At 72.3% G+C, this 57671-nt stretch carries 51 protein-coding genes (1 of these 51 running past the window's edge); 29 read left to right on the plus strand and 22 right to left on the minus strand.

The window, feature by feature from the left end:
- Positions 1-56: 56 nt before the first annotated feature.
- The 3 genes from I2501_RS28470 to I2501_RS28480 all read right to left on the minus strand — a co-directional run bounded on the left by I2501_RS28470 (position 57) and on the right by I2501_RS28480 (position 3925).
- A complete protein-coding gene (locus tag I2501_RS28470) occupies positions 57-1163 on the minus strand; it encodes a 3-oxoacyl-[acyl-carrier-protein] synthase III C-terminal domain-containing protein (protein ID WP_196197143.1) in 1107 nt (368 codons plus the stop codon).
- Positions 1164-1389: 226 nt separating this feature from the next.
- Positions 1390-3081 (minus strand): penicillin-binding transpeptidase domain-containing protein, encoded by a 1692-nt coding sequence (locus tag I2501_RS28475; RefSeq protein WP_196197144.1) that lies wholly within the window; start codon positions 3079-3081, stop codon positions 1390-1392.
- Positions 3082-3331: 250 nt separating this feature from the next.
- Positions 3332-3925: an NADPH-dependent FMN reductase gene (locus I2501_RS28480; protein ID WP_196197145.1), complete on the minus strand. Its 594-nt coding sequence runs from the start codon at positions 3923-3925 to the stop codon at positions 3332-3334.
- A gap of 263 nt (positions 3926-4188) precedes the next feature.
- On the opposite strand from I2501_RS28480, the gene I2501_RS28485 reads away from it, so the two are divergent.
- Both I2501_RS28485 and I2501_RS28490 read left to right on the plus strand, forming a co-directional pair.
- On the plus strand, positions 4189-5208 hold the full coding sequence (locus I2501_RS28485) for an aldehyde dehydrogenase family protein (protein ID WP_236047396.1): 1020 nt from the start codon (positions 4189-4191) through the stop codon (positions 5206-5208).
- Between the two features lie 765 nt (positions 5209-5973).
- Entirely contained in the window at positions 5974-6939 is a 966-nt protein-coding gene (locus tag I2501_RS28490; protein ID WP_196197146.1) for an inositol monophosphatase family protein, read from the plus strand.
- Between the two features lie 281 nt (positions 6940-7220).
- Here I2501_RS28490 and I2501_RS28495 read toward each other — a convergent pair whose 3' ends face one another.
- Positions 7221-8390 (minus strand): ArsB/NhaD family transporter, encoded by a 1170-nt coding sequence (locus tag I2501_RS28495; protein WP_408022798.1) that lies wholly within the window; start codon positions 8388-8390, stop codon positions 7221-7223.
- 199 nt (positions 8391-8589) lie between these two features.
- Here I2501_RS28495 and I2501_RS28500 point away from each other — a divergent pair, with 199 nt between their 5' ends.
- On the plus strand, positions 8590-14664 hold the full coding sequence (locus I2501_RS28500; protein ID WP_196197147.1) for a WD40 domain-containing protein: 6075 nt from the start codon (positions 8590-8592) through the stop codon (positions 14662-14664).
- 237 nt (positions 14665-14901) lie between these two features.
- Here I2501_RS28500 and I2501_RS28505 read toward each other — a convergent pair whose 3' ends face one another.
- The 9 genes from I2501_RS28505 to rpmB form a co-directional block, all read right to left on the minus strand.
- Complete coding sequence (locus I2501_RS28505; RefSeq protein WP_196197148.1) at positions 14902-17010, minus strand: WD40 repeat domain-containing protein; 2109 nt, start codon at positions 17008-17010, stop codon at positions 14902-14904.
- Between the two features lie 45 nt (positions 17011-17055).
- Positions 17056-17925, minus strand: a complete 870-nt coding sequence (locus tag I2501_RS28510) for a nucleic acid/nucleotide deaminase domain-containing protein (RefSeq protein ID WP_196197149.1) — start codon at positions 17923-17925, stop codon at positions 17056-17058.
- 47 nt (positions 17926-17972) lie between these two features.
- Complete coding sequence (locus I2501_RS28515) at positions 17973-18557, minus strand: SUKH-4 family immunity protein (protein WP_196197150.1); 585 nt, start codon at positions 18555-18557, stop codon at positions 17973-17975.
- A gap of 43 nt (positions 18558-18600) precedes the next feature.
- Entirely contained in the window at positions 18601-19482 is an 882-nt protein-coding gene (locus tag I2501_RS28520; RefSeq protein WP_196197151.1) for a nucleic acid/nucleotide deaminase domain-containing protein, read from the minus strand.
- The gene (locus I2501_RS28525; protein ID WP_196197152.1) at positions 19479-20201 is read right to left on the minus strand and encodes a WXG100-like domain-containing protein; all 723 of its coding nucleotides are present in this window, start codon (positions 20199-20201) and stop codon (positions 19479-19481) included. The genes I2501_RS28520 and I2501_RS28525 overlap by 4 nt, the downstream gene beginning before the upstream one ends.
- 114 nt (positions 20202-20315) lie before the next feature.
- Complete coding sequence (gene rpmF, locus I2501_RS28530) at positions 20316-20480, minus strand: 50S ribosomal protein L32 (RefSeq protein ID WP_196197153.1); 165 nt, start codon at positions 20478-20480, stop codon at positions 20316-20318.
- A 69-nt stretch (positions 20481-20549) separates the two neighbouring features.
- Positions 20550-21845 (minus strand): CobW family GTP-binding protein, encoded by a 1296-nt coding sequence (locus tag I2501_RS28535; RefSeq protein WP_328806699.1) that lies wholly within the window; start codon positions 21843-21845, stop codon positions 20550-20552.
- Entirely contained in the window at positions 21842-22147 is a 306-nt protein-coding gene (gene rpsN / locus I2501_RS28540; RefSeq protein ID WP_196197154.1) for a 30S ribosomal protein S14, read from the minus strand. The genes I2501_RS28535 and rpsN overlap by 4 nt, the downstream gene beginning before the upstream one ends.
- Positions 22147-22383 (minus strand): 50S ribosomal protein L28, encoded by a 237-nt coding sequence (gene rpmB, locus I2501_RS28545; RefSeq protein ID WP_196197155.1) that lies wholly within the window; start codon positions 22381-22383, stop codon positions 22147-22149. Before rpmB ends, rpsN begins: the two co-directional genes overlap by 1 nt.
- Before the next feature lie 193 nt (positions 22384-22576).
- Between rpmB and rpmG the strand changes: the two genes are divergently transcribed.
- The 3 genes from rpmG to I2501_RS28560 all read left to right on the plus strand — a co-directional run bounded on the left by rpmG (position 22577) and on the right by I2501_RS28560 (position 23804).
- Complete coding sequence (rpmG, locus tag I2501_RS28550; RefSeq protein WP_196197156.1) at positions 22577-22741, plus strand: 50S ribosomal protein L33; 165 nt, start codon at positions 22577-22579, stop codon at positions 22739-22741.
- Positions 22742-22806: 65 nt separating this feature from the next.
- Positions 22807-23052, plus strand: coding sequence for a type B 50S ribosomal protein L31 (locus I2501_RS28555; protein ID WP_196197157.1), 246 nt, complete (start codon positions 22807-22809; stop codon positions 23050-23052).
- Positions 23053-23135: 83 nt separating this feature from the next.
- Positions 23136-23804, plus strand: coding sequence for a flavin reductase family protein (locus I2501_RS28560; RefSeq protein WP_196197158.1), 669 nt, complete (start codon positions 23136-23138; stop codon positions 23802-23804).
- A 19-nt stretch (positions 23805-23823) separates the two neighbouring features.
- Here I2501_RS28560 and I2501_RS28565 read toward each other — a convergent pair whose 3' ends face one another.
- Positions 23824-24522 carry an SDR family NAD(P)-dependent oxidoreductase gene (locus tag I2501_RS28565; RefSeq protein ID WP_196197159.1) on the minus strand — a complete coding sequence of 233 codons (699 nt, stop codon included), beginning with the start codon at positions 24520-24522 and terminating at the stop codon, positions 23824-23826.
- Positions 24523-24636: 114 nt separating this feature from the next.
- On the opposite strand from I2501_RS28565, the gene I2501_RS28570 reads away from it, so the two are divergent.
- Positions 24637-25500, plus strand: a complete 864-nt coding sequence (locus tag I2501_RS28570; RefSeq protein ID WP_215910086.1) for a helix-turn-helix transcriptional regulator — start codon at positions 24637-24639, stop codon at positions 25498-25500.
- Position 25501: 1 nt separating this feature from the next.
- Here I2501_RS28570 and I2501_RS28575 read toward each other — a convergent pair whose 3' ends face one another.
- Together I2501_RS28575 and I2501_RS28580 are read right to left on the minus strand one after the other, a co-directional pair.
- Positions 25502-26257, minus strand: a complete 756-nt coding sequence (locus I2501_RS28575; RefSeq protein ID WP_196197161.1) for a class I SAM-dependent methyltransferase — start codon at positions 26255-26257, stop codon at positions 25502-25504.
- An 89-nt stretch (positions 26258-26346) separates the two neighbouring features.
- The gene (locus tag I2501_RS28580) at positions 26347-27201 is read right to left on the minus strand and encodes a helix-turn-helix domain-containing protein (RefSeq protein ID WP_215910087.1); all 855 of its coding nucleotides are present in this window, start codon (positions 27199-27201) and stop codon (positions 26347-26349) included.
- A 194-nt stretch (positions 27202-27395) separates the two neighbouring features.
- Between I2501_RS28580 and I2501_RS28585 the strand changes: the two genes are divergently transcribed.
- A complete protein-coding gene (locus I2501_RS28585; protein WP_196197162.1) occupies positions 27396-28856 on the plus strand; it encodes an amidase in 1461 nt (486 codons plus the stop codon).
- Between the two features lie 67 nt (positions 28857-28923).
- Here the strand turns inward: I2501_RS28585 and I2501_RS28590 are convergent, their stop codons facing one another.
- Positions 28924-29481, minus strand: a complete 558-nt coding sequence (locus tag I2501_RS28590; RefSeq protein ID WP_196197163.1) for a TetR family transcriptional regulator — start codon at positions 29479-29481, stop codon at positions 28924-28926.
- A 120-nt stretch (positions 29482-29601) separates the two neighbouring features.
- On the opposite strand from I2501_RS28590, the gene I2501_RS28595 reads away from it, so the two are divergent.
- From I2501_RS28595 to I2501_RS28675, 17 genes are all read left to right on the plus strand, one after another.
- The gene (locus tag I2501_RS28595) at positions 29602-30501 is read left to right on the plus strand and encodes an SDR family oxidoreductase (RefSeq protein ID WP_196197164.1); all 900 of its coding nucleotides are present in this window, start codon (positions 29602-29604) and stop codon (positions 30499-30501) included.
- A gap of 136 nt (positions 30502-30637) precedes the next feature.
- Positions 30638-32578: a glycoside hydrolase family 9 protein gene (locus tag I2501_RS28600; protein ID WP_196197165.1), complete on the plus strand. Its 1941-nt coding sequence runs from the start codon at positions 30638-30640 to the stop codon at positions 32576-32578.
- A 133-nt stretch (positions 32579-32711) separates the two neighbouring features.
- Entirely contained in the window at positions 32712-33101 is a 390-nt protein-coding gene (locus I2501_RS28605; RefSeq protein ID WP_196197166.1) for an SCO5389 family protein, read from the plus strand.
- Between the two features lie 19 nt (positions 33102-33120).
- A complete protein-coding gene (locus I2501_RS28610) occupies positions 33121-33501 on the plus strand; it encodes a hypothetical protein (RefSeq protein WP_196197167.1) in 381 nt (126 codons plus the stop codon).
- A 222-nt stretch (positions 33502-33723) separates the two neighbouring features.
- Positions 33724-34728: an alpha/beta hydrolase gene (locus I2501_RS28615; protein WP_196197168.1), complete on the plus strand. Its 1005-nt coding sequence runs from the start codon at positions 33724-33726 to the stop codon at positions 34726-34728.
- A complete protein-coding gene (locus I2501_RS28620; RefSeq protein WP_196197169.1) occupies positions 34725-35942 on the plus strand; it encodes an acyltransferase family protein in 1218 nt (405 codons plus the stop codon). Before I2501_RS28615 ends, I2501_RS28620 begins: the two co-directional genes overlap by 4 nt.
- Positions 35943-35962: 20 nt before the next feature.
- Entirely contained in the window at positions 35963-37366 is a 1404-nt protein-coding gene (locus tag I2501_RS28625; protein WP_328806700.1) for a sensor histidine kinase, read from the plus strand.
- A complete protein-coding gene (locus I2501_RS28630) occupies positions 37363-38031 on the plus strand; it encodes a response regulator (protein WP_196197170.1) in 669 nt (222 codons plus the stop codon). Before I2501_RS28625 ends, I2501_RS28630 begins: the two co-directional genes overlap by 4 nt.
- A 119-nt stretch (positions 38032-38150) precedes the next feature.
- Positions 38151-38786 (plus strand): VOC family protein, encoded by a 636-nt coding sequence (locus I2501_RS28635; protein ID WP_196197171.1) that lies wholly within the window; start codon positions 38151-38153, stop codon positions 38784-38786.
- 149 nt (positions 38787-38935) lie between these two features.
- Positions 38936-39202, plus strand: coding sequence for a hypothetical protein (locus tag I2501_RS28640; RefSeq protein ID WP_196197172.1), 267 nt, complete (start codon positions 38936-38938; stop codon positions 39200-39202).
- Positions 39203-39287: 85 nt separating this feature from the next.
- Positions 39288-40601: a glycosyltransferase gene (locus tag I2501_RS28645; protein ID WP_196197173.1), complete on the plus strand. Its 1314-nt coding sequence runs from the start codon at positions 39288-39290 to the stop codon at positions 40599-40601.
- Positions 40602-41026: 425 nt separating this feature from the next.
- Positions 41027-41239 carry a type A2 lantipeptide gene (locus tag I2501_RS28650; protein WP_196197174.1) on the plus strand — a complete coding sequence of 71 codons (213 nt, stop codon included), beginning with the start codon at positions 41027-41029 and terminating at the stop codon, positions 41237-41239.
- A 122-nt stretch (positions 41240-41361) separates the two neighbouring features.
- On the plus strand, positions 41362-42171 hold the full coding sequence (locus I2501_RS28655; RefSeq protein WP_196197175.1) for an HlyD family efflux transporter periplasmic adaptor subunit: 810 nt from the start codon (positions 41362-41364) through the stop codon (positions 42169-42171).
- Positions 42168-44399, plus strand: coding sequence for an NHLP family bacteriocin export ABC transporter peptidase/permease/ATPase subunit (locus I2501_RS28660; RefSeq protein WP_408022795.1), 2232 nt, complete (start codon positions 42168-42170; stop codon positions 44397-44399). The genes I2501_RS28655 and I2501_RS28660 overlap by 4 nt, the downstream gene beginning before the upstream one ends.
- Positions 44400-44559: 160 nt before the next feature.
- Positions 44560-47484, plus strand: a complete 2925-nt coding sequence (locus I2501_RS28665; RefSeq protein ID WP_196197280.1) for an NHLP bacteriocin export ABC transporter permease/ATPase subunit — start codon at positions 44560-44562, stop codon at positions 47482-47484.
- A gap of 69 nt (positions 47485-47553) precedes the next feature.
- Entirely contained in the window at positions 47554-48120 is a 567-nt protein-coding gene (locus I2501_RS28670) for a TetR/AcrR family transcriptional regulator (protein ID WP_196197176.1), read from the plus strand.
- Positions 48121-48155: 35 nt separating this feature from the next.
- On the plus strand, positions 48156-48518 hold the full coding sequence (locus tag I2501_RS28675; RefSeq protein WP_196197177.1) for a cupin domain-containing protein: 363 nt from the start codon (positions 48156-48158) through the stop codon (positions 48516-48518).
- 105 nt (positions 48519-48623) lie between these two features.
- Here the strand turns inward: I2501_RS28675 and hutG are convergent, their stop codons facing one another.
- From hutG to hutH, 3 genes are read right to left on the minus strand one after another with little or no spacing between them, the layout of a single operon-like run.
- A complete protein-coding gene (gene hutG, locus I2501_RS28680) occupies positions 48624-49616 on the minus strand; it encodes a formimidoylglutamase (protein WP_196197178.1) in 993 nt (330 codons plus the stop codon).
- Positions 49616-51298 (minus strand): urocanate hydratase, encoded by a 1683-nt coding sequence (gene hutU, locus I2501_RS28685; RefSeq protein WP_196197179.1) that lies wholly within the window; start codon positions 51296-51298, stop codon positions 49616-49618. Before hutU ends, hutG begins: the two co-directional genes overlap by 1 nt.
- Before the next feature lie 43 nt (positions 51299-51341).
- Complete coding sequence (gene hutH / locus I2501_RS28690) at positions 51342-52883, minus strand: histidine ammonia-lyase (protein ID WP_196197180.1); 1542 nt, start codon at positions 52881-52883, stop codon at positions 51342-51344.
- Positions 52884-53036: 153 nt separating this feature from the next.
- Between hutH and I2501_RS28695 the strand changes: the two genes are divergently transcribed.
- Both I2501_RS28695 and I2501_RS28700 read left to right on the plus strand, forming a co-directional pair.
- Positions 53037-53798: an IclR family transcriptional regulator gene (locus I2501_RS28695; RefSeq protein ID WP_196197181.1), complete on the plus strand. Its 762-nt coding sequence runs from the start codon at positions 53037-53039 to the stop codon at positions 53796-53798.
- Between the two features lie 113 nt (positions 53799-53911).
- Positions 53912-54259, plus strand: coding sequence for a hypothetical protein (locus I2501_RS28700; RefSeq protein ID WP_196197182.1), 348 nt, complete (start codon positions 53912-53914; stop codon positions 54257-54259).
- Between the two features lie 7 nt (positions 54260-54266).
- Here the strand turns inward: I2501_RS28700 and I2501_RS28705 are convergent, their stop codons facing one another.
- Entirely contained in the window at positions 54267-54884 is a 618-nt protein-coding gene (locus tag I2501_RS28705; protein WP_196197183.1) for an SGNH/GDSL hydrolase family protein, read from the minus strand.
- A 30-nt stretch (positions 54885-54914) separates the two neighbouring features.
- The gene (locus tag I2501_RS28710; protein ID WP_196197184.1) at positions 54915-56492 is read right to left on the minus strand and encodes a long-chain-fatty-acid--CoA ligase; all 1578 of its coding nucleotides are present in this window, start codon (positions 56490-56492) and stop codon (positions 54915-54917) included.
- A gap of 218 nt (positions 56493-56710) precedes the next feature.
- Between I2501_RS28710 and I2501_RS28715 the strand changes: the two genes are divergently transcribed.
- Together I2501_RS28715 and I2501_RS28720 are read left to right on the plus strand one after the other, a co-directional pair.
- Positions 56711-57361: a TIGR03086 family metal-binding protein gene (locus tag I2501_RS28715; RefSeq protein WP_236047402.1), complete on the plus strand. Its 651-nt coding sequence runs from the start codon at positions 56711-56713 to the stop codon at positions 57359-57361.
- 123 nt (positions 57362-57484) lie between these two features.
- On the plus strand, positions 57485-57671 hold the beginning of the coding sequence (locus I2501_RS28720; RefSeq protein ID WP_196197185.1) for a SigB/SigF/SigG family RNA polymerase sigma factor. 740 nt of this gene lie beyond the right edge of the window; only the first 187 of its 927 coding nucleotides appear in the window; the start codon lies at positions 57485-57487; its stop codon lies off the right edge, out of view.

The raw sequence follows: 57671 nt of genomic DNA on the forward strand, positions 1-57671 counted from the left end.
AACACCCGGGCCCGGTGATCCGCTGCGATCACCGGGCCCCGCTGCGTGCCCCGGCGTCAGTTCGCAGGCAGGGCGCGGCGCAGCCGGGCCGCGGCGATGGTCACCCCCGGGCCGATGGCGAGCATCAGGCCCTCCTCCCCCGGACGCGGTCCGTCGGGGTCGTCGAGGGTGCGGGCGAGGATGTCGAGCACCGACACGGACGTCATGTTGCCGTGGCGGCGCAGCGACTCCCAGGAGTGCCGCAGCTGTTCGCGGTCGCAGCCGAGGACCTGCGCCGTGCGGTCCAGGATCGCCGGACCGCCGTGGTGCGCCACGAAGAACGTCGGGTCGGCGGACGCCGGTTCGGCCGCGCCCGCTGCCGCTCCGGCTCCCGGTCCCGCTCCCGGTCGGCCGCGCCAGGCGGCGAGGTACTGCTCGGCCTTCAGGAGCGCCTGCGGCGCCTCGGCGGTGGAGGTGAAGCCGAGATGACCCGTTCGGGGGTCGGCGGTCATCCGGTAGTCGTCCTCGGTGTCGGGCACCAACAGCTCGAAGGGGTCGCGCAGTTCGACCGCCGGGCCGGGACGGGCGTCGCCGACGGAGGTGACCACGACGGCCGCCGCGCCGTCGCCGCCGAGCGCCTTGTAGATCATCGAGGGCGTGCTGGTGTTCCTGGGCTGGAAGCCGATGCTGAATGCCTCGGTGGCCACGACCAGCACTCTGGCGTCCGGCTGCGCGGCCACCTGCTCCCGTGCCCGGATCAGTCCGTAGAGGCCACCGGCGCAACCGATCACCGAGACCGGCAGCCGGCGGACGGTCGGGCGCAGCCCGAGACTGCGGATCAGCCGGGCGTCGACGCCCGGCATGGACCAGCCGGAGACGCTGGACAGCACGAGCGCGTCGATCTGCTCCGGCGCCAACCCCGCTGCCGCCAGCGCGCGTTCGGCCGCCTCCCGGGCCATCGCGGCGAGCAGGTCCGCCGTCTCCTCCCAGAGCTCCGGCCCCGAGCCGGTGGTGAAGACCGTCTTCGCCGGTCGGACGAAGCTCCGCGTCTCGACGCCGGTCGCCCGCATCATCCGCTCGACGGGTCGGGGCAGCACGCCACGGTCGAAGGCGAAGGCGGCGAGTTCGACCACCTCGTCGACGGTCGCGGTGCACTCGGCGGGGCGGAAGACCGGTCTGTGCACCCGAACAGCAAAATCCTGGATCCCGAAGCCCATGACGTACGCCTTTCGGTGGCCACGACGGAACAGCTCCGCTTGAGACTTCCCCCTCGGGCGCACGGATGTGCACACATCTTCGAACGGGCCCCTGACGGAGGGCACCCGACGGCAACGGCCGCCGCCCCGGAAGGAGCGGCGGCCGTTGCGCCTGGAGCTGTGGAGCCGTGGAGCCGTGGAGCGGAGCCGGGCGTCAGCCCGCGAGCAGCACGTCGCGGGCGACGTAACCGGCCGTCAGCACGCCCTCCTTGCCGCCGATGACGAGCGCGTCGACGGCGAGGTGGTTGTCGGTGTCGTACGCGGCGAACCAGCCGTTGGTGCCGCTCGCGGTCTCCGCGGTGCCGGTCTTGGCGCCACCGTTGATGCCCTGCATGCGCGGCTCGGCGGTGCCGTAGGAGGCGGTGGCCGTGACGACCATCATCTGCCGGATCTCGGCCGCGGTGGTCGCGGAGATCGGACGCTTGGCGGTCTGCTGCGGCAGGCCGGGGACGATGATCGGCTGGTGGAAGCCGGTGTCCGCGATGGTCGCCACCACCGAGGCCATGGCCAGCGTGTTCATCGTCACCTGGCCCTGCCCGATGGACTGGGCGGCGATCAGGTTGGTGCTGCCGTTCTCGTCAGGCACGTTGCCGTCGGTGGTCGGCACACCGATGTGCCAGTCGCCGATGCCGAAGACGTCCTGGGCCTCCTCGCGCAGGTCACCGGAGTGCAGCTTGCCGGTGGCCTCGTTGATGAACCCGGTGTTGCAGGAGATCGCGAAGTCCTTGGTGAGGTTCGCGGTCGGGTCCATCTCGTTCTGGAAGTTGTGGAACGTCTGCCCGTTGATCACGGTGCTCTTGACGCACGGGGCCGGGTCGCTCGGGTGCGCGCCCGCCTTGTCGAAGAGCGTGGCCGAGGTGATCATCTTCATCGTCGAGCCGGGAGCCGCCGCACCGTTGAGCGCCGCGTCGCCGCCGCGGAAGGCGGCCGCGCGGATCTCGCCGGTGGTGTAGTCGATCGCCACCACGTCGGCGGGCATCTTGCCGATGTTGGTGTCGTTGACGGCCTTCTCGGCCGCGGCCTGGATCGCGGCGTCCAGCGTGGTCTTGATCGTGCCCGGCACCGCGGCGCGGACGGTCTTGAGGACCTTGACGGTCTTCCCGTCCGCCCCGGTGATCGCGATGCCCTCGCCCGGCGTCTGCGTCACCTTGCCCGCGTCCTCGGCCTGGAGCGAGCTGATCACGCCGCCCAGCGACGGGTACGCCTTGGTGGTCAGCGTCGCGCCGTGGCGGTCGACGACGATGGCGGAGGTGGCCGAGATCTTGCCGTAGGTGAGCGTCTGGCCGGCCTGAAGACCGGGGTAGAGCACGCTCGGCTGCCAGTGGATCTCCGGCTTGCCGTTGACGACGATCACGTCGGCGGTGCCGGCGTAGCTGAGGGCGGTGCCGCCTTCGAGCGTGGCCGTCGCGTGGAAGGTCGTGCGGACGGCGTGCGCGACCGCCGGGTCCGCGGCGCCCGCGGTGACGCCGGTGAACGCGACCTTGGTGGTGTGCAGGCCGGTGGCGTAGCCCTGGAGTGCGGCCTGGGCCGCGCCGGGCTGGTCGGTGGCCTGCGCGGCGGCAGCGTTCTGCGCCCCCGCCCAGGAGGCCAGGAACTGCTGGGTCGCGGTCGCCGCCTGCGCGGCGGTGGGCGTGGTGACGACCGCGGCCGCGCGCGCCTGGTCGGCCGAGAGGCTGTCTGCGCCCTTCTTCGCCGGACTCTGCAGCGCGAAGGCGGCGGCCACGCCGCCCGCGCCCACTATGGCCACCCCGGCCACGGCGCCGATCACCCATTTCCTGCTGCTCCGTCGCTGGGTGCCAGGGGCCTCCTGACCCGGCCACACGGGCATGTCGGGATCGCGCTGCATGATCTCCCCGGGAGCTGGACGCGGCCCTCGCCGGGAGCTCGGTCGAGCCCGGCCCTGCCGCTCGGCGGATGGACGAAGTGGAGCGTGGAGATCGTATGGGACGTTCCATGACGATCTGAGCCCGGGCCCGTTTTGTGGACGGACTGTTACATGGCGCTCACGTTCACGTCGTGCACCACACCCACCACGGTCGCCCAACTCGTCGGCCGACTCCCGCACCCTCTGGGAAAACGCTCCTGCGCCCGGAAAGTCACGCCCTCCCGGCCGGGATCCGGTCGGACGCCTCGCGCAGCGTCCGCATCGCCGTCGACCAGGCTTCGAGCTGGTCGAAGAGCCTGTCGGCGGTGGCGTCGTGATGCTCGCCGGGCTTGAAGAACGAGAGGTTCTCGAAGTCCGTGAACAGAGAGAAGCACAACTGCGCGTTGACGTGTGCGAGTTGGACGGCGCTTGCGATGCTGCGCAGGTGCTCGACCGCGCGCACTCCGCCGACGGTGCCGTAGGAGACGAACGCGGCGGCCTTGTTGTTCCACTCCGCGTAGGCGAAGTCAATGGCGTTCTTGAGCACGCCGGGGATGGAGTGGTTGTACTCGGGCGTCACGAAGACGTAGCCGTCGTACTCGGCGACCTTCGCGGCCCAGGACCTGGTGTGCTCGCCCTGGTACTGCCCCATGGAGGGCGGCAGGGGCTCGTCCATGTACGGCAGCGGCCAGTCGGCCAGGTCGACCAGTTCGTACTCCGCGCCGGTGCGCGCGCCGGCCCGGTCGACGATCCAGTCGGCGACGGCCTTCCCGTTGCGGCCGGGACGGGTGGATCCGAGGATCACGGCGATCTTGAGCGTGCTCATGGCGAGTGCTCCCTTCGACCCGATATGACTTGAATCTTCAACTCCAACGTTAGCCCCATCGACTTGAAGGTTCAAGTCATTGCTCGCACGGACCGCGCGGACCCTCGCGCACAGCACGCGCACATTCCGAGCATTGCGCCTGGTCGGTCCCCTGCGGGATGCTCATGCCAAGCAGTGTCGGGACGAACCATCTGCCCGAACTCGTCCCGCTACCGGGCGACTTGGGCACAACCAGGAGCAGCGCCGGGCATCTGAGGGGGACGATGGCAACCGAGCAGCACAGCGCGGAGCAGCAGGGCGAACAGCAGGGCACGCAGGGATTGCAGGGATTGCAGAGCTTGGAGGAGCGCAGTCGGGTCGAGCGCGGCGTGATGTGGGCGCTGCACAACCTCGACGGCCTGGTCGGTCTGGGTGTCGCGGTCGTCGTCGGCCTGCTGGACATCTTCTCCAACAACCTGAGCAGCTCGGTCACCTCGGGCTCGATCCTGCTGGTCCTGGCGTCGCTGGTGTACGCCTCGCTCGCGGAGCGCAAGCGGCGGACCGTGGACATGCGCCGGGCACTGACCGAGACCCGGCTGGCCATCAGCGACACCGCGATGGTGCGGTCGCTGACCGGCCCCGACGTCGAGGAGGCCCTGCGCCGGGCGCGCGCCGACACCAAACGCTGGTGGTTCCGCGGCGGCACCGGCACCTACCTGCGCGCCGTGACGCTGCCGGAGTGCGTGCGCGAGGCGCAGCGGACCCGGCGCCCGCTCGAGGTACGGGTGAACATCATCGACCCCTCCGACGTGGCAGCCTGCCGCACGTACGCGCACTTCCGCCGGACGCACGCGGATCCGCGCGACATCGGCACCGAGCGCGAGTGGACCGAGGACCGGGCCCGCAAGGAGGCCTGCGCGACGGTGCTGGCGGCCTGCTGGTACCGGCAGTGGACCAACGAGATGGAGATCGACGTCTTCCTGTCCTCCGTGGTCTCCTCGCTCCGCTTCGACCTCTCCGACTCCTGCCTGGTGATCACCCAGGACGACCCGCGGCGGGTCAGCCTCCGCGTGGACCGGGGCCGCGCGCTCTACGACTACTACGTCACCGAGCTGCGCCTCTCCTGCGACCAGGCCCGACGGCTTGACCTCAGGGCACCCGACCAGCTGTCGCAGGAGCCGACCGTCTCCGAGGTGCAGCAGTTCTTCCGCTCGGTCGACCTGCCGCTGCCGATGTCCTGGTCGGACGCGGACGTGCGCGAGATCGTCGACAAGGCCCTGCACCCGGAGAACCCGTACCCCTGACAGCTGCGCACCCGACAGCTGCGCACCTGACAGCGACGCGCCTGACGGTCGATCAGTCGACGCCACCGGAGCGATGGATGATGGACAGCGGCTCGAACTACCCGGCCCTGGAAAGGGCGGCGCAGCGCGGCGAGACCGCCTGCCTCCTCGCGTACGCCCGCGCGGCCCTCGATGCGGTGGTCCAGGGACGCAGCCAACTCCGGGCGGTGGCACACCCGCTGGGCTTCGTCTGCCTCCCGGTGCTGCGCGAGGGCGGCGACGGTGTCTGCGTCCACGTGCACGGCGGGTCGCCGGGCGGGTCGCACGGAGGACGCTCCGAGGACGGGGAGTTGACCACCTCGGCGATCCACGCGCACAGCTGGGACCTGATCAGCTGCGTACTCTTCGGCGCGATAGGGAACGTACCGGTACGGGTGGTCGACGACGCACGCCTGCCGACCCACCGGGTCTTCGCCGTGACCAGCACACCCGACGGTGTCGACGACCTGCGGCCGACGGCACGTCTGGTGCGCTTCAGCGCCGAGCCGGTGCGGGAGCACCGCCCGGAAGAGATCTTCACCATGGCCGCGGGCGAGTTCCACAGCACGGTGGACGCCTCCGGGGAGCCCGACGGGGCCAGCGCAACCGTCGTGCTCGGCCGGACCGTCCAGGACGCCGTGGACCTGGCCCTCGGGCCACTGCACGGTCTGCCGCACCGGGTGGAGCGCCGAAGACTGGCCCCCGCCCGGTCGGCCGACATCGCTCGAGGGGTCCTCAGGAGGATGGATGAGTCCGCAGCACGGCCCACGGCACGACCCGCTCCCCGTCCTCGGCCCCGACCCGTCCGCGCCGAGCGCGGCCCACGCTCCGGCGGCGGCTCCGGCGGCTCCGGCACCGGGGCCGATCCTGGGACTCCTCCCGGCCTATGCGGATGAGCAGCGGACGGCGATCGCGGCGGCGCGGGCGGCGGGCCGACTGCTGCGCCGAAGGCTCGGCGGCACCCGTGGCGCCGGCGGCTCCCGCGGTTTCGAGGTTCACGCCAAGGGCGACCGCGGCGACGTGGTGACCGACCTGGACCTGGCGGCGGAGGAGCTGATCGTCGCGCGCCTCCAGGCCCGGTATCCGGCCGACCGGATCGTCTCGGAGGAGGCGGGCGTCCTCGACCACGCCGGCACGGACTCCCGAAGGACCTGGCTGGTCGACCCGCTGGACGGCACCAACAACATCGCGATCGGGCTGCCGGTGTGGTCCGTCGGTATCGCCCTGTGCGTGGCGGACGACCCGGTGGTGGGCGTGGTCCACGACCCGGTGGTCGGCCGCACGTGGAGCGCGCGGCGCGGCGCCGGAGCGCAGGGCCCGGACGGGCCGCTCACCGGCCCTCCCCCGCGCCCGTCCGACCGACTGCTCCTCGCCTGGACGCAGGGCTACGCCGTCTCCCGCGGCGAGCCGCGCGCGAGCGCGCTCAAGTCGGCGCTTGAGCTGCGGGCCCGCCGCGTGCTCCAGCTGTGGGCTCCGCTCTCCGCGTGGGCGCTGCTCGCCTCCGGCGACATCGACGGCTTCGTCGGCTACCGCAGCGAGTACGTCGACCTCCCAGCCGGCCTGCTCCTTGCCCGCGAAGCGGGCGTGGACGTCCGCGCGTTCGACGGCTCGGCCTTCGGTGAACGCCTCGGCCCCGGCGCGGACCTCAGCTTTGTCGCCGGACGGCGGGAAGTGGTGGACGAGCTGTTGCAGCTTGTCGCTGTGAGCCAGTGAGCCGCTTGGTTGCGCTCCCGCTGGTAGTTGCAGACACCTCAGGGGCGCGGGACTCTGCTGATATGCGGCTCCGCCGCGCGGGCGCGACCAGGCGAGCTAGTGCTCCCGCAGGTAGCTGCACCACCAGGGGCGCGGGGAACTGCGCGGCCTGCCACCCACGCACGTGGCGCGCCGAACGAGCAGGGCCATCCGCATGTCAGTGGTTTCTCGCGCAGTTCCCCGCGCCCCTGGATAGTGCATGGCACCTCACCTGCAGAAGCCCCGCACGCCAGAAGGTGCAACTAGCCCACCGCGGTCAGCGCCAGCGTCGCCGCGGCCATCGTGCCGACGGCGAGCGCCGTGCCGGTCAGCATGAACGTGCGGAGCGGGACGCGGACGCCGAAAGCTCGGCAGCGTTCGAACCAGAGGAGGATGGCCAGGGACGCCCACGGCGTGATCACCGGGCCGACGTTGGTGCCGACCAGCAGGCCCAGCAGTTGGAGGTGGTTGCCCGTGGGCACCACCGACTCGCCGGCCAGGTAGACCGGCAGGTTGTTCAGCACGTTCGAGAGCCCGCCGCCGACGGCGGAGGCGCGCAGGACGCCGGCCGTGCCGCCGTCGGAGCCGATGGCCGCCGCGAGGATCTGGTGCAGGCCGTGCGCGTCGAGCGTCTCGACGACCAGGAACATGCCCGGAACCATGATCAGCAGCCGCCAGGGGATCAGCGAGAGCCGCAGCTCACCGCGTCTGCGCAGCGCGAACGCCGCCACGACCAGCAGCGCGGCGGCGGTGGAGGCCATCCAGAGCGTCACCGCGCCGGTCAGCACGGTGACCAGGAATCCCGCCGTGGCCACGGCGCAGATGCGGAAGAGGAGCGGGTCCCCGGGCCGGTGGTCCGGCGGCGGCGTGTAGCTGGTGGCGGTCTCGCCGCGGCGGCGGGGGCGCCAGAAGAACCACCACAGCAGGGCCATGGTGACGGCGATCGAGGCCAGCTCGGGCAGCCACATGACCCGGACCAGGCCCAGCGGGGAGAGCGCGACCCGGTTCGCGGCCAGCAGGTTGGTCAGGTTGGACGCGGGCAGCAGCAGGCTGGCGGTGTTGGCCAGCCAGACCGTGGTCATCGCCAGCGGCACCGGCGGGATCCCGACCCGGACGGCCAGCGCCAGCATGACCGGGGTCAGCAGCACGGCCGTCGTGTCGAGGTTGAGCGCCACCGTGGTCGCGGACGCGAACAGCACGCACAGCCCGAAGAGGCGGACGTAGCTGCCGCCGCCCCAGCGGGCGACGCGGGTGGCGAGGACGTCGAAGACCTCGGCCTTGGAGGTCAGTTCCGCCAGCAGGATGACTGAGGCGAGGAAGCCGAGCAGCGGTGCGATGCGCTGCATCGCGTCCGAGGCGGAGGCGGGCGGCAGCAGGCCGGTGACGACGGCCAGCAGGCCGCCCACGAACAGGCCGAGGGCCAGCCAGTCCAGCGGATGCAGATGCAGTCGGCCCCGAGAAGTCGGGACGGACCGACCGGAGGAAGACTCGGACTTCCGGTCGTCGACGTCGCCCGGGCCTGGCGTCCCCACGCTCGGAGAATCCGTCACTTCCGCATCCACGTCAACAGATTACGTCACCAATCGCTCACTATCCGCCACCACGGACGGCGGCCGGATCTACCATTCTCCCATGGCGAACAGTGATTCGGCCCCGTTCGACTTCTTCATCAGCTACTCGCCCGCCGACGAACGGTGGGCGGCCTGGATCGCCTGGACCTTGGAGGAGGCCGGTCACCGCACGCTGCTCCAGGCCTGGGACTTCGTCCCCGGCACCGACTTCATCGACTTCATGGACCGCGGGGTCACCGAGTCGACGGCCGTCATCGCCGTGCTGTCGGACCACTACAAGAACTCGACGTACGGGCGGATGGAGTGGCAGGCCGCGCTCCGTTCCTCGCCGCAGCCGCCCAACCCGCGGTTGCTCACCGTGCGTGTGGCCGACACCACAGTCGAGGGACTGCTCGCCACCATCACCTACATCGACCTGGTGGGCGTGCAGGACGCCGCCGCGGCCAAGGACCTGCTGCTCACCCGGATCGAGTCCACGGTGACCGGCCGGTCCCGACCCGAGGAGCGACCGCGGTTCCCCGGGGACCCGGACGCGCCCGGTCTGCCCGGCCGCGCCGACGCCTCCGGCCCGCGCACGGCGTCCATACCGGCGCAGCGCGGGCCCTCCTCGCGCAGTCCCTTCGGCGGGCTGGGGTGGGGAGGCCGCAGGCGGCCCACCGTCGCGCCGCGCTATCCCGCCGCGCCGCACCCGGCGCGTGCGGACGAGACGCTGACCGTGCTGCATCTGGCCGGTCCCGCCTTCGGGCGGGGGCAGGAGCCGGACCCGCTGCGTGCCGCGATCTGGAGCGACCTGGTCGAGCTGACCGACGGCGGCGCGCCCGCACCGGACCTGGTGGTGGTCACCGGCGACCTCACCGCGTCCGGGAGCCCGCGCGAGTGCGACCAGGCGCTGGACTTCCTCACCAAGCTGCGCTCCCGGCTCGCCCTCGACCCGCAGCGCCTGGCCGTCGTCCCCGGCGGCCACGACGTGAGCCAGGCCGCGTGCCGGGCCTACTTCCACAGCTGCGAGGCGGACGAGATCCATCCGCGCGCGCCGTACTGGCCCAAGTGGCGGCACTACACCCGGCTCTTCCAGGAGCTCTACCAGGGCCTCGACCTGGTCTTCGACGCCGACCAGCCCTGGTCGCTCTTCCCCGTGCCCGACCTGCACACCGTGGTGGCGGGCTTCAACTCCTCGATGGCGTACAGCCATCGGAGCGAGGACCAGTTCGGCAGCCTGGGCAACGAGCAGATCACCTGGTTCGCCCAGGCGCTGCGCCCGTACCAGGACGCGGGCTGGCTGCGGATCGGCGCGGTACGCCATCCGCTGGACCGGGCGCCGCGTCCGCGCCGGGAGGCGCTGCGGGACAGCGACCTGTTCCTGCGGCTGGCCGCGCCGCGGCTCAACCTGCTGCTGCACGGCCCCGACACCGCCGCCGACGCCGGAACACCGCACCGGATCGCGGTCACCGGCGGCGAGTTGCTGGTGCTCGGCGCGAAGAACCCGGCCGAGCGCCGCCTGGTCCAGCTCAGCGCCGACGACCTGCGCTCGCGCCAGGCCGGATCGCAGACCGTCGACCTGCCGGCTCACTGGAGCCGTGCGGAGACAGCCTTCCCGCCCGCAGGCCACGGCACCGACGGCGCGGCGAACGCGGACACTGACACGGACGACGCCGGGAGCGTCGACGGAGTGGACGACGTGGACGCGGCGGTGGCCGGTCCGGGGCACGTGGCACCGGAGACACGGGCTTTCACCGCGCCGGTGGACGAGCTGCTGGACCGGATCGCCGAGGTCAGCCGCACCCGCCACGAGTCGGTGACGCTGCGTCGGCTGCGCGGCACCCCGCCGCAACTGCTGGCCACCTGGCAGGAGTCCGGCTTCGTCCGCCAGCAGCGGATCGGCGCCGTCGTCGGCACCCCGGACGCGGAGACGGTCGAGGCCTTCGCCGACCAGGTCCGCGCCTCGGGCACCGCGCCCGACGCCGAGCTGGTGCATCTGGGTCCGGCACCCGCGTCCGAACTGCGGGACCGGGCCCGTCGGTTGGGCGTGCGAATCCGCAGCTTCACGGAGTTCCAGGGGCTGTTGGACCTGCGCGAGTACACCCGCGCCCAGACCGAGCGGCTGCTGCGCGACAACCGCTACCCGCCCCACCTCTACCTGCCGCAGCGCTACCGGGAGACCGCGCCGGCCGGGGGCGTCGAGCACCCCGACCTGATCGGCGACCTGATCCGGCTGCTCGACACCGACCACGGCCGGTTCCTGTTGCTGCTGGGCGACTTCGGGCACGGCAAGACCTTCGCCCTGCACGAGCTGGCCCGGCGGCTGCCGGAGGAGCTGCCGCACATCACCCCGCTGCTGATCGACCTCGGCACCCTCGACAAGGCCTACACCCTCGACGGCCTGGTCGCCGCCCATCTGGCCGCGCACGGCGTCGACACCATCGAGCTGCGCGCCTTCCGCTACATGCTGCGGCAGGGCCGGATCATCCTGCTCTTCGACGGCTTCGACGAGCTGGTCAACCAGGTCAGCTACGACCGCGCCGCCGACCACCTCCAGGTCCTGCTCGACGCGGCCACCGACAACGCCAAGATCGTGGTCAGCAGCCGCACCCAGCACTTCAAGTCCCAGGCGCAGGTGCTGACCGCGCTCGGCGAGCGGGTGGGACTACTGCCGCAGCGCCGCGTGATGCAGTTGGAGTCCTTCAACGAGCAGCAGATCCGCCGCTATCTGGAGAACCGCTACGGCGACGCCCAGGCGGCCGACGACCGGATGCGGCTGCTGCACGGCATCCCGGACCTGCTGGCGCTGTGCGGCAACCCGCGACTGCTCAGCTTCGTCTCCCAGCTCGACGAGGAGCGACTGCGCGCGGTGGCCGGTGCGGGCCGGGCACTCAGCGCCGCCGGGCTCTACCAGGAGGTCTTCGACGCCTGGCTGCAGTACGAGTACGAGCGGGTCAACGTGCCCGGCGCACCACCGGGACTGACGGTCGATCAACTCTGGCACGCCGCCTCGGCGCTGGCCGTGCGGCTGTGGGAGACCGGCCGGACCTCGCTGCGGATGGACGAACTCACCGACATAGCCGAGATACTGGGCACGCTCACCGAGCACCGTCTCTCGATCCCGCACGCCGCCCACGCGATGGGTTCCGGCACCCTGCTGATCCGCTCCCCCGAGGGCACCTTCCACTTCATCCACCGCTCGGTCGCCGACTGGCTGGTCGCCAGGGAGGCGGCGGCGCGACTGGCACGCGGCGACCACGAGCTGCTGGAGCACCGGGTGCTCAGCCAGCTGACCGTGGAGTTCCTCTGTGATCTGGCGGACCGTCAGGTCTGCCTGACCTGGGCTCAGTCGGTGCTGCGCGACGCGGGGACGGAACAGGAGACCGTCGCCCAGGCCAACGCCGCCAAGGTGATCAGCCGGCTGCGGATACCCGCCCACACCGATCTGCGCGGCGCGCGGCTGGTCGGCGAGGACCTGTCGCACCGCGACTTCACCGGCGTCGACCTGACCGGGGCCGACCTGTCCGACGCCCGGCTGGACGGCGCCAACTTCAAGGGCGCGCGGCTGCGCGACGCCCGGCTGGTCGGCACCACCATGGACGGCACCCGGCTGACCGACGCCGACCTCACCGGCGCCGACCTGCGCCGCTCCCGCCTGGGCCGCAGCGACCTGAGCGGCGCCCGGCTCACCGGCAGCCGCTGGAACCGCGCGTCGCTGATCGACTGCCGGGCCGACCGTCCGCTGACCGAACTGCCGGAGCTGGCCACGGCCGCGTTCAGTCCCGGCATGCCGGTCGAGATCGGGCTGCGGCCCGCCAAGGTCGGCGTCCCGTACGGCTTCGGGTCGAACGTCGCCCGCCTGCCCGAGCCGCTCACCTACGCGCCCGACGGTGAACTGCTGGCCATCGGCAACGAGGACGGCAGTGTGCTGGTCTGCGACGCGGTGACCGGCGCCGCGCTGCGCACGCTGTCCGGCCACACCGGCCGGGTCTACTCGCTCAAGTTCCGTCCCGGGGTGCTGGCGACGGGCGCCTCCGACGGCACCGTCCGGCTCTGGGACCCGGTCACCGGCGCCTGCCTGCACCGGCTCGACGTGCACCCCGACGGCGTCTGGCCGGTGACCCTGGACCAGTCGGGCACCCTGCTCGCCACCGGCGACCCGACCGGAGCGGTGACGCTGTGGGACGTGGCCACCGGCACCGTCCGGCTCCGGCTTCCCGGCCACGGCAAGCTGACCCTGACCGCCCAGTTCAGCGCGGACGGACGGCTGTTGGCGCTCGGCGACGCCAGCTCCCGGCTGACGGTGTGGGACACCACCGACGGGCGACGGCTGGCGAGCCTGGAAGCCCACGACGGCACCGTCTACCGGGCCAGGTTCAGCCCCGACGGCCGCCTGCTGGCCACCGGCGACCAGGGCACCGGCGTCTCCGCGCGCAACGGACGGGGCCTGAACGGCAACGTCCGCGTCTGGTCGACGGAGGACTGGAGCCTGCTGCACCACTTCACCGGCCATCCCGGCCGCGTCTACACCCTCGACTTCCACCCCTCCGGCACGCTGCTGGCCAGCGGCGACACGGAGGGCAGCGTCCGGCTGTGGGACCTGGTCTCCGGGCGACCGGCCGGGGTGGGGGTCGGCTGCGTCGGCTCCGTCTACCAGGTCAGCTTCTCGCCGGACGGCGGGCTGCTGGCGGCGGGTGACAGCACCGGCCTGGTCCGGGTCTGGCAGTCCCCGGAGCCCGTCGGACCCGGCTCCGGTCCCGGTGCCGGTGCCGGTGCCGGTGCCGGTCCCGGCGTCGGGGCGGGTCTCATGCCTCGTGCGTCCGGCCCGGGCAGCGGCCCGTCCGGCGGCCCGGGCCGCGAGCCCGACCCGGACCCGCTCCCCGACCTGCCGCTCAGCCCGCTGCCGCACCAGCCGCCGCAGCATCGGGGCTCGGTCTGGGTCTGCCGGTTCCGCCCGCCGACCGACGGCGAACCGGCCGGTGCCGGACCGGTCCTGGTGACGCTGGCCAACGACGGCGCGGTGCGGCTCTGGGACACCGCGACCAGCCGCAGCCGCCGGATCCTCAACGGCCATGGCCGCAAGGTCTTCTCGACCGCCTACAGCCCGGACGGCTCCCTCCTCGCCGTCGCGGGCAACGACGGCCGGATCCGGCTCTGGAACACCGCGACCGGCGTGCTCACCTCGACGCTGCGGGGCAACAACGACCAGCTGGTCTCCGCCGTCTTCGCCCCCGTCGACGCGCTGCTGGCCACGGCCAGCAACGACGGCGACGTCTACCTGTGGAACGCGGTCACCGGCGAGTTCCAGCGCGAGATCGACGCGGAGACCGACCACACCTGGGCCGAGGCCTTCGACGCGACCGGCGACATCCTGGCGACGGCCAACGACGACGACTCGGTCCAGCTCTGGTACCGGACCACGGGCGCGCGGGTGGCCTCGCTCGCCCAGCACCAGGGGCGGGTGCGGTCGATCGCGTTCAGCCCCGACGGCAGCCAGGTCGTCACCGCAGCGGACGACCGGCTGGTCCGGGTGTGGAACCTCCAGGGCGAGCTCCTCGCCGAACTCGCGGGTCACACCGACCGCGTCTACGCGGTGGTCTTCGGTCACTTCGCAGACGTCGAACACGGAACGGCGGAGAGCGGCGACCACTGGATGGCGAGCGCCTCCTGGGACGGCACCGCCGTCGTCTGGCGCGACGGCGAGCCGGTGCACCGGCTGCGCGGCCATGCCGGGGGCATCTGGACCGCCGCCGCGCACCCGAGCCTCCCGCTGCTGGCCACGGCCGGTGACGACGGGCTGATCCGCCTCTGGGACGTCCGCGCGGGCACGCTGCTGCACACGCTCACCGGCCCGGTCGGACGCGTACTGACGCTCTCCTTCCGACCCGACGGCGGGCAGTTGGCGGCGGGCGGCGAGGACGGGACGCTGCGGCTCTGGTCCGTCGAGCCTGACGCGACGACGGCGCCGGTGCCGCAGGCCACGCTGATCGGCGCAGCCGAGGGCTGGGCCGCGTTCACCCCGTCGGGCCGCTACAAGCACCAGGGGTCCACGGCGGGCGAGTTCTGGCAGGTGATCGGCATGAGCCGGTTCGAGCCCGGCGAGTTGGACCGCCATCTCCCGAGCGCCGCCCAACTCCCGCTGGACCAGCCGCTCTGAGCGCAGGCACGGGTGTGAGCACGCAAAAGCCCCGGCCGAGCACGACGGCCGGGGCGGCCCCCGCCCACTGGGCGCGGACGGGCGTTCCGCATTCCATGCTGCCGAATCCGCCCGGTGGGGCGGTACCTCCGTCCGGTGGCAGGCCTACCGCCGAACGGAGGAATCCGCGCCCAACACCCGGCGTCGCCCCTCCGCCGGATGGCGGACAGGTGTGCGAATCGTGTGAAGGGGCGCCTGTCAGCGACCGATGGCGATGACTGACAGTTCGTCAGCGGCGGCCAGGGCGAGGCGGCCCAGTCCGAGCAGCAGCAGGTCCTGGACGGGAGCGCCGATGCGCAGGTCGCTGGTCGGCCCGTCCGCACCGAGGCGGAGCACGCGAACGAGACCGTCGGCCCAGCTCACGGCCAGGGTGAGCGGCGCATCACCGGCCGCGGAAGCGACGGAGACGGCCAGCACCGGGCACGTCCGGGCGTCCAACGGCTCCGCCAGCGGCTCCGTCCCGGGGCTCCACAGCCGCACGGTGCCGTCCGCGCCCCCGCTGAACACCAGCGGCGGCAGGCCCGGAGGCAGCGCGACCGCCAGGGAGGAGACGGGACCGGCGTGCGGTCGGACGGTCGCCGAGTCGCCGGTGCGGGTGTCGTGCCAGGCCACCGCGCCGGTGACGTCGCCCAGCACGACCACGCCCTCGGGCAGTCCGAACCCGCCCAGCAGCGCCGTGAGTTCGCCCTCCGCGCGAACGCCGGGCGGCAGCTCCGGCGCAGGGGTGCCCCACACGTCCAGGCTGACCAGCCCGGCGACCGCTCCGTCCCCTCGGTCCGCTCCGGAGGCTCCGCACGCCAGCGACCGCAGCGGCCGTGGGGCCGGCAGCGGGATCCGGCCGAGCGGGCTGCCGTCGGCCTGCGAGAGCCGGTGCACCGCGCCGCTCGCGTCGGCCGCCAGCAGGCTGCCGTCGGGCGTACCGTCCGGTGCGCGGCCCGCCGCGAGCGCGGTCACCGGGCCGGGCCAGGCGGCGGCGCCCCGGGCGAGGCGCCAGACCGTCCGACGGCCGTCGCCGGTCGCCCACCCACTGGGCGCGGGACCGAAGGGCGTGCCGTGCAGACGGTGGCGCAGGATGTCGGCGCGCGCGCCCGGATCGTCCTCCTCAGCGAGGGCCGGACCGACGCCCGCCCAGGCCTCGGCGAGCGGCCCTTCGGCTCCGGTCGCCTTGAGCGCGGTGGTGACCTGGTGCGGGTCGGCGCGCACCAGGAAGCCGGGGTCGTCGAGCAGTTGGCCTGCCTGACCCAGCGTCAGGGTCTGGGCCAGCAACAGCGTGAGGTGCTCCTCGGGGACGCCGTCGAGATCGGGCCCTCCGTCTGGCTGCCGGGGCACGGCGCCGATCAGGACGCGGAGCAGCCGGTGGGACGCCTCGGGCGGCAGTTCCGGGCGCAGGTGTTCGGCGACGGCCGCGCTGAGCACCGGCGCACCGGACGGTGTGGCGGGCAGCAGGTCGGCGGCGAGCTGCCGCGCCTCGGCGTCGGGCACGAGCCTGGCCCAGCCGTCCGCCGTGATCGGGACGTCCACGGACGCGAGCGCGGCGATCGCGGGCCTGGCCGCGTCGGGGGCTTCGGCCCACCACCGGTCCACCAGCCGTGCGGCGGTCGTTGCTGACGCTCCGTCAGCGTCGTTGTCCGACACCAGATCGGTCCCCGCCTTGCCGAGCCGCGCGGCGAGGTGGGCCAGTCCGGGACTGGGGTACACGGCCTCGGCGGGTGCGCGGTCCGCGGCACCGGGGAGCCCCGCGTACCAGCGGGCGAAGCGCTCGGGGTTCGTCCACTGCGGCGCGTCCAGGTCGAGCACGGCGGCGGGGACCTCGTCGCTGCGCGGCGCCTGCTGCAACAGCGCTGCCGTCGCCGGATCCGCCTCGACCACGACGCGTACCTGCGGCAGCGCGAGCAGCGGGACCAGCAGCTCGTCCATGACCTGCCGGGGCTCGCCCGGCAGCGCGCGACCACCGGCGCGGTGCAGGTCGGCCAGGCAGAGGACGGTCGCCCGGGAGTCGGCGGCGAGCGCCCCGAGGAGCTGCTGCGGCGTCCGCGCGTACAGGTCGAGTTGGCGGGCGAGGGTCCACACGGCCGAGGAGACCGTCAGCCCGCGCAGCGGCACCATCGCGTGGACCCGCCGTTCCGACGGCGCGTCAGCGACGGAGGCCGCCGCCGTCAACCAGGCGAGCAGGTGGCTCTTGCCCGAGTCCGGCGCGCCGGTCACCACGCACAGGCGGGGCGCCAGCGGATCGGCGAGCCAGCCGAGCAGCGCGGCGCCTGCGGGCCTGCGACCGCCGGGCAACGGCGGTATCGGTATCCGCTCCATCGTGCTCCGTCCCCTCCCCCGCAGCCCGTCGGCGCACGCGGATCGTCAGTCCTGTTCGAGGATGTGGATCATCAACGCCTTGACGCCCGCCTCGCGGGACTCGGCGTCGCGCCCGTAGTCGAAGCGGTGCGTGAACCGCGCCTGCGGGAACTGCGCCGCCATCCACAGCGCGCACCAGTGCCCCGGCATGAAGCAGGCCTGGAGCTCCGTGAAGACGCTGGTCACCGCCTCGGCGGGGACGCCGGCCGCGGCCAGCCGGTCCCAGACGATCTCCTCCGCGTGCGGGAGCCCCGGTCCGGACGTCCCGACGAGGATCTGCTCCGCCCCGTCCGCGTCGCGGTACCCGAACGCGGCCGAGGAACGGACGTTGAGCGGATGCCGCAGGTCGTCAAGGACCCGCGGCCACCAGCCTTCGCGGTCCGCGAAGGCGTCCTCGTCGAGTGCCGTCAGCTCGGCCCGCAGGTCGCGGTAGACCTCCAACCCCTCGCCCTGGCTCTCCGCCCCGGCGATCAGCGGCACGGCCCGGTCCAGCGCGGTCAGGGAGAGCAGGAAGCGGTCCACGCTGCTGTTGACCGGCATCTCGGGCAGGTCGAACCCCCGGAACCCGCCGCGGACTCCCCCGGCCTCCGTCACGTACAGCTCGACCGGCCCGTCGTACCCGAGCACCGGTCGCCCCTGCGCGGTCAGCGGCGCGGGCGACTCGGCCCCCGGCTCCGGCTCCGGCCCCGCCCCGGCCTGCGACTCCGCGTCGGGCGCGCTGAAGTACCGCCCGACCTGGACCGGCACCCCCGTGTCCGCGACCACGGACACCCCGACCACGGACGCCCCGAGCCCGGCTGCGTCCGGCCAGTTGAGCCGACGCAGTCCCTGCACGCCGAAGCGCTCCACCAGCACGCGGCGGGGGTCGGTGCTCATCTCGGGTCCTTCCGGGGCGGTACGGGTGGTGAAGGTTCGGGCAAACGCTACCGTGGCTTCCGGGGGTACATGCCGCTCGCGTAGGAGTCGAGGTACTGGGTCCAGAAGCCGTCCGGATCGGCGAGCGGCGCGGGGTCGACGGCACGCATCTCCGCCTCGATCTCCTCGACGGCGCGCCGGTAGAGCGGACGGGCCTCCCGGTTGCGCAGCCGGGGGTCGGGCGCCTTCGACTCGACCAGCAGGAGCATCCGGGCCAACGAGGAGACGTCCCCGTGGATCCGCTCGTAGCCCTCCTCGGCGTCCTCCGAGGTCGCAAAGACCACACCGTCGTCACGCCGGACGTAGACCAGTGCGTACTGGAGCGAGCCCAGGTGGCCGAGTTCACCGAACGGCGTCACTACCACCTTCTCCAGACCGCCTTCGTCCTCCACCAGCCGGTCCGGCGTCGACGCCGCGGCCAGCGAGGCGCCGAGGTGGAACACCCCGCTGCACCACGGCACGCCCACCTCGCTCAGGAAGGCGACGGCGTCGGCGGCGCCGATCACCGGCGCGGCAGCCGCAGGATCGGTCCGGACCACCTGGTCGGCCGGGAGCTCGGAGGTCAGTTCCTCCGACGTCAGGGGGAAGAGCACAGGATCTCCTGGGGTAACGCTCGGTCGGTGGTTCCACTACGCGTCAAACCGCTGCCGGGTCGACGTCGAAGTCCATGCTCCCGGCCGTTCCACCGTAGTCGCCGGAGGCGTGGTTCGACTCCAGCTGATCGATGTAGCGGTCGAACGGAGCGTTGCGGACATCGGTGTCCTTGATGTCGTTGTCGTAGTCCACCGCGTGGGTGACCTTGAGATCCGGGTTCTGCTCCGGGTCGAACATGTGCATGTTGAGCCATCGTTCGCAGGTGGAGCCCTTCTGGCAGGGCCGGCGTTCCGTATAGACCTGGTCCACCTGGAACTGCTTCTTGTTGTGGACGAGCGGATAGCCGATGGAGCGCTCCGAGTGGCTGCGCTCCGCACTGCTGCGGCCGACCAGGATGAACTCCTCCTTACCGTCGGTCGAGGCGTAGTGCAGTGCGGCGTAGTTGGTGCCGCCGTAGTCGCCCTCGCCGCCGTGCTGGGCGCGTCGTGCCTCCTCGACCGCCTTGGAGAGGTCGGTCGGCTCCTCGAGCTTCTGCGACTCGACCCACTCCCCCTCCTTGTCCTGCGTGCGACCCAGCGACTCCCAGCTCTTCTTGTTGGCGCTGAGCTCCTTCTTCTCCTCCGGAGTCAGGCTCTTGACGCCGGGCGTCTCCCGATTCGCGTCCAGCAGGCCGCGGATTCCGGAGTCGTCCTCGGGCGAGAGGTCCTTGAGCTGACCGTCGACGATCTCCTTGACGTTGCCCTCGTCGTCGACGAAGTACTTGCGGACCGTCTTCTTCTCGTTCTCCTCGACGTTGTCCGCGATCGTGTGGAGGTTGCTCTTGGTCTCGTCGAGGATCCCGCCGTAGGCGTGGGAGACGTCCTCCGACAGGGCTTTGACGGTCTTCCCGGCCGCCTCCTCGAAGGGCTTGGCCACGTCGCTCATGTGAAGCTCACCCCCGACATGTTCGAGGCGAAGTTCTGCGCGTGGCCGCGTGCCGTCTCCGCGTGGGCGCCGAACTTCTCGGCGTGGCCGCGCAGTTCCTCCGGGTGCACCATCCAGCCGTCGCCGGGGCCGCCACCGGAGACGCCGAGCATGTCCTCCAGCGCCGAGTAGCTCATCCCGGCGACGGCCTTCTCGACGACGCCGAGCAGCGGGGTCAGCGCGGCGTTGATCACCTGGGCGGTGATGTACTGGATGAGCTCCTGCTTGAGGAACTCCACCAGCTTCTCCGCCGCCTTGACGATGAGCGCCTCGGCCGCCTCGGCCAGCCCGAGCGTCGCGATGGCCGCGGCCTGGTCGGCGACGAAGGAGGCTGCCAGTACGCCGAGTTCGGCGATGCACTCCATCTTCAGGCCGACGATGTAGTCCGCCGCCGCGTCCAGCGCGGTCGCCAGGACCGAGCAGCCGTCCAGCAGGTCCTGCATGTGCCCCTGCGACAGGTGCGCCCACTTGGAGACCAGCAGGTCGTAGGAGTTCGCCTGGTAGGAGGAGTTCATCGCGCTGAGGGTCGCCGTCGCGTCCTGGTGCGTGCCCTCGATGCCCGAGGCGAAGGTCCGCACGTGCGTGGCGAACTCACGCACCGAGTCCTCGTTGACCTGTGGCCAGCTGATGCCGATGAAGTTGAGGAAGTCCGCCACCGGCTGCGGCAGTTCGATCGCCATGGCCCACCCCCGTACCGGCGCCGCCACTCTCCAGTTTCGAGGAGAGGCTAGTACGCCGGCACGGTTCCACGACAGGGGAAATCAGGTGGGAGGGTTCTTCCGTCAGTGTATTTCTCAGGGCTTCAACAGCCCACGCTGGTAGGCCTTGACGAGGTGCTGCGGGACCAGGTGCTCGCGGCCGTCGACGGTGACCGGGACGAGCTGCGGGGTGGTCGCCTTCCACTGGGCCCGGCGGTGCCTGGTGTTGCTGCGGGACATCTTGCGCTTGGGCACGGCCATCGGGTCGTTCCTTCGTTCACTGGGTCGTTGGTGTCGTTGGTGTCGTTGGTGATGAAGCGTCAGGACCGCTCAGGTCACCGGATCGAGGAGGTCCTCGAAGGCGTCCGGCAGCGCCTTCCAGCCGGATTCGCCCGCGCCCAGCTCCTCGTCGGTGAGCAGGCAGGAGTCGAGCAGCTCGACCACGCCCTCGGCGTCGAGTCCGGCGGCCGTGAAGACGAGCTGCTGGATCCGATCGCCGTAGGTGGGGTGCCACTCCAACGCGGCTGCCGCGCGGCGCTGCGGCGGGTAGAGGTCCCACTGGTCGTCGTCGAGGGCGGCCAGCCAGGGGCCGCACTCCTCCATGGCCAGGCCGGCCCCGGCCGCGTCCCAGGCGAGCATCAGGTCCGGGCGGTTGGCGAGCCAGAACCGGCCCCGGCTGCGCTGTGCCGCGGGGACCAGCTGCTCCAACGCCTCGTGGAGCCGCTCCGGGTGCAGCGGACGACGGCGCTCCCACACCAGCGTCGCCACGCCGCAGCCCTCCGCCTGCTGCGGCAGCAGCGCGATCGCGGGGTTGACCCGGTCCCGGGCGGCGGGGACGTCGAACCGCGCGGCGGCGACGCCGTCCCCGGCGGCCAGCGCACCCGTGCCGAGCGCCACGCGGCGTGCCGCCGGGTGGAGTTGCTGGATCATGGCGAGCCCCGCGAGCCGCTGCTCACGGTCCTCGGCGTTCTCCCCGCCCTGAGGAGCCCTGGGCACGACGATCAGTTGGGCGTACTCGATCTGGCGGGCCAGCGCCTCGGCGCGGGAGCGCTCGTCGTCGGCGCTGGTGTGCAGGCCGAAATCGCGCAGTTGGTCGGAGACGGAGAGGTCCTCGACGACGCGCGTGGGATCCACGGCGACGACGACCGCGGCCACGTACACGTCCTCGGCCATGCAGCGGCCGTCCACCTCGGCGCCCACGACGACCTCGGTGACCGCGTGCGGCTCGCTGCCGCCCCACAGCTCCACCACGGCCAGCGAGTGCCGGCCGCCGTGCGCCAACCGCCGCAGCTGGGGCAGCAGGTCCGCGCGGACGGCGCAGCACGGGCAGTCGTTGGTCAGCGGGACCGTGGTGACGCCGCCGACCTGCACGTCGGCGGCGGCCTGCCCGTCGGCGTCGATCAGGCCGTCGGCGTCGATCAGGCCGTCGGCGGAGCGGATCGACCGGTGGGCCAGGCCCACGGACGCGTCGGTGAGGTCGTGGTGGAGCACGACGGCGTCGGGATAGGCGAGGAGCAACTCCGCGACCGCCTGGCGGCGCACCTCCGCGTGCAACCCGGCGACCACCGCGACGGGCAGGAGGGTGCCACCGTGCGTCGAGCCCCCCGCCCCCGCTCGGCCCGTCACCAGCTGGACTTCCGTACGCCGGGCAGCTGGCCCGCGTGGGCCATCGCGCGCAGGTTGATCCGGGACAGGCCGAACGCCCCCTGGTAGCCGCGCGGGCGACCGTCCACGGCGTCGCGGTTGCGGACCCGCGTCGCGCTGGCGTCCCGGGGCTGCCGGGCCAACTCGCGCTGGGCCGCGGCGCGCTCGTCGTCGCTGCTGCGCGGCGAGGCGATGACCTTCTTCAGCTGCGCGCGGCGCTCGGCGTAGCGAGCGACGATCACCCGGCGTCGTTCGTTCTTGGCGATCTTGCTTGTCTTGGCCATCAGACACGCACCCCCTGGGAGCGGAGGCGGGCGACGGCCCTCTCGATGCCGATCTTGTCGACGGTCTTGATGCCCTTGGTGCTCAGCGTGAGCCGGACGAACCGTCCCTCGCTGGGCAGCCAGTAGCGCTTGTGCTGGATGTTCGGGTCGAAACGGCGCTTGGTGCGCCGGTGCGAGTGCGAGATCGAGTGACCGAAACCGGGCTTGCGGCCGGTCAACTGGCAGTGGGCGGACACGGTGGTTCCCCCTTTGGCAGGTGTGGCGAACAGGGCTGAACACCCGCCCGTCGACGGCAGGAATACCCGACGGAGGGTGGACGTTCAGACGGTACAGTAGGTGAACATGACTTCCATTTCACTCTGGCGGACAGCACCGCGGAGCGATCCGGACAGTCATCGGCCCCCGTCCACGACTGGAGAACCGCCGACCATGGCACGCAACGAACTCCGCCCGATCGTCAAGCTCCGCTCCACCGCCGGAACCGGCTACACGTACGTCACCCGCAAGAACCGCCGCAACGACCCGGACCGGATGGTGCAGCGCAAGTACGACCCGACCCTCGGCCGTCACACCGAGTTCCGCGAGGAACGCTGAGCGTCACGCGGGACCACCGCACTCCCCACGCGTCCCACCCGCTCGAAACCGAGAGGCACAGCACGATGAAGACCGGAATCCACCCCGAGTACCGCCCCGTCGTCTTCCGCGACCGCGTCGGGGACGTCGCGTTCCTGACCCGCTCCACGCTCACCAGCACCAAGACCGTCGAGTGGGAGGACGGGAACACCTACCCCGTCTTCGACGTCGAGATCTCGTCGGCGAGCCACCCCTTCTACACCGGCAACGCCCGCGTGATGGACACCGCCGGACGCGTCGAGCTCTTCGAGCGCCGCTACGGGCGGCGGTAAGCCTCGAACGCCGCGTAGTGGGTCGCACCAGGGCCGTGGCACTTCGGCGCCCGCCGAAGCGTCACGGCCCTACCGTCGGCCTCATGGACACCCTGTCACCCGCACCACCGACCGTCTCGGGCCACGGGAAGCACGCGGATAGCGATGACCACGTGGTCATCGCCCCGGCGATCCTCTACTTCGGCACGCCCGTGGTGCTGCTCACCACGGAGAACGAGGACGGCTCCGCCAACCTCGCGCCGCTGTCGTCGGCCTGGGCGCTCGGCCAGGTGATCGTGCTGGGCGTCGGAGTCGAGGGCCAGACCGCGCACAACCTGCGTCGCCGCCCCGAGCTCGTCGTCAACCTGCCCGCCCCCACGCAGTGGCCGCAGGTGGAGCGCCTCGCGCCGCTCACCGGACGCGATCCGGTGCCCGAGTCGAAGCGTGGCACCTTCCGGTTCGAGCGCGACAAGTTCGCGGCGGCGGGCCTGCGGCCCGAGCCCTCGGAGCTGGTCCGGCCGCCCAGGGTCGCCGAGTGCCCGCTGCAGTTGGAGGCCCGCGCCGCCCGGGTTCAGGCGGACGTCGCGGGCAGCTTCCTCATCGTCGAGGCCAAGGTGCTCCGCGTGCACGCCGATCCGCGCCTGGTCGTGCCGGGGACCCAGCACGTCGACCCGGCCGCGTGGAGCCCGCTGGTCTACAACTTCCGCCACTACTACGGGCTCGGACCCGAGCTGGGCCACACTTTCCGTTCCCTGACGCCTCGTTCACACTGAGACCGCCCCGCGTCCGGCTTCAGGACCAGGCGATCTCGCCATGGCGGGAGACGAAGCGTCCGGTGCCGGCGCCGGGCCCCTGGGTGGCGAGAGCGACGATGGCGTCCGTGCCCTCGGTGACGGTTTGCGGGCCGCTGTGACCGTTCATGTCGGTCGCCGTGTAGCCCGGGTCGGCGGCGTTGACGCGGATGCCTTTCAGGCCCTTGGCGTACTGGGTGGTCAACATCGTCAGCGCCGCCTTCGAGGCGGCGTACAGCGGCGCGACGACCTGCGACTCGGACCGCTCGGGGTCGTGGGTGAGGGCGAGGGAGCCCATGCCGCTGCTGACGTTGATGATCACAGGGTCGTCCGAACGACGCAGCAGTGGCAGGAACGCGGTGGTGGCGCGGACGACACCGACGACGTTGACGTCGAGGACGGCCAGGGCGTCGGCGGCGGTGAGTTCGCTCGGATCGCCGAAGGGACCTTGCACAGCGGCATTGTTGATCAGGACGTCGATCCTGCCCTCATGCTCGGCGACGTCCGCTGCCGCGGCGGCCACGGACGCGTCGTCGCTCACGTCGACGGGGACGTAGCGCGCGCCCAACGCGGCGGCGGCCGCCTCGCCCTGCTCGCGGTCGCGCGCTCCGACGAGCACGGTGTGGCCGTACTCGACCAGGCGACGTGCGGTCTCGCGGCCGAGCCCCTTGTTCGCCCCGGTGATGAAAGTGATCGTCATGCCTTCGATGGTCCTCAAACCGGAGGACGCCGACCAGGGAGACTTCGACGATAGGACGAGCAGTACCACCTTCGCGCCCGCCCCGGAGACCGGAGATGCGGGACGATGTGGACCATGACGGCGACATCCGGAACCGGCCTGGGCGCGATGATCCGCACATGGCGCGACCGTCTGCCCCCGTCGGCAGCCGGACTCACGGCTGCCCCGGGACGCCGCACGGTCGGGCTGCGACGTGAGGAGCTGGCCGATCTCGCCGGGGTGTCGGTCGACTACGTCGTGCGCCTGGAGCAGGGACGCGCCACGACGCCCTCGGCGAGCGTGGTCGCGTCCCTGGCGCGCGCTCTGCACCTGTCGGTCGCCGAGCGGGACCACCTGTACCGATTGGCCCACCTCGCCCCACCGGCACGCGGCACGGTCTCCGACCATCTCCCGCTCGGCATGCAGAGGATGCTCGCCCGCCTGGGAGACGTCCCCGTCGCCGTCTTCGCGGCGGACTGGCAGCTGATCTGGTGGAATCGCGGCTGGGCCGCGCTCCTTGGCGATCCCTCCGCCTGGCCGCCGCGACTGCGCAACTTCGCCCGTGACAGGTTCCCGGTGGACGGAAGCCCCGCCCGCCTCACGGCGTGGCCGGTCTCCGAATCGGACCGAGCCGCCACCGACGCCGCCGTCGTCTCCGATCTGCGCCGCGCCACCGGCCGGTTCCCCCAAGACTCCCGTCTTGCCGCGCTGATCGGCGAACTGAACTCGGGCAACGCGAGATTCGCGGAGCTGTGGGCGACCGGAGAGGTGGCCGCCGCGCACCGCGAGGACCGCAAGACCGTCGACCACCCCTTGGTAGGACCGGTCACGGTTGACTGCGACACCCTGACTGCCGGCGACGACGAGCTCAAGATCGTCATCTGGACCGCCGTGACCGGCAGCGAGGACGAGACCAAGCTCCGGCTCAGCACCGTCGCGGGCCCACCGCCCACTCACTGACTCACGTCTCCTTGACCAGCTCCAGCAGCGTGATGCTCAACCACGGGCCGCCGTACCAGTACGCGGGACCGAGCGGGCGCAGTGTCGCCGTCCCCCGGTGCGTGCGCGCCAGGTGACGGGCGTACCGGTGGGCCATGGGCGCGAAGTCGGCGATCAGCAGCCGTCCGCCGGGACAGAGCACGCGCAGGGCCTCGTCCAGCGCGCGGAACCGGTCGTCGTCGGCCGGGATGTTGTGGATGACCAGCGCACTCGTGACGACGTCGAAGGAACCGTCCGCGAAGGGCAGCGCGGTGATGTCGGCGGTGTGCACCTCGATCCGGTCCAGGACCCCGGCCGCCAGGGCGTTGGCGCGGGTGGCGTCGGGGGTGTTGCCGCTCTGGTCCTTGCCCAGCCACAGGTCCGTGCCGACGGCACGTCCCTCCGGCAGCCGCCGGGCAGCCGCGATCAGCACCGCGCCGCGGCCGCAACCGAGGTCCAGCAACTGCTCGTGGCCCTTCAGGCCGACCCGGTCCAACTCCCGCTCCCAGACGCGCAGTTTGCCGCGCAGCGTGGTGTGCAGGTAGACGCCCGTGCTGGCGAGCAGCAGCGCGCCGGTGGCGGCCGTCGCGGCGCGTCCCTTCCGCCACCGTCCGGCAGCCAGGAGGGACGCGGTGCCGAGGGCGGCGATCACTGCGGGAAAGGACGGCGCGTCGACGCCGTAGTGCGGCCGGTCGAGGCGCGGCGGGAGCGAGTCGTTCGGCATCGTGGTCTCAGACATGCTCGCAGTGTCAGCCGCGCGGGGAGCCGCCGGATTGGACGAATGTTCCTGAGCGGAGCTGCGCCGCCCTGTCCTGATGTGACTTAACGTCAGACATCGTGCAGGTAGCCGGGTTCGGCCCAGGCGATGTCGTCGACCGCGAGCCATGGCGCGATCGCGACGGCCCTGGGCGTCGCCCCGGCGAAGGCCATGACGTCGCGATGGAGGTGAGACTGGTCGACGTAGCCGATCTCCGCCGCCACCCGTGCCGCGGCGTTCCCTGCGGCGAGGTGGTGGGCGGCCTGGTCGAAGCGCACCAACTGCGCGGCCCGCTTGGGGGTGAGGCCGAGCTGCGCCCGGAACCGGGACCAGAGCCACTTGCGGCTCCAGCCGACCGCCTCGGCCAGCCGGTCGACGCGCACGGATCCCTGGTGTGTCACGATCTGCCGCCAGCAGTAGGCGACTTCCGGATCGACGACCCGGCCGCCCTCGCACCGCAGCGCGAGCGCAGCCTCCGCGATCGCGAACCGCTCCTCCCAACTCCCGGCCGCACAGAGCCGCTCCCGCAGGCGCGCGGCGTCCCGGCCCCAGAGGTCGTCGAGGGGAACGACACGCCCGCCCGACTCCGCCGAGGCGCCGTCCAGCACCGCGTGGGCGAGCAGCGGCGACAGCCGCAGTTGCAGGCAGGCGACGTCACGACCGAGGCCCCGCACGCCGTCGGCAGCCATGCCGATGACGGCGCTGTCGCGCTGCTCGCGCCCCTCGGAGTCGACGACGGCGAGGGTGCCGTCCCCGATGTCGAAGGCCAGCGTCACGGCCGGGTACGGGACCACGGCCAGGTCGACGGGGTCCGTCGTCCGGGCCCGGAACCCGGCCATGCCGACCCCGCGCAACCGCCCGGGCCGCGACGGCGTTGCGATCTCCCACACGTCCACGGCGTCGTGCGCCGAATCGACGGCTCGCATACCGAACAGGCTACGCGGCACGGCGGTTCGGGCGCTGCACACCTGGACCGCTTGCTGAATCCCCTGCTGGACCACCGGGCGACATTCGTCCAAGACCCGGCCGCGGAACCCGACGACGCTGAGCAGGAAGCCGGTCGTTGCACCGGGCTCGCCACCGCGCGCACAGCGCGCCGTTCGGGAGAGGACCCTCACCCATGACCCAGCCGTCGATCGACCCGTTCACGCCCGCCGTCGACCTCGCCGCGGCCATCCGCCGCAAGGAGGTGAGCCCGGTCGAGGTGGCCGACTGCTACCTCGACCGGATCGACGCGCTGGACCCCGGGCTCAACGCCTTCTGCCACCGCGCCGACGACGACGTCCGCAAGGCCGCTGCTGCTGCGGCCGACGCCGTGGCGCGGGCCGGGTCCGGCGAGGAGCTCCCGCCCTTCCTGGGCGTGCCACTGCCGATCAAGGACCTTCTCGACGTGGCCGGTTGGCCGACCAGGTACGGATCGGCCGGAGCGGACCTGCGCCCGGCCACCGCGTCCGACACGGTGGTGCAACGGTTCGTGGACGCCGGCTTCGTCCTTCTCGGCAAGACCACCACCTCCGAGTTCGGCGCCGTGCCCTTCACCGAGAGCGAGGCCCTGGGCGTCACGCGCAACCCCTGGGCCCCGGACCGGTCGCCGGGCGGCTCGTCGAGCGGCGCGGGGACGGCCGTCGCCGCCGGGATGGCGCCGCTCGCCCACGCCGAGGACGGCGGCGGGTCGATCCGCATCCCCGCCTCCTGCACCGGCCTGGTCGGGCTGAAGGCCACCCGGGGGCTGGTACCCCGGACCACGGTGGTCGGCGAGGGCCTGGCGGTGAGCGGCGCGGTGACCCGCACCGTGGCGGACAGCGCGGCCCTGCTCGACGTGCTTGCCCGCCACGACCCGGGCGCCTGGTGGTCCCGGCCGGAAGGCCGGACACCGTTCGGCGTCACGATGCGGCAGGAGCCGCCGACGGGGGTGCGGATCGGCGCGCTCACCGACTCACCGGTCGCGGGTGTCCCGGTGGATCCGGCGTGCGTGGCGGCCGTCCACGCCACGCTCCACGCCCTCGAATCCCTCGGCCACCACGTCGTCGACGCCCGCCTCCCGCTGCCTCCGACCGAGGAGTTGCTCGGGGTGTTCACCACCCTCTGGAACTGCGGCTCCGCAGGCGTCCCGCTCGCCGATCCGGACCGCGTCGAGCCGCACAACCGCGCACTGCGGGAGGCGGCCCGGTCGGTCAACTCGTGGACCTATGCGGAGGCCGTGCTGACGACGCAACAGCTGTCGCGGCGCATCGTCGAGGGCTTCCTGGCCGGGTTCGACCTCCTGGTCACGCCGACCATGGCCTGCCTGCCGCCGCGCGTCGGCACCTTGCGTGCGGGCGCCGGGGAGGATCCCCTCCGGCCGTTGCACAACAGCTACCCGATGGGGGTTTTCACGTCGCTGTTCAACGTGACCGGGCAGCCGGCGATCTCACTGCCGCTCCACCACGACGACGCCACGGGGCTGCCCGTCGGCGTCCAACTGGTGGCCGCACCCTGGCGCGAGGACCTGCTGCTCCAGGTGTCCCGGACGCTGGAGGTCGCGCTCCCGTGGGCCGCTCGGCGTCCGGCCCTCGCCGGCGGCGGCCGGGCCGGCAGCTGACGGCGACTCAGGCGGGTCGCGGCGGCGGCCGGGCCGGCGACTGAGGCGGCGGCTGCGGCAGCAGCGGTCAGGTCAGCGAGCGCAGCGCCGTCGCGGCCTCGTCGACGCAGGTGGCGAAGGTGAGCGGCGCGTCAGCCGCGATCCAGCGGGCGAAGGCGACGTGGAAGACCGTCACCGCGCTGTGGGCGGCGAGGCTGGCGATCGGCTCGGTCACGCCGCGTTCGTGCAGGGCGTCGGTGGCCGTGTCGGTCAGGGTGGCGAGCTTGAGCAGTTCGCGCTCCTGGAGCCCGGGGTTGGCCGCGATGATCCCGCTGCGGCGGACGGCGTGGTCGCGGCGGTCCTCCAGCAGACCGCCGCCCGCGACCATCCCGGCGAGCGCCGCCTCCAGCGGCGTGGACCCCTCGGGCGCGGAGACGATCGCGTCGCGTGCGGCCTGCGCCATGAGCGGCGATCCGTCGAAGAGGACCTCGCGCTTGTCGGCGAAGTGCCGGAAGAAGGTGCGCTCGGTGACCCCCGCACGCTCGGCGATGTCGCCGGCGGTGGTCTGCTCGAAACCACGCTCGGCGAAGAGTTCCATCGCGGCGCCGATCATCCGCCCGCGCGCGTCCGGTTGCCATCTCCCCATGCCGGGAAGTCTAGCGGCCCGAACATTCGGATGACAGTCGCTGACATCAGTGCTAACGTTGACGACAGTCACTGACATCCCAGTGGCAGTCCAGTGGCATTCCCATGGAAGGAATCCGCCATGCGCGTCTTCGTCACCGGTGCCTCCGGCTGGATCGGCTCCGCCGTCACCGACGAACTCCTCTCCCACGGCCACAAGGTCGTCGGCCTGGCCCGCTCGGACGAGGCCGCCGCCGCCCTCGACGCCAAGGGCGCCGTCGCCCACCGCGGCAGCCTCGACGACCCCGACAGCCTCGCCGCCGCGGCGGAGGCCGCCGACGCGGTCATCCACCTGGCCTTCAAGCACGACTTCGCCGACTACGCGGGCGCGGGCCGGAGCGAGCACACCGCCGTCCTGCGCATGCTCGACACCCTGGAGGGCAGCGACCGGCCGTTCCTGCTGGCCTCCGGCCTCGCCAGCGGCGTCGTCGGCCGCCCCCTGACGGAGGACGACGCGTCGCCGTTCCACGGCGTCGACTCCATGCGCGGCGGCAGCGAGAACCTCGCGCTCTCCTACGCCGAGCGCGGCGTCCGCCCGGTGGCGCTGCGCTTCGCACCGACCGTCCACGGCATGCGTGACCACGGCTTCACCGCCCAGCTGACGAAGATCGCCGGGGAGCGCGGGGCCGCCGGCTACATAGGCGACGGTTCGACGCGCTGGGCGGCGGTGCACCACTCGGACGCGGCCCGCATGGTCCGGCTCGGGCTGGAGAAGGCCCCGGCCGGTGCGCGCCTACACGCGGTGGCCGAAAGCGGCCTGCCCTCCCGCGAGATCGCGGCCGCGCTCGGCGAGCAGCTCGGCGTGCCCACCGTCTCGGTCGCGCCGGAGGACGCCGACGCCCACTTCGGCTGGATCGGGCGGTTCTTCGGCATGGACATCGTCGCATCCAGCGCCCACACGCGGGAGTTGCTCGACTGGACGCCCACCGGCCCGACGCTCTTCGAGGACATCGCCGCGGGGGCCTACGCCCTGACCCAGTGAGCCTGCCAGTGACCCCGGCGGTGAGCCCGACTCGGTGAACTGCCACGGCTCTTGACGGTCAGTGGGGTGGTCGGTACGGTTCCCGCGATTCAGTTAGGAACCTTTACTACTTAACTGACCGTCCTCAGGAGCCCCCATGGGAATTCGACCGGGACGCGGTCCCCTGACCGCTTCAGCCGCCGGTGCCGGCCTCCTCCTGGCACTGGTCGCGCCTACCACGGCCGCCCACGCCAGCACCGCCGCGCAACTGCGCACCGACCAGGTCGGCTATCTGCCGACCGACACGAAGATCGCGTACCTGATGACAGGCGCCGCGGTCTCCGGCGAGACCTGGAAGGTGGTCGACGCCGCAGGCTCGACGGTGGCCAGTGGCACGGTGACCACCACCAGCCGCGGCTCGTGGAACTCGGCCTACCGGGACGTGTACCCGATCGACTTCTCCAAGGTGACCGCGAGCGGCAGTTACCGCGTGGTCGTGAGCGGCGCGGTCGGCGTCACCTCCGACACCTTCCGGGTGGAGACCGCCGCCGCGCTCTACGGCTCTCTGGTGACCAACGGCGTGACGTTCTACCAGAACCAGCGCGACGGCAAGAACGTGATCCCGGGCGCCCTGGGCCGCACGCCCTCGCACCTGAACGACGCGAGCGCGACGGTCTACAAGACGCCGGCCTTCATCCCCAACAGCGACGGCGGCACCGGGGACCAGATCAGCGGCAACCTGGTGCCGATCGCGGGCGCGCCCAAGGTCGACGTCGAGGGCGGCTGGTTCGACGCGGGCGACTACCTCAAGTTCACCTTCACCGCCGCCTACGCCGACGACCTGCTCTACTCGTCCGCCCTCGCGCTCGGCCACTCCGCGCCCGCCTCGCTCACCGCCGAGGCCGCGTACGGCGGCTCGTGGCTGAACCAGATGTGGAACCCGAAGACGAAGACGCTCTACCTTCAGGTCGGCATCGGCGCCGGCAACGAGACGACGTACTACGGCGACCACGACCTGTGGCGGCTGCCGCAGGCGGACGACTCGGACACCGCCAAGACGGACTACTACGCCGCCGCGCACCGCCCGGTCTTCGAGGCCGCGGCCCCCGGCGCGAAGATCGACCCGGACGTGGTCGGCCGCGTCGCCGCCGCGTTCGCCCTGGCCGCCCGGTCCGACGCCGCCGCCGGTGACACCTCGGGCGCCACGACCGAACTGGCCGACGCCACCTCGCTCTACGCGATGGCGAACACCAGCCCCTCGGGCACGCTGGAGTCCGCGCTGCCCTCGGCCTACTACCCCGAGTCGATCTGGCACGACGCCATGGAGCTGGCCGCGACGGAGATCGCCCGTGCCCAGCAGGCCCTCGGCGACCCGAGCTCCACCTCCCTGCCCTACCTCAAGCAGGCGGCCACCTGGGCGTCCGACTACATCGCCAAGGACTCGGGCAACGACACGCTCAACCTCTACGACGTCAGCGCCCTCGCCCACGCCGACCTGGCCGCGGCGATCACCGCCGCCGGGAGCCCGTCCGGACTGGCCGTCAGCAAGGCGACGCTGATCGCCAACCTGAAGTCCCAGGTCGCCTCGGCCGCCAAGACCTCGGCGGCGGACATCTTCCGCGAGGGCGGCGACTACACCAACTTCGACGTCGACTCGCACACCTTCGGCTTCATCTCCACCGAGGCGCTCTACCAACACGCCAGCGGGGACACCGAGTTCGCCGCCTTCGCGGGCGAGCAGCGTGACTGGCTGCTCGGCGGCAACGCCTGGGGCACCAGCTTCGTGGTCGGCGAGGGCACCACGTTCCCCGACTGCATGGGCTCGCAGATACCCAACCTGCTTGGTTCCACCAACGGCCACAGCCCGATCGACAGCGGGGCCGTCGTCAACGGCCCCAACGGAACGGCCAACTTCACCGGCGGGCTGGGATCGCTCCAGTCCGGCATGAAGTCCTGCGAGCGGGACAGCTTCACCGCCTTCACCGGCCACGGCGGCGAGTACGTGGACGACGTCCGCTCCTGGCAGTCCAGCGAGCCCGCGCTCGACATGACCGGCAGCGCGATCCTCGCCGGGGCACTCCAGGAGTCGCTCGGCTGAGCCGACCGGATTGAGCCAAGAGAGCGAGGGGACTTGACGGAGGCTCACCACGCCAGCAGAGTCTCTATCGATAACGGTTTTCATTTCTGTTATCGATCCGAGTCCCCTCCTCTCGCGAACGGAGAGCTCCCTCATGTCGCTCGACGTCTCCCCCGAACTCCTCGCCCAGGCCGAGCACGGGCCCATCGACGAGGCCGATTTCGTCGCCACGGTCCGTGACTCGCTCCCCTACGCCTTCACGACCGTCGAGGCGCTCGCGGCCCGGCTCCCGCACAGCGACGAGCCGTTCGTCGACGACAACACCCCGCCCACGGACGCCGAACGCGGCCAACTGCTGCGGGCCCTGGCCAGCAACGCGATCCGGGGCAGCCTGGAGCGGCACTTCGGCGTCACGCTCGCCTTCATGAACTGCCACCGCGTCGCCGCCTTCCGGCCCGGCACCGAGGACGAGGCCGCCTACCAGGAGTTCACCTCGCTGCGCTCCCAACTCCTCAACCAGACCCCGGAGCTGCGCAACTGCTGATCCGGCCTGCGGGACTGCCGTGCGGCGGGACGGCGGGACTGCGGGAGGGTGGGACTACTTCACCGCCCCCGCGGCCAGGTCGGTGCGCCAGTGCGGCTGGAGCAGCAGGGACGCCACCGCCGGGGACCGGATCTCCTTCGTCTTCACCGGAACCACCGTCACCTTCCGTGCGGTGACCGACGCCGACGAGGGCATCGCCTCAGTCTCGCTGGACAGCGGCCCGGCGACGCCGGTGGACCTGTACTCCGCGACCCGCACGGGCGACGTCGCCGTCTGGTCGAGCGCCGCGCTCAGCCCACGGACCCACACCCTCACCATCACGGTCACCGATACGAAGGACGCGGCGTCCTCCGGCACGGCCGTGGCGCTCGACCGGTTCATCTACGCGCCCAGCAGATAGAGCCCGTCCAGCGCTGGTCGGCCGCCGCCGTCGGGCCCTGGGATGCAGCCCGGGGAACGACACGGCGACCCCGAACTCCCCTCCCCTGCATCCCCGTAGTACTTCCGGACTACGGCGCAAGTGCGCTCCGCAGCACGACGCCGACGACGGGCCCTGGTTCCTAGCTTCATGAGCAACGCGTCCCGCTCCAGGGACCGAAGCAGGAACCAGGGGGACCCGGTCATGGCACAGCACTTCTTCGGCCCACGAGCGCGCCGGGCGCTGGCCGGCGCGCTCCTCGCGGCAGCGGTCGTGGTGCCGCTCGCGGGCGCGGCGCAGGCGTCAGACGTCCCGGCGCCCGCGCCCAGCGGTAGGCCGACGCTCACCAACGGCGGCGTGGCCGCCCTGGACGCCCGGTACGCCGCGTCCCGCGCCGACATCCTGGCCGCCGCACGGTACGCCGACACGGCCGGCGACCCCACCCGCGCGACCGAACTGCGCGTCCTCGCCCAGCAGTCACGCGACTTCCTCTCCTTCGACGGACGCGACGGCGGGCGCACCGTCGAGGTGCTGGGCGACCTCGCGCACGCCCGGCGCATCGCCGTGCTGGTGCCGGGCTCCGACACCAACCTCGACACCTACGAGCGCTTCCACGCCGACGCTGCCGCGCTGGAACAGGCCGCGGGCGGCGACGCGACGCACACCGCCGTGGTCGCCTGGCTCGGCTACGCGACGCCCGAGACCGTCTCGCCCACCGTCCTCACCGACGACCGCGCGGACCAGGCGGCCCCGCAACTGGTTGCCTTCGTGCGGCAGTTGCAGCAGCTCGAACCGGACGCCCGGACCACGCTGGCATGCCACTCGTACGGCTCCACCGTCTGCGCCCGTGCCGCGAGCGGGCTGCACGTCGCCGACCTGGTCCTCTACGGCAGCCCCGGCGTCGGCAGCGACGCCGCGACCGTGGCCGACCTGCACACCACCGCCACGGTCTGGGCGGGGCGCAGCAGCGGTGACTGGATCGCCGACGTGCCGCACGTCCGCGTCCCGTTGGGCTTCACCACGCTCGGGCTCGGCACCGACCCGGTCTCCCCCGGCTTCGGCGCACGGATCTTCGCCGCCGGGAGCGGCACGCACAGCCAGTACCTCAAGCCCGGCTCGCAGGCGCTGCGCAGCATCGCCGCCATCGTCTCCGGTGCGGCGGACGCCACGGCGGACGACAGGGCGGACGCCACAGGGGGTGCGTCATGACCAGCCCGATCTCTGCCTACCGCTCGCTCGCCGCGCGGATCGACGCGGCCACGCCGCCGCAGCGCGACCGGGCGATCGACGCGTTGCGCGCCTTCGCCATCCTCGGGGTGGTGCTCGGCCACTGGCTGGTCACCGCGCTGGTCCTCGACTCCGGCAAGCTCAAGGACAGCAGCCCGCTCCAGCACCTGCCGCAACTCGACTGGGTCTCCTGGCTGTTCCAGACCCTCGCGGTCTTCTTCCTGGTCGGCGGCCATGTCGCGGCGCGCAGTTACGCCGCAGCGCAGGCGCGCGGCACCGGTTACGGCACCTGGCTGGCCGCACGGTTCGCCCGGCTGACCCGGCCGGTGGCGGCGGTGCTGGTGGTCTGGGCCGTGGTCGCGGGCGCGCTGCTGCTCAGCGGCGTCAGCACCGCGACCGTGGTGATGCTGGTCAAGCTGGTCCTCTCGCCACTCTGGTTCCTGCTCGTCTTCGCCGCACTGACGGCGGCCACCCCGCTGGTGCGCAAGCTGCACCCGCTCTGGCCTCTGGCCGTGGTCCTCTACGTCGACGTCGCGCGGTTCGGGTTCCACCAGCCGGGCTGGCTGGGCTGGATCAACCTGCCCGCCGGATGGCTGGTCCCGTACTGCCTGGGCGCGGCTTGGGCCAGGGAGGGCATGTCGAGCAGACGGACCGGCTGGGTGCTGCTGCTCGGCGGCGCGGTTGCCACGGTGCTGCTGGTCCGTTACGCCGGTTACCCCGCCTCGATGGTGGGCGTGCCGGGCCAGGGGATCTCCAACCTCAACCCGCCGACGCTGGCCTCGGTCACCTTCGGCCTGGCCCAGTGCGGCGCGGCGCTGCTGCTGCTCGGCCCGCTGCGCCGGTGGCTGGCCCGGCCGGGCGCGTGGGCACTGGTGGCGCTGGTCAACCTCTCGGCGATGACGATCTTCCTGTGGCACCAGACGGCGATGATCGCGACCACCGCGCTCGGCCTGCTCATCGCCGGCGGCCCGGTCGTGGGTCTGCACACTCCGCCTGACACCACCGCGTGGGTGCTGGCCCGGCTGCTCTGGCTGCCCGCCTTCGCGACCGTGCTGGCCGGATGCTGGGCCGCCTTCCGGCACTACGAGCAACCGCGCAGGCCGCGCAGTGCCCGCAGGCGCAGCCACGTCGTCCGGTTCTCGCACGGTGCGAAGTCCGACGCCCGTTCGACCGATGGCCATAAGGTGGCGACGTGACCGGGCACCAGGGGGGTGGCGTGAGCGGGTCGAACGGATCGGACGCGCCGGACGTGCCGGGCAGGTCGGACAGCTCGGACGAGACGGCCTGGCCGGAGCGGGCAGAGCAACTGCGAGGGCTGGCCCGGCTGCTCGGCCGGAACGTGCGGCAGGACCTGCTGCGGCCGGTGCTCAACCGCTCGGCACCGATGCCGGAGGCACAGGAGCTGCCGTGGCGGGTGCGGAAGCCGGTCGTCACGCTGCTCGTCCTGCTCGGCGCCATCGCCTTCGGGATCGACACCAACCAGTACGCGTTCGCCTTCCAGCTCGGGGTGCCCGTCGGCATCATGCTGGCCGGCGCCCAGTCGGCGGCGCTGGTCTGGGCGTTGTGGGAGCCGATACCGGCCTGGTGGCTGTCGACGGTCACCATGCTGGCCGGCGCATGGATCGCGACCGCCCTCCACGGCGACGTGAATCCGACCCGCACCAACCTCGGAGCGCCCGGCTGGACCGCCATCACCATCCTGGTCCAGTCCGGCATCCTGCTGATCCTGGCGCTGCGGCTGCGGCCGCGCGTCGCCATGGAGGCGCTCGGGCTCTCGCTCTTCGCGGGGCTGTTGGCCGAGCTCTACCGCTCGCCCGACCAGGGCTCGTCGGTCGGCGCGGCGGTGGTCCTCTTCTCCGTGGCCGTGCTGATCGGCTCCTCACTGCGCGGACTGCGCGCCGCCCGCACCGAGTTGGTGGCGCAGGAGGAGCTGACCGCCGAGGAGCGCGCCCGGCGCACCGTGCTGGAGGAGCGCAGCCGGATCGCCCGCGAGCTGCACGACGTGGTCGCCCACCACATGTCGGTGATCTCCATCCAGGCGCAGGTCGCCCCGCACCTGGTCGAGGACCCGTCGCAGGAGCTGCGCGAGACCCTCGACGGCATCCGGCAGAACGCCGTCGAGGCGCTGGCCGAACTGCGCCGCGTGCTGGGTGTGCTGCGCGCCGAGAGCCCGCTCGGCGGCGGCGTGGACGAGGCCCCGCAGCCCACCCTGGCCCGGCTGCCCGAGCTGCTGAACAACGTGCGCGGCGCCGGACTGACCGTCGAGGTCGCGGTGACCGGCGAGGAGCGTCCGCTCGCACCGGGCGTGGAGCTCTCCGCGTACCGGATCGTCCAGGAGGCGGTGAGCAACGCGATGCGCCACGCGCCGGACGCGGCGGTCGCGATCACCCTCGACTACCGGCCCGCGGCACTCGGCGTCGCCGTCGTCAACGAGCCGCCGCGGAGCCCCGCACCGCCCTCGCCCGGCGCGGGACACGGGCTGCTCGGGATGCGCGAACGCGCGGCGATGCTCGGCGGCGAGCTCACCGCCGGGCCCACCCCGCAGGGCGGCTACCGGGTCGCCGCGCTGCTCCCCGTGGCCGCCGCACCCGTCCAACCGTCCCTGGAGGACCGCACATGACGATCCGCGTGATGATCGCCGACGACCAGATGATGGTCCGGCAGGGATTCAGTGTGCTGCTCAACCTGGAGCCGGACATCGAGGTCGTCGGCCAGGCCGTGGACGGCAACGACGCGGTCGCCAAGGTGGCCGAGCTCAGGCCGGACGTGGTGCTGATGGACATCCGGATGCCCGGCCTCGGCGGGATCGAGGCGACCCGGCGCATCGTCGGGCCCCCGTCCGAGAGCTCGGTCAAGGTGCTGATCCTGACCACCTTCGACCTGGACGAGTACGTCTACGAGGCGCTGCGCGCGGGCGCGTCCGGCTTCCTGCTCAAGGAGGCCTCGGCGAGCGAACTCGCCCAGGCGGTACGGGTGGTGGCCGCGGGTGACGCGCTGCTGGCGCCGAACATCACCAAGCGGCTGATATCCGAGTTCACCCGGATGCCCGGCGCCCCGCGCCAGCCGACCGGCGAACGGATCGGCGAGCTGACGGAGCGCGAGACCGAGGTGTTGTCGCTGATCGCGCAGGGCCTGTCCAACGCGGAGATCGCCGCCAACCTGGTCGTCGCCGAGCAGACGGTGAAGACCCATGTCAGCCGGATCCTGGTCAAGCTCGGCCTGCGCGACCGCACCCAGGCCGCGGTCTTCGCCTACGAGTCCGGTCTGGTCCGGCCCGGACATTGAACATGGGAACACTGAACGCCCGCCTGGCAGCACCCCACAGGCTCCGCCAGACGCGGTAAACGCGCTGACCGTGGGCGCGGCGGGGCCGCTCGGGCGAAGGTCTGGCCGATGATGGCCGGGTGCGACTTGATCATGTGTCCTATGCAGTGGCCCGCGACGGCTTCGTGTCGACCGTCCAGCGACTCGGCTCGGCCCTCGGCGCGGGCTTCGTCGACGGGGGTGTGCATCCGCGCTTCGGCACCCGGAACTTCGTGCTCCCCCTCGCCTCCGGCACCTACGTCGAGGTGGTGACCACGCTCGACCACCCGGCCGCCGACCGCGCGCCGTTCGGACGCGCGGTGGCCCAGCGCGCGGAGGAGGGCGGCGGCTGGCTCGGCTGGGTCGTCTCGGTCGACGACATCGCCCCGGTCGAGGCCCGGCTGGGCCGCCAGGCGGCCGAGGGGCACCGGGTCCGGCCGGACGGCTTCGACCTGCGCTGGAAGCAGATCGGCCTGCTGGAGCTGCTGGAGGACCCGCAACTCCCCTACTTCCTCCAGTGGTTGGTGGACCCGGCGGAGCGTCCCTCGGCGGACCCGCGGACCGCGTCGACCATCAAGGGCCTCTCCATCGCCGGAGACGCCGCGGCGATCTCGGAGTTCCTCGGTGAGCCCGCCGACCATCCGCTCGACCAGATCGACGTCACCTGGGTCGAGGACGAGGAGCCGGGCCTGGTCGCCGTCGAATTCGACACGCCACGCGGGCCGGTCACCATCTGAGGCGGCGGCGCGTGAGTGTCACCCGGCGTGCTGTCCGGAACGGTCACCCTCCGGTGGCGTGTCGTGCTCACCGCAGCCTGGGCGAGAAGCGGTAACTTGAACCGGTTTCTCACCCTTCTTCCATGAGCACGAGGATTTGAGGAGACGTCATGAACCGGCGGATCGCCACACTTCTGGTAGGCGGGATGCTGTCCCTCGCGGGCCTGGCGGCAGCGCCGACCACCGCGCTGGCCGACTCGGGCGCGTACCCGCAGGCGCAGCAGGGGGACCAGACGGAGCAGACGCAGAAGTACGTGTGCAACGTCAACGACTCGGACGCCACCACGGTCGTCCAGACGAACGACATCGCCGCGGCCTCCGACACGCTGCCCGCCCTCCTGCCCATGCAGCTGAGCAACTGCCGCCCGGCCTCCTGACGGACCGACTGACCGGCGCGCCGTCAACCGCCCCGTCGGCCGCGCCGTCTGCCGCAGCGCGCGCCGACGCGGGATAGTGGGCGTCATGCGCGTTGCGGTGCTGACTGCGGGTTCGCGGGGCGACGTCGCCCCCTACACCGGACTGGGCCATGCCCTGCTCCAGGCCGGTCACGAGGTGACCCTGGTGACGCACGCGCGGTTCGCGCCGCTGGCGCGCGCCGCCGGACTGGGCTTCCACGCCCTCCCCGTGGACCCGCGTGCGGTGCTGGAGTCCTCCGCCGGGCGCGGACTGCACCGCAGCGCGACCGGCGCGGGCAAGCTCGCCCGGCTGGTCGCGCTCGCCCGGAGCAGCGTGATGGACCTCGCCGACGCGCTCGTCGAGCCCGCCGAGCACGCGGACGTGCTGCTGCTCTCCGCCGTGCTCGCGCCCCTGGGCCATGTCCTGGCCGAGGGGCTCGGCCTGCACACCCTCGGCGTCTATCTCCAACCACTGGCGCCCACCGGCGAGTTCGTCGCCCCCGTGACCGGGACGCGCTCCTGGGGACCGGTCGGCAACCGGGTCAGCGGACGGCTGGTCAACGCCGGCGTCGACGCGATCTTCATCGAGGCGGCCCGGATGCTGCGCACCCGCCTGGGCCTGGCGCGCGCGGGCGTGCGGGCGACCCGGCGGGCGCGCGAACAGCAGGGCTGGCCGGTCCTGCACGGCTTTAGCCCCCTGGTGGTGCCACGCCCCCGTGACTGGCGGCCCGGCCTGGAGATCTGCGGCTACTGGTGGCCGCACGACCCGCCGCTCGCAGCACCGCTCACACCGCTCACACCGCCGGACGGCACCCCGGACGCTTCGCCGGACGGCCCACCTGCCGCCGAACTCCCCTCCGCCCTCCGGGACTTCCTCGCCGCCGGACCGCCGCCGGTCTTCGTCGGCCTGGGCAGCGCCACCGTCCCCGACCCCGACCGCACCAGCGCCGTGATCGTCTCCGCGCTGCGCGCGGCGGGCCTGCGCGGGCTCGTCCAGCGCGGCTGGGCGGGGCTGCACGCCGAGGGCGACGACATGCTCACCGTCGACGAACTGCCGCATTCCCGCGTCTTCCCGCACACCGCCGCCGTGATCCACCACGCCGGTGCGGGCACCACGGCCGCGGTGCTCCGCGCGGGCGTTCCCTCCGTACCGGTACCGATCCAGTTCGACGCGGCGTTCTGGGCACGTCGCCTGACCGCGCTCGGCGTCGCCCCCGATGCCGTCCCGCTGCGCCACCTCACCGCCGACACGCTGGCCACCGCATTGCGCCGGGCCACGCAGTCGAGCACGCACCGCGACCGGGCACGCCAGTTGGGCACGCTCATCCGCGCCGAGGACGGCACGGTCGCCGTCCGGGCGCACCTCGACCGGCTGGCATGACGGTCCATCTGGCCCCATACCGGCGCCGACAGTTGAACAAACATCTCTCCTCAACCGTCACGCCACCCAAATCGGACAAGGCTGTTCGATTCAGGACAGACCAACTGGGTACGACATGCACGATTTATCCGCACCCGCAGGGCATCCGCGCCGAAGTGTGAAGAACGTGTCGATGCCGCACACAATCCGTGGCCGCTGCCGACACGTTTCAGTCGAAAACTTTCACGGAATATCCGGCACCCCAACTCGACGCGGTTCGGGCTGGCGTGCTTGGATCATTCCAATCACGGAACGGCAAGGGAGTGATCGGAATTCTCAGGATTCCGGCCGACCCTGACCGCCCGCTCCCCCACCCCTCCGTGGATACCGCCGAAGCGATTCGGCGAAACCCCGTGCAGTGCACAAAGCAACGAAGGGAAACGCACGTGCGCAACGTCACCCCCCAGGTCGAGACCCGCGAGATCTCCGACAACGAGCTGGACGCCGTCGCCGGTGGTGCGGGCCTGCTGGGCCTGGACGCCGTGGGTGTTGTCACCCCCGTCCTCGGCGCTGTCGAGTCCGTCCTCCCGATCGGCGGCCTGGTCGCCGGCGCGAGCCAGCTGGTCCCGTCGCAGGTCACCGGTCTCGCCGGCCTGTAATGTCTCATCCCGCTGCTCCGGACACACTCGTGCTCCGGGGCAGCGGTGTTGTGCTGTCCGCCCCTGCGCGGACGTTCCACATGAAATTCACGAACATGTAATGCGGTCGAAGGAAAAGGGAAGTGCAGTTTCGACAGAAGGCGCTTTCCAAGCTGCAGTCACCGGATGATCTCGATCTCCCGGTGCATTTGGCACGACCGCAGGGTCGAATGGTTCTCGCCGTCACCGTCGTGGTGATGGCCGCTGCCATTTTCTGGGCATTCCAGGGTTCCGTCTCGCCGGTGCTCACGGCCTCCGGAATCCTCACCTACGGCGAGGGCAGCTACACGCTGCAGAGCCCGGTGGCCGGTCAGGTCACCACGCTGCTGGCCAACCCCGGCGACCTGGTGGCCGCGAACGCCCCGCTGCTGACGGTCCGCACCGACCGCGGCACGCTCGAGACCGTGCGCGCCGTCGCCGCCGGCCGGGTGACCGAACTGGGCGCCAACATCGGCGCGGTGGTCACCGTCGGCGCGAACCTGGCCACGCTGGAGAAGGTGAACAGCCCCGACGACCCACTGCTTGCGGTCCTCTACCCGCAGAGCGGCAGCGCCCCGACGATCCCCGTGGGAGCCACGGTCGACCTGACGGTGCAGTCGGTCCCCTCGGACCGGTACGGCGTGCTGGAGGGCACGGTCCTCGCCGCCGGGACGGTCCCGCAGACCCAGCAGCAGATCGCCGACTTCCTCGGCGACACCCAACTCGCCTCCCAGTTCACGGCCCAGGGCCAGCCGCTCGCCGTGGTCGTCAAGCTCGAACGCTCGCCGGGCACCTCCTCCGGCTACACCTGGTCCCGCCCGCCGGGCCCGCCCTACGCCATCACCGACACCACCATCGTGAGCGGCACCGTGCACCTGACCGCGCAGCACCCGATCAGCTGGATCCTGCCGTGAGCGGGGGTCGACGCGCCGCCCAGCAACCCACCGCACGGCCCTCGCGGAAGGCGCCCAAGCAGCCGCGTCAGCGCAAGGCCAGGCCCGTCCGCAGCCCCAGCATCCTGCAGATGGAGGCCGTGGAGTGCGGGGCGGCCTCGCTGGCCATGGTGCTCGGACACTTCGGCCGCCATGTCCCGCTGGAGGAGCTCCGCGTCGCCTGCGGCGTCTCCCGTGACGGTTCGCGGGCGAGCAACGTGCTGAAGGCGGCACGCGGCTACGGCCTGACCGCCAAGGGCATGCAGATGGAGCCGGCCGCGCTGGCCCAACTGCAGCCGCCCTCCGTGCTGTTCTGGGAGTTCAACCACTTCGTCGTCTACGACGGCATGGGACGGCGTTTCGGCCGTCCCGGGGTGCGGATCAACGACCCCGCTCGGGGCCGGCGGTTCGTCTCCATGGAGGACTTCGACACCAGCTTCACCGGCGTCGTGCTGACCATGGAACCCGGCCCCGACTTCCGTCGCGGCGGCCGGAAGCCCGGGTTCGGCGGCGCGGTGCCGCTGCGCCTGCGCGGGCTGTCCGGGCCGATGTTCGCGGCGCTGCTGACCAGCTTCCTGCTGGTCGTGATCGGCGTGGTGACGCCCGCCCTGAGCCGGACCTTCATCGACGCGTTCCTGATCGGCCGTCAGGCCTCGCTGCTGCCGATCCTGCTCGCCTCGATGGCCGCGGCGCTGGTGCTGACGCTCGTGCTGACCTCGCTGCAACAGGCCAACCTGCTGCGCGCCCGCATGATCTCCTCGACGCTGAGCAGCGCCCGGTTCCTGCGCCATCTGCTCCGACTACCGGTCGGCTTCTTCGCCCAGCGCAGCCCGGCCGACCTGGTGCAACGCCTGCAGTCCAACGACAGCGTCGCCGAGACCCTCGCCCGGGACCTCGCCGGAGCCGGCGTGGACGCGGTCGTGGTCGTCGTCTACGCCGTCCTGCTGTGGAGCTACGACCCCCAACTCACCCTGCTGGGCGTGCTGATCGCGCTGCTCAACGTGGTGGCGCTGCGGGTGGTGGTCCGGGTGCGGGCCAGCGGTGTGCAGAAGCTGCGGGTGGACAGCGCCCGGCTCACCACGACCTCGTTCAGCGGCATCCAGCTGATCGAGACGATGAAGGCGACCGGCGGCGAGAACGGCTGGTTCCGGCGCTGGGCCGGACAGCACGCGAGCACCCTGGACGGACAGCAGCGGCTCGGCGTGCCGAGCGCGGTGCTCGCCGTCGTCGCGCCGACCCTGGCCGCGGTCAACAGCGCGCTGATCCTGCTGCTCGGCGGGCTGCGTGCGGTGGACGGGCAGATCTCCATCGGTCTGCTGGTCGCCTTCCAGGCGCTGATCACCAGCTTCACCGCGCCGGTCACCCGCCTCAACGGCGTGGCCGGACGCGTCCAGGACTTCGCGGCCGACGTGGCCCGGCTCAAGGACGTCGAGAACTACCCGGTCGACCCGGTCTTCTCGCGCCGGGAGGCGGGCCCGGACAGCCGTCGGCTCAGCGGGCACCTGACGCTCGAGGACGTCACCTTCGGCTACAGCCCGCTGGACGACGCGTTGCTCACCGACTTCTCGCTGACTGTCGGGCCGGGCCGCCAGGTCGCCCTGGTCGGTGGGTCGGGCAGCGGCAAGTCGACCGTGTCGCGGCTGATCGCCGGGCTCTACGAGCCGTGGGAGGGCGAGATCCGCATCGACGGCCGCCGCCTCACCGAGATCCCGCGCGGGGCGCTGTCGGCCTCGGTCTCCTTCGTCGACCAGGACGTCTTCCTCTTCGAGGGCACCGTCCGCGACAACGTCGCGCTGTGGGACCCGTCGATCACCGACGAGGCGGTCACCGCCGCGCTGCGCGACGCCGCCGTGCTGGACGTGGTCTCCCGTCGTCCCGGCGGCCTCCGCAGCCGGGTGGAGCAGGACGGCCGCAACTTCTCCGGCGGCCAGCGGCAACGGCTGGAGCTGGCGCGGGCCCTGGTCCGCGACCCCAGCATCCTGGTCCTCGACGAGGTGACCAGCGCGCTGGACGCGGAGACCGAGCAGCAGATCATCGACAACCTGCGGCGGCGCGGCTGCGCCTGCGTGGTGATCGCGCACCGCCTCAGCACCGTCCGCGACAGCGACGAGATCCTCGTCCTGGACCACGGCCGGGTGGTCGAGCGCGGCCGTCACGAACAGCTGGTCGCCGTCGGCGGCCCGTACGCACAACTGGTCAGGGAGCGCTGAGGTGTCCTCCACGGACCACACGACGACCGGCGGGCACTGGGGTGACCCGTCGTCCACGGGCGAGATCTGGGCCCCCGATCCGGCGTCCACCGGCGAGATCTGGGCCGCCGACCCGTCGACGACGGGCGAGATCTGGACGGACCCCGCGTCCACGGGCCAGATGCCGACGGCCCAGCCGACGCCGCAGCCGGCTCCGAACCCGGCGCCCACGCCGCTCGATCCCGTCGTCCACGCCTTCGGCACCCTCGGCAACACCGTCGACTGCACCGGCGTACGCGCGCTCCCGCTCACCGGGCCGGAGGCGCTCTGGCTGGTCGTGGAGGGCGCCATGGACCTCTTCGCGGTCGACGCCGCGCACGAGGGCCGCTGGCACTTCCTCGGCCGCCTCGAAACCGGAACGCTGCTGCTGGGCGCGGTCCCCGGCCCGCAGCACACCCTCGTCGGCAGGCCGGTGCCCGGCTGCCGGTTGCACCGCATCCCGCTCCGTCAGCTGAACATGACGGGCTATCAGCAGCCCTACCAGCAAGGCTACGGACAGGGTTTCGGGCAGGGCTACGCGCAGGACCACACCCAGGCGTACCAGCAGTGGCCGACCGAGGCCGCTCCGGGCCCGCTGGAGCAGGCCTTCTCCCTCGGCTTCGGCCGCGGGCTGAGCGTCCTCTTCGGCACCCGCGACATGACGTCGGGGCACGGCCTGGACGAGGTGCTGGACGTGCCGGTGGCGGCGGGCCAGCTCCAGTACGGCACCGTGCCGGTGCCCGGGCTGCCGATCGACCTGCTGATCGACCCGGCGCTCTGGCAGGACCTGGTGAACCAGCAGACCAGGCTGCTCCACGCGATGGACCGCTGGATCGAGGAGTCCGAACGCGCCCACGAGGACCGCGCGTCGGCCGGTCTCCGGGCCGGCGAGGCGATCCGCGCGGAGGCCGACCGGGCGCTGCTGACCTCCATCGAGGGCCGCAGGAAGGCGGGCAGGGCAGCGTCGGCGTCCGAGGCGCTCTCCGCCGCGGAGTCCTACGACGCCGCGCTGACCGCCTTCCGCCAGGTCGCCGCCGCCGCGGGGATCACCGTCACCGCCCCGCACGCCGGCGTCGCGGCGGGCTCCGGGGCGGAGGAGCGCGTCGACCCGATCGAGCGGATCGCCGAGAGCTCGCGCGTCAGGACCCGCACGATCCGGCTCAGCGGCGCGTGGTGGCAGGAGAACGCCGGTCCGCTGGTGGGCTACCGCGCCGCCAGCGGCACGCCGGTGGCGCTGCTGTGGCACCGCGGCGCGTACCGGACGGTCAACGCGGGCTCGGGCCGCCGGATGAAGGTGGACGCGGACAACGCCGAGTCGTTCGCGCCGCGCGCCGTCATGCTCTACCGGCCGCTGCCGGAACGCCCGCTCACCGCCTGGCGGTTGCTCGCCTTCGGCGTCCGCGGCAGCCGGGCGGACCTGCGCGACCTGACGATCGGCGGCCTGTTCGCCGTGCTGCTCGGCGCACTGGTCCCGATCGCGACCGGCCAGGTGCTGGGCGTGCTGGTACCCGACGCGCGCAACGACCTGATCGTGCAGGTCTCCACGGCGCTGGTGGTGGCCTCCGTCGTGTCGGCGGCGTTCATGATGCTGCAGAACATCTCGCTGCTGCGTCTTGAGGGCCGCGTCGAGGGCTCGCTGCAACCGGCGGTCTGGGACCGGCTGTTGCGGCTGCCGACGTCGTTCTTCGCGGACCGCTCCACCGGTGAGCTGGCCAGCGCGGCGATGGGCATCAGCGCCGTCCGCAAGGTGCTGTCCGGGATCAGCTCGGTGGCTGTTCAGGCGGGCGCTGCCGCACTCGTCAACCTGGTGCTGCTGCTCTGCTACAGCGTGCCGCTGGCGCTGACGACCCTCGGGCTGCTGATCCTGGTCGGGGCCGCGTTCCTCGCGCTCGGGCTGTGGCAGGTGCGGTGGCAGCGCAAGCTGGTCGAGCTGACCAACAAGCTGAGCAACCGCTCCTTCCAGACCCTGCGCGGCCTGCCGAAGCTGCGCGTGGCTGCTGCCGAGAGCTTCGCCTACGCCGCCTGGGCCGAGGAGTTCGCGCGCAGCCGGGAGCTGCAGCGCAAGGTGGGCCGGATCAAGAACCTCACCACCGTGCTCAACGCGGTCTGCCTGCCGCTGACCACGCTGGTGATGTTCGCCCTGCTCGCCGGTCCCGCCAAGGGCACGCTGGACGCGAGCAGCTTCCTGACCTTCACCTCGGCCGTCACCACGCTGCTCGCCTCCATCACCCAGCTGACCGGCGCGCTGGTCTCGGCGGTGGCGGTGCTGCCGCTCTTCGAGCAGATCAAGCCGGTGCTCGACGAGCTCCCCGAGGCCTCCGAGGGCGACGCCGACCCCGGTCGGCTGACCGGCGCGATCGAGGTCGAGCACCTCAGCTTCCGGTACGGCGACGGCCCGTCGGTGCTCGACGACGTGTCGCTCCGGGTGCTGCCGGGCGAGTTCGTCGCCGTGGTCGGCGCGAGCGGCAGCGGCAAGTCCACCCTGCTGCGGCTGCTGATCGGCTTCGAGAAGCCGGTCTCCGGCAGCGTCCGCTACGACGGCCAGGACCTGGCCGCCCTCGACCGGACGGCCGTGCGCCGGCAGTGCGGCGTGGTGCTGCAGAACTCGCAGCCGCTGACCGGCTCCATCCTCGACTGCATCCGCGGCACCGAGGCGTTCACCGTCGAGGAGGCGTGGGCCGCCGCGGCGATGGCGGGCCTGGACGAGGACATCAAGCGCCTGCCGATGGGCATGCACACGGTGCTGACCGACGGCGGCGGCACCGTCTCCGGCGGCCAGCGTCAACGCCTGATGCTGGCCCAGGCGTTGATCCGCCGCCCGCGCCTGCTCTTCCTGGACGAGGCCACCAGCGCCCTGGACAACGAGACCCAGCGCATCGTCATCGAGAGCACCCGCGAACTGCAGGCCACCCGCGTCGTGATCGCCCACCGCCTCTCCACCGTCCTGGACGCGGACCGGGTCCTGGTCATGGCGGACGGCCGCGTCGTCCAGCAGGGCCCGCCCGCCGAACTCCTCGCCGACACCGAGGGGTTGTTCCACCAGCTGGCCCGGCGGCAGATGCAGTGAGCGCCCGTTCGCGGGACGTCTTCCCTTGTTCGCGTGCGCTCTGTACCTACTAGTATGTACGATGGTTGCATGAGCACGAAGGACCGCCTCATCGAGAGCACCCGCGCACTGCTGTGGGAGCGCGGCTACGTCGGCACCAGCCCCAAGGCCATCCAGCACGCGGCCGGGGCCGGGCAGGGCAGCATGTACCACCACTTCTCCGGCAAGGAGGAGTTGGCGCGCGCCGCCATCGACCGCACCGCCGAGGAGATGCGCGCGGGCATCGACGCCCAGCTCTCCGGGCCGGGCACGGCACTGGAGCGCATCACCGCGTACCTGCACCGCGAGCGCGAGGTGCTGCGCGGCTGCCCGATCGGCGGCCTCACCCAGGACCCGGAGGTCATGGCCACACCCGCCCTCCGGGAGCCGGTCGACCAGACCCTGTCCTGGCTGCGCGCCCGCCTCGCCCAGGTCGTCGCCGAGGGCATCGCCGCCGGGGAGTTGAGCCCCGCGCTCGACCCCGCCGCCACGGCCTCGTCCGTCGTCGCCACCCTCCAGGGCGGCTACGTCCTCGCCCGGGCGGCCGACAGCCCCCAGCCGTTCGACCAGGCCGTCGAGGGCGTCCTCGCCCTGCTCCGCAGCTCCGCACCGCGCTGACCCGACACGCCACGCCACGCCACGAAGGAGTCACCATGGCCACCGAGACCGACCAGACCGTCCCGCCGCTCAACCGAGTCGTCGTCTTGGACCAGAAGCTGCCCGAGCCGCTGACCGTCGAGCGCGTCGAGATCCGCCGCATCACCATCGCCGCCGGGCACACGACCGGCCTGCACATCCACAACGGCCCGGTCTTCGGCACCATCGAGTCCGGCACTGCGCTCTACCAGATCGAGGGCGAGGCCCCGGTCACGCTCGGCCCCGGCGACGTCTTCTACGAGCCGCAGGACGTCCGCATCGCCACCTTCGAGCCGGTGGGCGACAGCGAGGTGGTCTTCTTCGCCTTCTTCCCCCTCGCCGCAGGCATCGACGCCAGCCTGGTCCTTCCGGAGGCATGACCGCCGCGCCCCTTCAATTTCGAAGGAGCGGGGCAGGGTTGAAGGCCGCCAGGCTACGGCTGTCCCATGGTCACGCAGCCTGGCGACCGGTCTGTGACCGGGGCGTCAGCCCCTGGCCCGCGCCGGGGTGCTCTGCGCCGAGGTCACCAGGATGCGGTGGACCAGGCGCGCGGCGGCGCGGGCGGTGCGGGTGTCGACGTCGAGGTCGGGGTTGAGCTCCGCGACGTCGACGAGGAGCGGCTTGCCGCTCGCCGCGACCTTGGTGCAGACGTGCTCGACGATCTCCATCGGCACGCCGTAGGCGGCCGGGGCGCTGACGCCCGGGGCCGCGGCGGCCGGGAGGACGTCGAGGTCGATCGTCAGGTGCACCACGTCGCAGCTGTCCAGGAACTCCTCGACGAAGGCGTCGACCCGGGTCCGCTCCAGCGCGCCGCACTCGGTGTCGGTGAGGTAGCGGACGCCGAGCTGCTCCGCAGTGCGGAACAGCGTCTCGGTGTTGCTGGGCTGACTGATGCCCAGCACCCAGTAGTTGAGCCGACGGCCGGCCGCCTCCTCGTCCCGCGCCATCTGCAGGAACGGCGTCCCGGAGCTGGGCCGGGGCTCGTCGCGCAGGTCGAAGTGCGCGTCGAGGTTGAGCACGCCCAGTCGCGCGCCGTCGCGCAGCAGACCGCTGCCGGCGATCCCGAGGTAGCTGCCGTAGGCGACCTCGTGGCCGCCGCCGAGGACGGTGACCCGCAGGCCCTGGTCCAGCAGCTCGGCGACCACGTCGCCGAGGCGGCGGTGGCCGCCCTCCAGGTCGTCGTCGGCGACCTCCACGTCACCGACGTCCACGGCCCGCTGACGCTGCGGCAGCGCCATCGACGCGAGCGCGGCGCGCAGCGTGCGGGGTCCGTCGGCTGCGCCCTGACGTCCCTTGTTGCGGCGGACGCCCTCGTCGCTGCGGAAGCCGACGAACGCCGCGTCACCCGGCGCGGCCTCGGCGTGGTCGAGGGTGACCACGTGGTGCCAGCGCAGATGCTCGGCGCCGGGGCCGTCGTCGCGGCCCGACCACACGGTCGGGGCCACGTCGACGGCCACAGCCAGGCTGGACGCCACCATCAGGCGTCGCCGCCTTCGCGCATCGGGCTGTGCTTCATGGGGATGTGGACATCGCGCTCGCCGGCCACCTCGGCGGCCAGGTCGTAACCCGCGTCGACGTGGCGGATGACGCCCATGCCCGGGTCGTTGGTCAGCACCCGACGGATCTTCTCCCCCGCGAGCTTGGTGCCGTCGGCGACGGAGACCTGACCCGCGTGGATGGAGCGGCCGATCCCGACACCGCCACCGTGGTGGATCGACACCCACGACGCACCCGACGCCACGTTCACCATCGCGTTCAGCAGCGGCCAGTCCGCGATCGCGTCGGAACCGTCCAGCATCGACTCCGTCTCGCGGTAGGGGGAGGCCACCGAGCCGCAGTCCAGGTGGTCACGGCCGATCACGATCGGCGCGGACAACTCACCCGAGGCGACCATGTCGTTGAACCGCTCACCGGCCTTGTCCCGCTCCCCGTAGCCCAGCCAGCAGATCCGCGCCGGCAGGCCCTGGTAGTGCACCCGCTCCTGCGCCATCTTGATCCAGCGGTGCAGCGACTCGTTCTCCGGGAACAGGTCCAAGATCGCCTGGTCCGTCTTCGCGATGTCCTGCGGGTCACCCGACAGCGCCGCCCACCGGAACGGCCCCTTACCCTCGCAGAACAGCGGACGAATGTAGGCCGGGACGAAGCCGGGGAAGTCGAACGCCCGGGAGTAGCCCGCCAGCTGGGCCTCGCCACGGATCGAGTTGCCGTAGTCGAACACCTCGGCGCCCTTGTCCTGGAACCCGACCATCGCCTCGACGTGCTTGGCCATCGCCTCACGCGAGCGCTGCGTGAACTCCTCCGGCTTCTCGGCCGCGTAGGCGGCCATGTCGTCGAACGCGACACCCACGGGGAGGTAGGACAGCGGGTCGTGCGCGGAGGTCTGGTCCGTGACGATGTCGATCGGCGCGTCCATCGCCAGCAGCGCGGGAACGAGCTCTGCGGCGTTGCCCAGCAGGCCGATGGAGAGCGGCTTGCGGGCGTCGCGGGCCTCGACCGCCAGGTCCAGGGCGTGCTTGAGGTCCTTCGCCTCCACGTCCAGGTAGCGGTGTTCGATCCGACGCGAGATGCGGGAGGGGTCGCAGTCGATGCAGATCGCGACACCGTCGTTCATCGTCACCGCCAGCGGCTGGGCGCCACCCATCCCACCCAGACCCGCCGTCAGCGTGATCGTTCCGGCCAGCGTGCCGTTGAACCGCTTGGCGGCGACCGCCGAGAAGGTCTCGTAGGTGCCCTGCAGGATGCCCTGCGTGCCGATGTAGATCCACGAACCGGCGGTCATCTGCCCGTACATGGTGAGCCCGAGCGACTCCAGGCGACGGAACTCCTCCCAGTTCGCCCAGTCACCCACCAGGTTCGAGTTCGCGATCAGCACACGCGGCGCCCACTCGTGCGTCTGGAACACGCCCACCGGACGCCCCGACTGCACCAGCATCGTCTCGTCGCCCTTGAGCGTCTGCAAGGTGCGCACCATCGCGTCGTACGAACGCCAATCACGGGCCGCCTTACCCGTACCGCCGTAGACGACCAACTTCTCCGGATGCTCCGCAACCTCCGGATCCAGGTTGTTGTTCAACATCCGCAGGGCGGCCTCCTGCTGCCAACCCAGGGTGCTCAGTTGAGTGCCGCGTGCGGCACGGATCGGCTCGGTGCGAATGTCCATGTCGAAGTCCTTGCTACGTAAAGGGAGAAGAGGGAGAGCGAGATCAGTGCAGGCGGCCGGTGACCGACTCGGCGGCGGCCAGCGCGCGGCCGTCGGCGACGTACTGCACGGCGGCCTCGATCTCGGGGGCGAGGTAGCGGTCGGTGCCGGGGCCCTCGACGTGCTCGCGCAGGCCGGCGCGGACGGCAGCGGTGGCCGGGGCCGGGGTGAGCGGGGCACGCAGGTCCAGCGCGCGGGCGGCGGTGAGCAGTTCGATCGCCAGGACGCGGGTCAGGCCGTCGACGGCGCGGCGCAGCTTGCGCGCGGCGGACCAGCCCATGGAGACGTGGTCCTCCTGCATCGCCGAGGACGGGATGGAGTCCACCGAGGCGGGCGCGGCCAGGCGCTTCAGCTCGGAGACGATCGCGGCCTGGGTGTACTGGGCGATCATGTGGCCGGAGTCCACGCCCGGGTCGTCGGCGAGGAAGGCGTTCAGGCCGTGGCTGCGGGCCACGTCGAGCATCCGGTCGGTGCGGCGCTCGGCGACCGAGGCGATGTCGGCGACCGAGATGGCGAGGAAGTCGAGCACGCAGGCGACCGGCGCGCCGTGGAAGTTGCCGTTGGACTCGACCCGGCCGTCACGGGTGACGACGGGGTTGTCGACGGCGCTGGCGAGCTCGCGGTCGGCGACGGTCTCGGCGTGGTCGAGGGTGTCGCGGGCGGCGCCGTGGACCTGCGGCGAGCAGCGCAGCGAGTAGGCGTCCTGCACGCGGGTGCAGTTGGCGGGGTCGCGGTGGCTGGCGACGATCTCGGAGTCGGCGAGCACCGCGCGCAGGTTGTGGGCGCTGGCGGCCTGGCCGGGGTGCGGACGCAGGGCCTGCAGGTCGGCGGCGAAGACGGCGTCGGTGCCGAGCTGGGCCTCGACGCTCATCGCGGCGGTGATGTCGGCGGTCGCGAGCAGGCGGCGCAGGTCGTGGGCGGCGAGGACGAGCTGGCCGAGCATGCCGTCGGTGCCGTTGATGAGGGCCAGGCCCTCCTTCTCCTTGAGCACGACCGGGGTGATGCCCGCGGCGGCCAGCGCCTCGCCGGCCGGGAGCAGCGTGCCCGCGGCGTCGCGGACCTCGCCCTCGCCCATGACGGCGAGCGCGCAGTGGGCCAGCGGGGCCAGGTCGCCGGAGCAGCCGAGGGAGCCGTACTCGCGCACGACCGGGGTGATCCCGGCGTTGAGCAGGTCGGCGTAGGCCTGCGCGGTGGACAGCCGGACGCCGGTGCGGCCGGTGGCGAGGGTGGAGAGACGCAGCAACATCAGCGCGCGGACGACCTCGCGCTCGACCTCGGCGCCGGAACCGGCGGCGTGGGAGCGGACCAGGCTGCGCTGGAGCTGCGCCCGCAGCTCGTGCGGGATGTGACGGGTCGCCAGCGCGCCGAAGCCGGTGGAGACGCCGTAGTGGGGCGTGACGTCGTCGGCGAGGTCCTCGATGACCTTGCGGCTGCGGGTGATCTCCTCCTGAGCCTCCAGGGAGATCTCGACAGCGGCCCCGAGACGGGCGACGGACACGACTTCGTCGGCGGAGAGCGGGCCGACCCCGACAAGCACCTTGTTCATGGCATCTATGAAGCACCAGGTCAACAGGGTCACAACAGGGGTTTGGGCAGGCTTGTGTCTGGGATCCCAGACATTTGGCCGCTGCGGCGTCTCGGATACCAGACTCGGCTTCCGGACTCGGAAACCGGTCGCCGACGCGGTTACGCTCCGGACATGTCCATCGTGCCCGCGGCGGCCCAGGTGTTGGCCGTCCTCAGGTATCTCGCCCGCCAGGCGGCACCGGTCCCGGCCGCCACCATCAGCCGCGACGTCGGGCTGCCCCGGTCGACCACCTACCACCTGCTCGACACGCTCGCCGCGGACGGCTTCGTGGTCCATCTGCCCGAGGAGCGCCGCTACGGCCTGGGCGTCAGCGCCTTCGAGCTGGGCTCCGGCTACTCCCGGCAGGCCCCCTTCCAGCGCCTGGCCCGGGTGCCGCTGGCCCGGCTGGTCGACCGCACCGGCCACAACGCCCACCTGGCCGTCCTGCACGGACGGGAGGTCCTCTACCTGATCGAGGAGCGCGCCCCCGGACGCGCGCCGCTGGTCACCGAGGTGGGCGTGCGGCTTCCGGCGCAGCTCACCGCGAGCGGCCGCGCGATGCTGGCGCTGCTGCCGAACGCGCAGCTGCGGGCGCTCTTCCCGGACGCGACGGCGTTCGTGCAGCGCACCGAGGTGGGCGGGCCGCGCTCACTGACGGCGCTGCGCGCCCGGCTGGTCGAGGCGCGCAGGATCGGCTTCGCCACCGAGGACGGCGAGGTCACGCTCGGCTTCTCCTCCGTCGCCGCGGCAGTCACCGACCGCACCGGCCACCCCGTCGCGGGCGTGGCGATCACCTACGAGAGCGGCTCCGTCGACGCGGCCCAACAGGAGCAGTTGGCCGCCGAGGTGACCCGGACGGCACGGGAGCTTTCTCGAAGGGTGGGCGGCCGTTGACGCCCAAATGATTCGACTTATACATTCGAATTACCCGTGAATAGGCTGATGCAGACGGCAGCGACCGACCCGCCTTCCTCACGACCGGCTCCGTCTGCCGAAGGGAACCTGAGATGGACGCCCACGCCGATCCCACCTCCTCCACCGAGCCCGAACCCATGCGGGCGGCCGAGGCGGTGGACGAGAACGTGTACGACAGCGTCCACCGCCTGCGCGCCGACGCCTGGGCCTCCCTGGAGGAGGCCGCGCGCCGCCTGGCCACACTGCCGCGCACCAGCGACGCCCGGCCCGACCTCGACGCCCGCGTCGAGGAGCTGCTCGACCTGCTCGGACCGATCGAGAGCTGCTGGTCCGCGCCCGGCACCGCCGCCGTCCGCGAACTCCGCGCACTCCACCGGGCAGGTGATGCACGGAAACTGACGGATCGTCTGACCGAGGTCCGTCAGCCGTTCTCCGGCTGAAACAGGCCTACAGCGGGTCGAGTTCGCCCAGCCCGAGGGCGCGCAGGGTGTCGTTGGCCATCGCCAGGTGGCCGGCCGCGTTCGGGTGGATCGGGTCGTCGAGCCAGGCGAGCGGCTCGGCGTCCGGGAAGCGGGCCAGCCAGTGGGCCTCGTGGTCGACGAGCAGGGCGTCCGTCTCGGCGGCGAGCTCGCGGACCGCCTGGCAGTAGGCGGGCTGTTCGCCGCGCTCGTCACGGCCCGCCATGCTCACCAGAGCCGGGGTGTGCAGCACGATCTGCACGCCCTCGTGGTCGCTCCGGGTCTTGGCGATGATCGTGCGCATCGCCTCCCGGAACTCGTCGAGCCCGTCCAAGCCGGCGCGTGCGTCGTTGGTGCCGAGCGAGATCGACAGCACGTCCGGCCGGAACCGGCCGATCAGGTGCTCGTAGGAGCCGAGGACGGCGGGGGCTCGCCAGCCGGAGACGCCGGTGTTGACCACGATGTCGGTCAACCGGTCGAGCTGGAAGCGGATCCGCTCGTGCACGTGCTCCACCCAGCCGCGTTCGCCGTGGGTGTGGTACACCGCCTGGGTGATGCTGTCCCCGGCCATCACCCAGGTCATGGGCTCGCTGGAAAGCCTGATCACGTCGTCCTCCCCGATCGTCCCTGCACGTTCCTACCCTTGCTCGGCGGCCTCAGTCGCCTCCGCCGCCCGCAGACGGCGGTCCCGCAGCTCACGCTTGAGGATCTTCCCCGCGCCCGAGACCGGGAGCGCCGCCGCGAACTCGACGCTACGCGGAACCTTGTAACTCGCGATCAACGACCGCACGTGCCGGCGCAGTTCGTCCTCCGTGGCCGCGGCGTCCGGCCGCAGGACGACGACCGCGTGGACGCGCTCTCCCCACAGCGGGTCGGGCAGGCCGATCACCGCGACGGACGCGACCGCCGGATGCTGGGCCAGCGCGTTCTCCACCTCCGCCGAGTACACGTTCTCGCCACCGGAGATGATCATGTCCTTGAGCCGGTCCGTGATGAAGACGTACCCGTCCTCGTCCATGTAGGCCGCGTCGCCGGTGTGCATCCAGCCGTCGCGCAGCGCGAGGGCCGTCTCGTCCGGACGGTTCCAGTAGCCGAGCATCAGGTGGTCACCCCGGCACAGCAGTTCGCCCACCTGACCGCGCGGCAGCTCCTCGCCGTCCGGACCCGCCACGCGGACCTCGCAGTGCGCGGCGGCCCGCCCGGCGGAGCGGAGCAGCCTGCCGCCCGCGCGGTGCTCGTCCGCGCCCAGGACGGTGATCATGGCGGTCTCCGTCATGCCGTAGCCCTGGGTGAAACTCGCCTGCGGGAAAAGCTCCATGGCCCGCCTGAGCAGCGACTCGGAGACCGACGACGCGCCGTACCCGATATGGCGCAGCCCACCCAGGTCTGCCGTGGCGGCGCCCGGGTGGTCGACCAGCATCTGCAGCATGGTCGGCACCAGTCCGACCGAGGTCACACCGTGCCGCTCGACCGCCTCCCACACACCGTCAGGAGTGAAGGCAGGCAGGAACACCGCCGTCCCGCCGACCATGACCTGCGTCAACCAGCCCAGCAGCGCCGCGATGTGGAACATCGGAGCGCAGACCAACTGCGACCCGCCGGGAACGGCGGCGGCGCGGGTCACCTGGGTGCCCAAGGTCGAGGTCACCAAGCTCCGGTGACTCACCATCACACCCTTGGGCGCGCCCGTCGTGCCGCCGGTGTAGAGCAGCGCGGCCAGGGTTTCCCCACCCGCGCGCAGGTCGGCCACCGGCTCGGCGGCGGCGATCAGGGCCTCGTAGTCCTCGTAGTCCTCGCAGTCCTCGCAGGACGACGCTCCCGCGTCGTCCCCGCAGTGCACCACGGTCCTCAGCCCCGGACAGCGCTCGCGCAACGCGGGCACCAGTCCGGCGAAGTCGTCGTCGACGAAGAGCACCAGGGAGCCGGAGTCGTTCAGGCCGTAGGCGATCTCCTCCACGCTCCACCGCGTGTTGACGGGATTGACCGCGACGGCCGTCCACCACGCGCCGAAGAAGATCTCGTGGTACCGGTCCGAGTTCCTGGCCAGCACCGCCACGCGGTCGCCCGGCTCGACGCCCAGCCCGCGCAGCGCGGCGGCGAGGCGGGCGACCCGGTCGACCACCTCGCGGGCCGTCCGCGCACGACCGCCGCAGACGGTCATGGTGCGCTCGGGCGCGACCTGGAGCTCGCGGTGAAGCGCCTGGGTGAGGTACATGCGGCACCGTTCCGGGGACAGCGGGTGGGGGCAGTGACTGAGGGACGCTGAGTGATCGACATTCCGGCCGCCTCGCACTCTTCCCGATCCGGTTGCACTGCGCAATGGCCCGCAGGTCGCGCCGACGGAAACGGGGACCGTCCACGTGTGAAGGGCGCTGGACCGGGCACTCTCCCAGTCCGGGCGCAAGCCCGGAGAGGTAGTCGAGGAGTGACGACATGGTCACCTACGGTCGGCGGATGCGGGCGCTCGCCCAGGAGTCGTACGCCCAGCAGTCACGCACCAAGGAAGCCGAGCAGACACTCGCCCAGCAGTACGGCGCGGCGCTGGACCAGTTCGGGCGGTTGGTCCGCCTGGTCGAGCCGCAGCAGTGGGGGCTGCCGACGCCCTGCCGGCAGTGGACCGTCCGCGACCTGGTCAATCACGTGACGGTCGAGCAGCGTTGGGTGCCACCGCTGCTGGCGGGTACGCCCGCGACGGCGGTCGGCGACCGACTGGAGGGCGACCTGCTCGGCTCCGACCCGGTCCTCGCCTGGAAGCAGGCCGCAGCCGAGGCGGAGGAGGCCGTGCACGCCGACGGCGCGCTGGAGCGTACGGTCCGGCTCTGGGAGGGCCCGGCCCTCGCCGCGCACCTGTGCAGCCAGCTGGCCATGGACACCGTCGTGCACTCCTGGGACCTGGCCCGCGCGATCGGCGCGGACGAGCGCCTCCCGGGCGGCCTCGTCGCCTTCGCGCTGCGCGAGGTCTCCGCGTATCCGGACCGCTTGGCCGGGTCGGGCCTGTTCGACAGCCCCCGCGCGGTCCTGCCGGGCTCGGACGCGCAGACCCGCCTGCTGGCCCTGACCGGCCGGGACAGCTCCCCCGTGTGACCACACCGCGTGGCGGCCGAGTCTCCAGCCGAGCATCCGGCCGAGGAGCGGGCCGAGCGTCCGGCCGAGGTCTCGGAAGGCGCCCGCTCGCTTGGGGACCCGTGACAACGGGTAGGTGGGGGAATGGGCCCGTCGGAGTCGGACGGACCCGCACGCCGCCGCCGGGACGGCGCGCCTGCCTCCCGAGGATCCGCTTCCATGCCCGCTTCCCCGTCACCCTCGGCGTCACCCTGGCCGACCGCCGGCGCCGAGCCGATCCCCTGCCGACTGCCGTCGGCACACGCCGTGGACACCGAGGACGCCCGCTCGC

The organism is Streptacidiphilus fuscans (assembly GCF_015690355.1).
Classification (GTDB): domain Bacteria; phylum Actinomycetota; class Actinomycetes; order Streptomycetales; family Streptomycetaceae; genus Streptacidiphilus; species Streptacidiphilus fuscans.

Excerpts from the sequence above, each read along its gene's own strand:
- I2501_RS28475 (WP_196197144.1), bottom strand. The coding sequence starts at position 3,081 with ATGCAGCGCGATCCCGACATGCCCGTGTGGCCGGGTCAGGAGGCCCCT.
- I2501_RS28480 (WP_196197145.1), bottom strand. The coding sequence starts at position 3,925 with ATGAGCACGCTCAAGATCGCCGTGATCCTCGGATCCACCCGTCCCGGC.
- I2501_RS28485 (WP_236047396.1), top strand. The coding sequence starts at position 4,189 with ATGGCAACCGAGCAGCACAGCGCGGAGCAGCAGGGCGAACAGCAGGGC.
- I2501_RS28490 (WP_196197146.1), top strand. The coding sequence starts at position 5,974 with ATGAGTCCGCAGCACGGCCCACGGCACGACCCGCTCCCCGTCCTCGGC.
- I2501_RS28500 (WP_196197147.1), top strand. The coding sequence starts at position 8,590 with ATGGCGAACAGTGATTCGGCCCCGTTCGACTTCTTCATCAGCTACTCG.
- I2501_RS28505 (WP_196197148.1), bottom strand. The coding sequence starts at position 17,010 with ATGGAGCGGATACCGATACCGCCGTTGCCCGGCGGTCGCAGGCCCGCA.
- I2501_RS28510 (WP_196197149.1), bottom strand. The coding sequence starts at position 17,925 with ATGAGCACCGACCCCCGCCGCGTGCTGGTGGAGCGCTTCGGCGTGCAG.
- I2501_RS28520 (WP_196197151.1), bottom strand. The coding sequence starts at position 19,482 with ATGAGCGACGTGGCCAAGCCCTTCGAGGAGGCGGCCGGGAAGACCGTC.
- I2501_RS28525 (WP_196197152.1), bottom strand. The coding sequence starts at position 20,201 with ATGGCGATCGAACTGCCGCAGCCGGTGGCGGACTTCCTCAACTTCATC.
- rpmF (WP_196197153.1), bottom strand. The coding sequence starts at position 20,480 with ATGGCCGTGCCCAAGCGCAAGATGTCCCGCAGCAACACCAGGCACCGC.
- rpsN (WP_196197154.1), bottom strand. The coding sequence starts at position 22,147 with ATGGCCAAGACAAGCAAGATCGCCAAGAACGAACGACGCCGGGTGATC.
- rpmG (WP_196197156.1), top strand. The coding sequence starts at position 22,577 with ATGGCACGCAACGAACTCCGCCCGATCGTCAAGCTCCGCTCCACCGCC.
- I2501_RS28555 (WP_196197157.1), top strand. The coding sequence starts at position 22,807 with ATGAAGACCGGAATCCACCCCGAGTACCGCCCCGTCGTCTTCCGCGAC.
- I2501_RS28560 (WP_196197158.1), top strand. The coding sequence starts at position 23,136 with ATGGACACCCTGTCACCCGCACCACCGACCGTCTCGGGCCACGGGAAG.
- I2501_RS28565 (WP_196197159.1), bottom strand. The coding sequence starts at position 24,522 with ATGACGATCACTTTCATCACCGGGGCGAACAAGGGGCTCGGCCGCGAG.
- I2501_RS28570 (WP_215910086.1), top strand. The coding sequence starts at position 24,637 with ATGACGGCGACATCCGGAACCGGCCTGGGCGCGATGATCCGCACATGG.
- I2501_RS28575 (WP_196197161.1), bottom strand. The coding sequence starts at position 26,257 with ATGTCTGAGACCACGATGCCGAACGACTCGCTCCCGCCGCGCCTCGAC.
- I2501_RS28580 (WP_215910087.1), bottom strand. The coding sequence starts at position 27,201 with ATGCGAGCCGTCGATTCGGCGCACGACGCCGTGGACGTGTGGGAGATC.
- I2501_RS28585 (WP_196197162.1), top strand. The coding sequence starts at position 27,396 with ATGACCCAGCCGTCGATCGACCCGTTCACGCCCGCCGTCGACCTCGCC.
- I2501_RS28590 (WP_196197163.1), bottom strand. The coding sequence starts at position 29,481 with ATGGGGAGATGGCAACCGGACGCGCGCGGGCGGATGATCGGCGCCGCG.
- I2501_RS28595 (WP_196197164.1), top strand. The coding sequence starts at position 29,602 with ATGCGCGTCTTCGTCACCGGTGCCTCCGGCTGGATCGGCTCCGCCGTC.
- I2501_RS28600 (WP_196197165.1), top strand. The coding sequence starts at position 30,638 with ATGGGAATTCGACCGGGACGCGGTCCCCTGACCGCTTCAGCCGCCGGT.
- I2501_RS28605 (WP_196197166.1), top strand. The coding sequence starts at position 32,712 with ATGTCGCTCGACGTCTCCCCCGAACTCCTCGCCCAGGCCGAGCACGGG.
- I2501_RS28615 (WP_196197168.1), top strand. The coding sequence starts at position 33,724 with ATGGCACAGCACTTCTTCGGCCCACGAGCGCGCCGGGCGCTGGCCGGC.
- I2501_RS28620 (WP_196197169.1), top strand. The coding sequence starts at position 34,725 with ATGACCAGCCCGATCTCTGCCTACCGCTCGCTCGCCGCGCGGATCGAC.
- I2501_RS28630 (WP_196197170.1), top strand. The coding sequence starts at position 37,363 with ATGACGATCCGCGTGATGATCGCCGACGACCAGATGATGGTCCGGCAG.
- I2501_RS28640 (WP_196197172.1), top strand. The coding sequence starts at position 38,936 with ATGAACCGGCGGATCGCCACACTTCTGGTAGGCGGGATGCTGTCCCTC.
- I2501_RS28645 (WP_196197173.1), top strand. The coding sequence starts at position 39,288 with ATGCGCGTTGCGGTGCTGACTGCGGGTTCGCGGGGCGACGTCGCCCCC.
- I2501_RS28665 (WP_196197280.1), top strand. The coding sequence starts at position 44,560 with ATGCCGACGGCCCAGCCGACGCCGCAGCCGGCTCCGAACCCGGCGCCC.
- I2501_RS28670 (WP_196197176.1), top strand. The coding sequence starts at position 47,554 with ATGAGCACGAAGGACCGCCTCATCGAGAGCACCCGCGCACTGCTGTGG.
- I2501_RS28675 (WP_196197177.1), top strand. The coding sequence starts at position 48,156 with ATGGCCACCGAGACCGACCAGACCGTCCCGCCGCTCAACCGAGTCGTC.
- hutG (WP_196197178.1), bottom strand. The coding sequence starts at position 49,616 with ATGGTGGCGTCCAGCCTGGCTGTGGCCGTCGACGTGGCCCCGACCGTG.
- hutU (WP_196197179.1), bottom strand. The coding sequence starts at position 51,298 with ATGGACATTCGCACCGAGCCGATCCGTGCCGCACGCGGCACTCAACTG.
- hutH (WP_196197180.1), bottom strand. The coding sequence starts at position 52,883 with ATGAACAAGGTGCTTGTCGGGGTCGGCCCGCTCTCCGCCGACGAAGTC.
- I2501_RS28695 (WP_196197181.1), top strand. The coding sequence starts at position 53,037 with ATGTCCATCGTGCCCGCGGCGGCCCAGGTGTTGGCCGTCCTCAGGTAT.
- I2501_RS28700 (WP_196197182.1), top strand. The coding sequence starts at position 53,912 with ATGGACGCCCACGCCGATCCCACCTCCTCCACCGAGCCCGAACCCATG.
- I2501_RS28710 (WP_196197184.1), bottom strand. The coding sequence starts at position 56,492 with ATGTACCTCACCCAGGCGCTTCACCGCGAGCTCCAGGTCGCGCCCGAG.
- I2501_RS28715 (WP_236047402.1), top strand. The coding sequence starts at position 56,711 with ATGGTCACCTACGGTCGGCGGATGCGGGCGCTCGCCCAGGAGTCGTAC.